The 57,671-nt window shown below is 43.9% G+C and carries 46 protein-coding genes (2 of these 46 running past the window's edge); 15 read left to right on the forward strand and 31 right to left on the reverse strand.

What is annotated here, in order from left to right:
* A protein-coding gene (locus OQY15_RS17950) for a DUF4397 domain-containing protein (protein ID WP_265793290.1) crosses the window boundary here: on the forward strand, positions 1 to 473 show its 3' portion. It extends 265 nt beyond the left edge of the window; the window shows 473 of its 738 coding nt (coding positions 266–738); the start codon falls outside the window, past its left edge; its stop codon occupies positions 471 to 473.
* A gap of 40 nt (positions 474 to 513) precedes the next feature.
* On the opposite strand, the gene OQY15_RS17955 is transcribed toward OQY15_RS17950, so the two are convergent.
* Both OQY15_RS17955 and OQY15_RS17960 read right to left on the reverse strand, forming a co-directional pair.
* Entirely contained in the window at positions 514 to 891 is a 378-nt protein-coding gene (locus OQY15_RS17955) for a response regulator transcription factor (RefSeq protein ID WP_265793291.1), read from the reverse strand.
* A gap of 35 nt (positions 892 to 926) precedes the next feature.
* Entirely contained in the window at positions 927 to 3,959 is a 3,033-nt protein-coding gene (locus OQY15_RS17960; protein WP_265793292.1) for a two-component regulator propeller domain-containing protein, read from the reverse strand.
* Positions 3,960 to 4,180: 221 nt separating this feature from the next.
* On the opposite strand from OQY15_RS17960, the gene OQY15_RS17965 reads away from it, so the two are divergent.
* A complete protein-coding gene (locus tag OQY15_RS17965; RefSeq protein ID WP_265793293.1) occupies positions 4,181 to 4,561 on the forward strand; it encodes a MerC domain-containing protein in 381 nt (126 codons plus the stop codon).
* 1 nt (position 4,562) lies between these two features.
* Here the strand turns inward: OQY15_RS17965 and OQY15_RS17970 are convergent, their stop codons facing one another.
* Entirely contained in the window at positions 4,563 to 5,549 is a 987-nt protein-coding gene (locus tag OQY15_RS17970; RefSeq protein ID WP_265793294.1) for a glycerophosphodiester phosphodiesterase family protein, read from the reverse strand.
* Positions 5,550 to 5,675: 126 nt separating this feature from the next.
* Here OQY15_RS17970 and OQY15_RS17975 point away from each other — a divergent pair, with 126 nt between their 5' ends.
* Positions 5,676 to 6,128, forward strand: a complete 453-nt coding sequence (locus OQY15_RS17975) for a GNAT family N-acetyltransferase (protein WP_265793295.1) — start codon at positions 5,676 to 5,678, stop codon at positions 6,126 to 6,128.
* Here the strand turns inward: OQY15_RS17975 and OQY15_RS17980 are convergent.
* The 10 genes from OQY15_RS17980 to OQY15_RS18025 all read right to left on the reverse strand — a co-directional run bounded on the left by OQY15_RS17980 (position 6,125) and on the right by OQY15_RS18025 (position 20,332).
* Entirely contained in the window at positions 6,125 to 6,946 is an 822-nt protein-coding gene (locus OQY15_RS17980) for a glutaminyl-peptide cyclotransferase (protein WP_265793296.1), read from the reverse strand. The genes OQY15_RS17975 and OQY15_RS17980 overlap by 4 nt on opposite strands.
* Positions 6,947 to 6,992: 46 nt before the next feature.
* The gene (locus OQY15_RS17985) at positions 6,993 to 8,492 is read right to left on the reverse strand and encodes an ATP-binding protein (protein WP_265793297.1); all 1,500 of its coding nucleotides are present in this window, start codon (positions 8,490 to 8,492) and stop codon (positions 6,993 to 6,995) included.
* A gap of 42 nt (positions 8,493 to 8,534) precedes the next feature.
* Complete coding sequence (locus OQY15_RS17990) at positions 8,535 to 8,789, reverse strand: hypothetical protein (protein ID WP_265793298.1); 255 nt, start codon at positions 8,787 to 8,789, stop codon at positions 8,535 to 8,537.
* Between the two features lie 105 nt (positions 8,790 to 8,894).
* Positions 8,895 to 9,455 carry a hypothetical protein gene (locus OQY15_RS17995; protein WP_265793299.1) on the reverse strand — a complete coding sequence of 187 codons (561 nt, stop codon included), beginning with the start codon at positions 9,453 to 9,455 and terminating at the stop codon, positions 8,895 to 8,897.
* Positions 9,452 to 11,731, reverse strand: coding sequence for a GH92 family glycosyl hydrolase (locus OQY15_RS18000; protein WP_265793300.1), 2,280 nt, complete (start codon positions 11,729 to 11,731; stop codon positions 9,452 to 9,454). The genes OQY15_RS17995 and OQY15_RS18000 overlap by 4 nt, the downstream gene beginning before the upstream one ends.
* Before the next feature lie 3 nt (positions 11,732 to 11,734).
* Positions 11,735 to 12,799 (reverse strand): phosphatidylinositol-specific phospholipase C1-like protein, encoded by a 1,065-nt coding sequence (locus OQY15_RS18005; protein ID WP_265793301.1) that lies wholly within the window; start codon positions 12,797 to 12,799, stop codon positions 11,735 to 11,737.
* Between the two features lie 56 nt (positions 12,800 to 12,855).
* The gene (locus tag OQY15_RS18010) at positions 12,856 to 14,454 is read right to left on the reverse strand and encodes a RagB/SusD family nutrient uptake outer membrane protein (RefSeq protein ID WP_265793302.1); all 1,599 of its coding nucleotides are present in this window, start codon (positions 14,452 to 14,454) and stop codon (positions 12,856 to 12,858) included.
* Between the two features lie 104 nt (positions 14,455 to 14,558).
* On the reverse strand, positions 14,559 to 17,561 hold the full coding sequence (locus tag OQY15_RS18015) for a SusC/RagA family TonB-linked outer membrane protein (protein WP_265793303.1): 3,003 nt from the start codon (positions 17,559 to 17,561) through the stop codon (positions 14,559 to 14,561).
* Positions 17,562 to 17,837: 276 nt separating this feature from the next.
* Positions 17,838 to 18,041, reverse strand: coding sequence for a hypothetical protein (locus OQY15_RS18020; protein ID WP_265793304.1), 204 nt, complete (start codon positions 18,039 to 18,041; stop codon positions 17,838 to 17,840).
* Positions 18,042 to 18,079: 38 nt separating this feature from the next.
* The gene (locus tag OQY15_RS18025) at positions 18,080 to 20,332 is read right to left on the reverse strand and encodes a TonB-dependent receptor (RefSeq protein ID WP_265793305.1); all 2,253 of its coding nucleotides are present in this window, start codon (positions 20,330 to 20,332) and stop codon (positions 18,080 to 18,082) included.
* 120 nt (positions 20,333 to 20,452) lie between these two features.
* Between OQY15_RS18025 and OQY15_RS18030 the strand changes: the two genes are divergently transcribed.
* The 3 genes from OQY15_RS18030 to OQY15_RS18040 all read left to right on the forward strand — a co-directional run bounded on the left by OQY15_RS18030 (position 20,453) and on the right by OQY15_RS18040 (position 22,169).
* On the forward strand, positions 20,453 to 21,112 hold the full coding sequence (locus OQY15_RS18030; RefSeq protein ID WP_265793306.1) for a metal-dependent transcriptional regulator: 660 nt from the start codon (positions 20,453 to 20,455) through the stop codon (positions 21,110 to 21,112).
* A gap of 72 nt (positions 21,113 to 21,184) precedes the next feature.
* Positions 21,185 to 22,000 (forward strand): tryptophan-rich sensory protein, encoded by an 816-nt coding sequence (locus OQY15_RS18035; RefSeq protein WP_265793307.1) that lies wholly within the window; start codon positions 21,185 to 21,187, stop codon positions 21,998 to 22,000.
* Positions 21,984 to 22,169 carry a hypothetical protein gene (locus OQY15_RS18040; RefSeq protein WP_265793309.1) on the forward strand — a complete coding sequence of 62 codons (186 nt, stop codon included), beginning with the start codon at positions 21,984 to 21,986 and terminating at the stop codon, positions 22,167 to 22,169. Before OQY15_RS18035 ends, OQY15_RS18040 begins: the two co-directional genes overlap by 17 nt.
* Positions 22,170 to 22,171: 2 nt before the next feature.
* Here OQY15_RS18040 and OQY15_RS18045 read toward each other — a convergent pair whose 3' ends face one another.
* The 7 genes from OQY15_RS18045 to OQY15_RS18075 all read right to left on the reverse strand — a co-directional run bounded on the left by OQY15_RS18045 (position 22,172) and on the right by OQY15_RS18075 (position 29,881).
* Positions 22,172 to 23,815 carry a M28 family metallopeptidase gene (locus OQY15_RS18045; RefSeq protein WP_265793310.1) on the reverse strand — a complete coding sequence of 548 codons (1,644 nt, stop codon included), beginning with the start codon at positions 23,813 to 23,815 and terminating at the stop codon, positions 22,172 to 22,174.
* Between the two features lie 2 nt (positions 23,816 to 23,817).
* The gene (locus tag OQY15_RS18050) at positions 23,818 to 24,831 is read right to left on the reverse strand and encodes a zinc-binding alcohol dehydrogenase family protein (RefSeq protein ID WP_265793311.1); all 1,014 of its coding nucleotides are present in this window, start codon (positions 24,829 to 24,831) and stop codon (positions 23,818 to 23,820) included.
* Positions 24,832 to 25,854 (reverse strand): aldo/keto reductase, encoded by a 1,023-nt coding sequence (locus tag OQY15_RS18055; RefSeq protein ID WP_265793312.1) that lies wholly within the window; start codon positions 25,852 to 25,854, stop codon positions 24,832 to 24,834. It abuts the gene before it with no gap.
* Positions 25,855 to 25,863: 9 nt separating this feature from the next.
* On the reverse strand, positions 25,864 to 26,694 hold the full coding sequence (locus OQY15_RS18060) for an amidohydrolase family protein (protein WP_265793313.1): 831 nt from the start codon (positions 26,692 to 26,694) through the stop codon (positions 25,864 to 25,866).
* Positions 26,695 to 26,702: 8 nt separating this feature from the next.
* Positions 26,703 to 27,947: an L-fucose:H+ symporter permease gene (gene fucP, locus OQY15_RS18065; protein ID WP_265793314.1), complete on the reverse strand. Its 1,245-nt coding sequence runs from the start codon at positions 27,945 to 27,947 to the stop codon at positions 26,703 to 26,705.
* 142 nt (positions 27,948 to 28,089) lie between these two features.
* Positions 28,090 to 29,340: a hypothetical protein gene (locus OQY15_RS18070; protein ID WP_265793315.1), complete on the reverse strand. Its 1,251-nt coding sequence runs from the start codon at positions 29,338 to 29,340 to the stop codon at positions 28,090 to 28,092.
* A complete protein-coding gene (locus tag OQY15_RS18075; RefSeq protein ID WP_265793316.1) occupies positions 29,324 to 29,881 on the reverse strand; it encodes a sigma-70 family RNA polymerase sigma factor in 558 nt (185 codons plus the stop codon). The genes OQY15_RS18070 and OQY15_RS18075 overlap by 17 nt, the downstream gene beginning before the upstream one ends.
* Before the next feature lie 205 nt (positions 29,882 to 30,086).
* On the opposite strand from OQY15_RS18075, the gene OQY15_RS18080 reads away from it, so the two are divergent.
* From OQY15_RS18080 to OQY15_RS18090, 3 genes are read left to right on the forward strand one after another with little or no spacing between them, the layout of a single operon-like run.
* Positions 30,087 to 30,443 (forward strand): hypothetical protein, encoded by a 357-nt coding sequence (locus OQY15_RS18080; RefSeq protein WP_265793317.1) that lies wholly within the window; start codon positions 30,087 to 30,089, stop codon positions 30,441 to 30,443.
* Positions 30,444 to 30,461: 18 nt separating this feature from the next.
* Positions 30,462 to 31,007 carry a YceI family protein gene (locus OQY15_RS18085; RefSeq protein WP_265793318.1) on the forward strand — a complete coding sequence of 182 codons (546 nt, stop codon included), beginning with the start codon at positions 30,462 to 30,464 and terminating at the stop codon, positions 31,005 to 31,007.
* 9 nt (positions 31,008 to 31,016) lie between these two features.
* Positions 31,017 to 31,994, forward strand: a complete 978-nt coding sequence (locus tag OQY15_RS18090) for a DUF5777 family beta-barrel protein (protein WP_265793319.1) — start codon at positions 31,017 to 31,019, stop codon at positions 31,992 to 31,994.
* 8 nt (positions 31,995 to 32,002) lie between these two features.
* On the opposite strand, the gene OQY15_RS18095 is transcribed toward OQY15_RS18090, so the two are convergent.
* Positions 32,003 to 33,193 (reverse strand): DUF1015 family protein, encoded by a 1,191-nt coding sequence (locus OQY15_RS18095; RefSeq protein ID WP_265793320.1) that lies wholly within the window; start codon positions 33,191 to 33,193, stop codon positions 32,003 to 32,005.
* Between the two features lie 406 nt (positions 33,194 to 33,599).
* Between OQY15_RS18095 and OQY15_RS18100 the strand changes: the two genes are divergently transcribed.
* Positions 33,600 to 34,562: an energy transducer TonB gene (locus OQY15_RS18100; protein ID WP_265793321.1), complete on the forward strand. Its 963-nt coding sequence runs from the start codon at positions 33,600 to 33,602 to the stop codon at positions 34,560 to 34,562.
* Positions 34,563 to 34,568: 6 nt separating this feature from the next.
* Here the strand turns inward: OQY15_RS18100 and OQY15_RS18105 are convergent, their stop codons facing one another.
* From OQY15_RS18105 to OQY15_RS18145, 9 genes are all read right to left on the reverse strand, one after another.
* On the reverse strand, positions 34,569 to 35,705 hold the full coding sequence (locus tag OQY15_RS18105) for a PepSY-associated TM helix domain-containing protein (protein WP_265793322.1): 1,137 nt from the start codon (positions 35,703 to 35,705) through the stop codon (positions 34,569 to 34,571).
* Between the two features lie 105 nt (positions 35,706 to 35,810).
* Positions 35,811 to 38,231 (reverse strand): TonB-dependent receptor, encoded by a 2,421-nt coding sequence (locus OQY15_RS18110; protein WP_265793323.1) that lies wholly within the window; start codon positions 38,229 to 38,231, stop codon positions 35,811 to 35,813.
* A 129-nt stretch (positions 38,232 to 38,360) separates the two neighbouring features.
* Entirely contained in the window at positions 38,361 to 39,023 is a 663-nt protein-coding gene (locus tag OQY15_RS18115; RefSeq protein ID WP_265793324.1) for a GIY-YIG nuclease family protein, read from the reverse strand.
* Between the two features lie 92 nt (positions 39,024 to 39,115).
* Complete coding sequence (locus OQY15_RS18120; RefSeq protein WP_265793325.1) at positions 39,116 to 40,672, reverse strand: alpha-L-arabinofuranosidase C-terminal domain-containing protein; 1,557 nt, start codon at positions 40,670 to 40,672, stop codon at positions 39,116 to 39,118.
* Between the two features lie 32 nt (positions 40,673 to 40,704).
* Positions 40,705 to 41,076 (reverse strand): DUF6717 family protein, encoded by a 372-nt coding sequence (locus OQY15_RS18125; protein WP_265793326.1) that lies wholly within the window; start codon positions 41,074 to 41,076, stop codon positions 40,705 to 40,707.
* Between the two features lie 63 nt (positions 41,077 to 41,139).
* Entirely contained in the window at positions 41,140 to 42,249 is a 1,110-nt protein-coding gene (gene lepB / locus OQY15_RS18130; protein ID WP_265793327.1) for a signal peptidase I, read from the reverse strand.
* 53 nt (positions 42,250 to 42,302) lie between these two features.
* A complete protein-coding gene (locus OQY15_RS18135; protein WP_265793328.1) occupies positions 42,303 to 43,157 on the reverse strand; it encodes an endonuclease/exonuclease/phosphatase family protein in 855 nt (284 codons plus the stop codon).
* Between the two features lie 96 nt (positions 43,158 to 43,253).
* Entirely contained in the window at positions 43,254 to 45,632 is a 2,379-nt protein-coding gene (locus OQY15_RS18140; protein ID WP_265793329.1) for an ABC transporter permease, read from the reverse strand.
* A gap of 192 nt (positions 45,633 to 45,824) precedes the next feature.
* Positions 45,825 to 47,192, reverse strand: coding sequence for an AAA family ATPase (locus OQY15_RS18145; RefSeq protein WP_265793330.1), 1,368 nt, complete (start codon positions 47,190 to 47,192; stop codon positions 45,825 to 45,827).
* Between the two features lie 227 nt (positions 47,193 to 47,419).
* Between OQY15_RS18145 and OQY15_RS18150 the strand changes: the two genes are divergently transcribed.
* Positions 47,420 to 48,121 carry an SDR family oxidoreductase gene (locus OQY15_RS18150; protein WP_265793331.1) on the forward strand — a complete coding sequence of 234 codons (702 nt, stop codon included), beginning with the start codon at positions 47,420 to 47,422 and terminating at the stop codon, positions 48,119 to 48,121.
* A gap of 78 nt (positions 48,122 to 48,199) precedes the next feature.
* Here OQY15_RS18150 and OQY15_RS18155 read toward each other — a convergent pair whose 3' ends face one another.
* Positions 48,200 to 48,748, reverse strand: coding sequence for a hypothetical protein (locus OQY15_RS18155; protein ID WP_265793333.1), 549 nt, complete (start codon positions 48,746 to 48,748; stop codon positions 48,200 to 48,202).
* Positions 48,749 to 48,867: 119 nt separating this feature from the next.
* Here OQY15_RS18155 and OQY15_RS18160 point away from each other — a divergent pair, with 119 nt between their 5' ends.
* From OQY15_RS18160 to OQY15_RS18175, 4 genes are all read left to right on the forward strand, one after another.
* On the forward strand, positions 48,868 to 52,041 hold the full coding sequence (locus OQY15_RS18160) for a two-component regulator propeller domain-containing protein (protein WP_265793334.1): 3,174 nt from the start codon (positions 48,868 to 48,870) through the stop codon (positions 52,039 to 52,041).
* Complete coding sequence (locus OQY15_RS18165) at positions 52,023 to 52,862, forward strand: DNA-binding response regulator (RefSeq protein WP_265793335.1); 840 nt, start codon at positions 52,023 to 52,025, stop codon at positions 52,860 to 52,862. The genes OQY15_RS18160 and OQY15_RS18165 overlap by 19 nt, the downstream gene beginning before the upstream one ends.
* 417 nt (positions 52,863 to 53,279) lie before the next feature.
* A complete protein-coding gene (locus OQY15_RS18170; RefSeq protein WP_265793336.1) occupies positions 53,280 to 56,459 on the forward strand; it encodes a TonB-dependent receptor in 3,180 nt (1,059 codons plus the stop codon).
* A 26-nt stretch (positions 56,460 to 56,485) separates the two neighbouring features.
* Positions 56,486 to 57,671, forward strand: partial view of a RagB/SusD family nutrient uptake outer membrane protein gene (locus OQY15_RS18175; protein WP_265793337.1) — the 5' portion only. The gene runs 266 nt beyond the window's last position; 1,186 of the gene's 1,452 nt are visible here — the first part of the coding sequence; its start codon is at positions 56,486 to 56,488; its stop codon lies beyond the right edge, outside the window.

Below are 57,671 nucleotides of genomic sequence, written 5' to 3' on the forward strand. Positions count from 1 at the left end.
TAACGGAACAGGGAAGTAAAAATGTGATCCTGAGCAGTAAGCTAAATGTTACAGCAGGCAACAGCGCATCCTTTTATCTGGTGCCTGAAACTTCAACATCTAAAGCTACTGGTCTGCTGATTCCGGATGACCTGGCTACCATTGCCCCTAAGAAAGCCAAGATACGTTTTGTAAACCTGAGCCCGGATGCCGGCAGCCTGGACCTGCTGATCAATGGTAAAGCAGTAGCCTCAACCGTAGGTACTGAATTTAAGGAATTCTCTGAATTCGTGGAAATTGAACCTGTTGCAGGGGCTACTTTCGCTCTCAGGGAAACCGGCACAAAAAATATTGTGGCAACCAATAAAAATGTGAGTGTTGCCGAAGGCCAGTTTACCACGCTGTGGGGAGTAGGTACCAAAGGAAAGGTTGCCGCTCAGTCGGCAGCTTCACAACTGGCACTGGGCGTAATCGTAAACAAGCCTGCACAGTAATCAGAACCAAATATAATCCCGATAAGCAGGTCATCTATGATTATAGATGGCCTGTTTCTTTTAGTGCAATAATGGTCTGGCGTAAACTCTGGTTGAGGCCGCTTTTCAGGATGTATCCCGAAGCTCCCGCCTGCAGCAGTTTAGAAATCCGTTCCTCATCTTCAAAGACTGTCTGGATCAGAATATATATGTGGGGCAGCGCTTTTTTTAAGTTCCTGAGCATGGCCGTATCATCGATCCCGGCCATTTCGATATCCATCAGTATCACATCTGGCCGGCACTGTGACACCTTTTCAAGTAAATTGCCGGCCATGCCGAAAGTGCCCACTATTTCAAAGATAGGGTCTGTACTTAGAAGCAGAACAATGCTGTTCCGAATGTTTTTGTTATCATCAAAAATTGCTATACGAGTCCTCATGTCGTTGGTTTAATTATATGATAAATACGTTAATTCTATTTTATTCTAAGCAGCAGACGAATGGTTGTTCCTAAACCAGGGGCACTCTGTACAGAAAGTTTTGCCTTTAACTCTTCCGCACGTAACCTGATATTATTCATCCCGTTCCCTCCCATTGAACCTGTTACATCGCCACTATAATCGGCATCCGATACGAAACCAATACCATCATCCCGGATCTCCACCTCAATCATATCATTGTTGACCTTCAGCTCCACCTCAATATTTTTACAATCGGCATGTTTGATCGCATTGTTTACCGACTCTTTTAAAATCAGATAGAGATTTTTGCGGATTGCAGTAGTAGCGATATTCTCCTGGATCTTCGCATTATGCTTAAAGCTGAAGTTGATGTTTTTCACCTTACATAGAGGCCGGGCAAAGTTTTCAACCCTTGAAATAATGCTGTTCAGATGGTCGTTCTTGGGGTTGATTGCCCAGACAATATCTGCCATATCATTGATCATCTCATTTGCCGTAAGGCTGATCGTTTCCAGGATGTTCTGCAACTGATTTGCTTTCTCCTGTCCCTGGTAAATTCGTGCCACCTCACTGTACACAGAAATACTGCTCAGGGTAGAGCCAATCTGATCATGGAGGTCCTGCGCAATACCATTCCTGATCGCCTGCTGCTCCAGCAGATTATTTACCCGATACTGGTAGAGGAAGTAAGCGATGGTGGAGATCAGGAAAAGAATCAGTACCGGGAACCACCATGTTAACCAGAACGGAGGATTAATTACAATTTTAACCGATTTATAATTCAGCCGGTCGTTATCTTTCCAGTTGCTGGCCTTTACCTTAAATGTGTATGTGCCGCCCGACAAATTGGAGTAATTGGCAAAATTGCGCTTACCAGCCCTGATCCATGATTTATCTGCCCCCTCCAGCATATAGGAATAGGTGACATTATCGCCGGTGTATTCCGGAGCCGAAAATTCTATAGAAAAAAAGTTCTGTGAGTAATTCAGAACAATAGTTTTGAGATTGAGCCAGTGGCTGTACGAACGGTTAAAGATTTTGAAATCTGTAAAAAACACCTCCGGATCATGAACTATCCGCGCAACCTTCACGGGATTAAAGGTGATGAAGTAATTGATCCCTGCAGCATAGAGGTTGTCTTGCCTGTCTTTGTAAATATATCCCCTCAAGCCCTCAGAGCTTTGCAGACAGGGCAGCTCATAGCTGGAATAGATTTTTGAACCTACCTCATATTTATGAATATGCCCGTTGCAGACCATCCATAAATTATTGCTGCGATCGGATTGTATGCCCTCAATGAGATTCGCAGATTCACCGATATGCGTAATTTTACCTTCTTTAGTGTTGAAGAAGTTTAATCCACCACCATAGGTGCTGATCCAGAAATTGCCCTTGCCATTGTCGAGGATATCAGATACATGATCACTACTGAGTGAATACTTGTTTTTAACCTCGTTGGAATAATATTTTATGGGTAGTGAGGCCCTGCCCCCTGCCCAGTTCCCCAGTCCGGCCTTATAGGTAGCCAGCCAGGTATGACCGCCCTGATCTGCATACAATTTACCAATCAGGTTATCCCTGATATCGAATCTGCTGAGGATATTTTTGGTGGTGTCAGATCTTGAAATCCATCGCTGCTCCCTGAGATCATAGTAGGCGAGAAAATGCCCGAAGGGTGACACCAGAAGCACAGGATGACGGTCGATGGTATCCCTCACGATAGAAACAATTCTGGAACTGAACAACTTGCTCATGACAGGATCAGCATCTGTATTTGGCAGCGGCGTTACGGTATTGGATTCCTGATGATATTTAAACAGCGTATAGTCTGTACCGATATAAAAGGTTTTGTCCTGATCAATAAAAAACTTTGTTACTGCTAATTTCTGGTTTTTGTAAACCAGCATCCTGTATTGAAAGGTGGTACTGCCTGCCTCACGGGTAAAAATACCTTCATTGGTGCCGATCCATAATTTCTGATGTTCATCCTTATAAAAATCGTAGATTATCATGTTTTTATCATTGGCATTTGGCAACCAGTGCTGTTCAAAGGAGGCAAAAAGAGGATTGTACTTGTTCAATCCATTATCGGTTCCTACCCATACAACGCCATTACGGTCAATATACACCACGTTGGTATGGTCATTGGTAATCGTTCCCTCCACAAAGGGACGGTGTCGCAGTTGATGAACCTGCTTTGTACTGCGGTTATACACAGATATACCGGTATTCCTGCCGGCCATCCATACCTGCCCCTGATCATCTTCAGCAAAGGATACCATCTCATCCGCAGGAATACCTGCAGGAGCATCTTCAGGATGGCCGCCCAGTGCCAACTGATTGCGGGGACTGTAACGGTATACCTTATTATCCCAGGAGCCCAGCCAGAAGGCATTGGTTTTATCCTTAAATATAGCTGTTACGGTATTGTGAGGCAGTTTAGCATATAAGTCGGCATAACGCTCATCTTCCTTGCAGGCCAGCGTACGGGTATTGATCTGCAGCAAACCTCTTCCTTCTCTGCCCACCCAGAGGGTATCATGATCGAGTGCAAATGAGCGGATAGCCCATGAGCCTTCATCATTAATTGGCGGATCAAACTTTTCTGTTCTTTTATTAAACCGTACTGTAAACTTATGACTGGTAGCCAGCCATAGATTGCCCTGTCTGTCTTCGATAATCTTGTTGATCCCATTCTCGGGAATACTCCCGGGATTATTGACATCGTGTTTATACTGTTTAAACTGCTTGAGAGGAGCCTGCCTGTAATCGTATCTGGTGATGCCCCCATCTTTGGTAGCAATCCACAGTACCCCGTTTTTGTCTTCACAAAGATCTGTGATGATGTTTCCTGAAAGACCCGAAGATACATTTGGGGTACTTCTGAAAACACTGAAATACCTTCCGTCATAGCGGTTTAACCCATCCTCGGTACCGATCCACATAAATCCGCGTTTATCCTGAAGAATGCAGTTGATCTTTTTATGTGACAAGCCTTGCTCAGTACCTATTTTCGTGAAATATGGACCAAAATTTTGTGCTAACACAGTATTAGACAAAAGGATGCCAATAAAAAAAAGTCTCAGATACATGGTAAATATAGCCCTGGAGGATCATTAAAAATATTGGGAAAATTAGAAATTATTTAAGGGGGGATCTATCCCCTTTAAAGGGGATATTCATAATTTCATAGTCATAAAACCCTGTATGGGGCCAAATATCTCTGCCGGAAATATAAAAGCAATGCAATTGCATTTACATTTGCAGCATGAAATCATTTACAAAACATGACAGATTGGATCACCTGGGGATGGCAGCTTCTATTGCATGTGCGATACACTGTGCAGCTTTGCCCTTAGCGATCACAGCCTTGCCTCTGCTAGGACTTGAATTTCTGGCAAACAGCTGGGTAGAAATTGTGATGATTTGTCTTTCCCTGGTAGTAGGCGTTGTATCACTTCGCCTCTCCTATCCGAAACACCAAAAGGCTTTACCTGTTTTGGTATTGGTGCTGGGATTTCTGCTGATTGGAGTGGGGCATTTCGTATTTGAAGAGCTGGAGGCGGTAATGATACCGCTCGGAGGATTTACAATTGCAGCTGCCCACCTGTTAAACTGGAGGTACAGCCGCAGTTGCAAACATCAGTAATTTATTTTGTCTGGTAATTTCCAGAGATTTTCACTAGTCTGTCCGGGTAGTTAGTGATGATACCATCCACTCCCAATGCCACTAAAGCTTCCATATCCTTCACTTCATCAACAGTCCATGGCAGGATCTGCATTTTCTTCGCATGTACCTTCTCTACCATCGCTTTGTCAACAGAGGTGTAATATGGACTGTAAATGTCTGGTGTAAAACCCAATTTTTGCAAGTCTGCATCTACCCCACCTTTTCCGTAAGCCAGAATTGCCTGTTTAACCTTTTTCAGACCAGCTGAGTCCAGCCCCTGTTTCTTCAACTCTGAACTGAGATCCATCTTTCCGAAAGCCAGCAGTGAAAGCCTGATTTTAGGTTCAGTTTTATGCAGGATCTGCAGTGTTCTGATATCGAAAGACTGAATGGTTAAACGTTTGCCCAGATTTTTTGTACGTAATACGTCCATCATCGTGTTCACAAAAACATCCGGTTTTGGATTGTAAATACCATCTCCTGCAGGAGATATTTTTGTTTCAATGTTATAATAAACAGGCTTCAGCTTATTCTTTTTCACATATGTTTCTACACTGTCAATCAGATCGCCCAATAGTGGCCTGTAAGTTTTCATTTTTACCTGCTGCGGGAAATGCGGGTGTGGTTTGCTGCCTGCATCAAAGCGGCTGATACTGTCGTACGTCATTTTGTACAGTGCCATTCCCATCTGCTCTTCCTTACTGACATCAGAACCATCCGGTTTACGCATGAAGTCTGAGGCCATGTAAGCATCGTGAGAAACCACAACTTTGCCATCGCTGGAAATTACCACATCTAGTTCCAGTGTTTTTACACCCAGCTTTACACCATTCAGCATAGCAGCGATGGTATTCTCCGGCATCAGCCCCATACCGCCGCGGTGTCCCTGGACATCTATTTTTTGTTGTCCGAAAGCAGTTCCTGCAAACAGGACCGCCGCACTCATAGTAAGTATTGATCTTTTCATCGTTCTTAGTTTTGGCCGCTAAACTAATGAACATCCTGTTTGACACAGGTTAAGGAAATATTAAATCATCAATATATGATTAGGCATAAAAATTGAATCAGCTGAGATGTTACCAGATTTTAGCCGATGTTCAGAAATTATAAGATTGATAAACTACAGACCAATGACTATCCCAGAATTTTGCAAGTGTGGGAAACCTCCGTTCGCGCCAGCCATGATTTTTTAAAAGAAGCCGATATCCAGGTTTATAAGTCGGTAATCAGTGATACGTACCTTGATGAGCTCCGCTTATTTGGTATACACGACGATCATCAGCTTCTTGGATTTATCGGGGTTACTGATGTTTCCATAGGCCTGTTATTTGTGCTGCCTGAGACGCATGGAATGGGCATCGGCCTTGCACTGATCAATTACGTTTATCAGCACTTGCACATTACAGAGGTAGATGTTAATGAACAGAACACTAAAGCCTGCGATTTCTACAGGCACCTCGGCTTTGAAGTCACAGAGCGTTCTGCCAAAGATGCTATCGGAAAGCCTTTTCCTATACTGTCCATGAAACTTGGAGGTCCGTTTTAATCCAGCTTCAGTTTAAAGATCAGCGGCCAGTTCTTTCCGGTCACATATAAAAGCTGATGGGTCTTGTCCCATGCAATCCCGTTAAGCACACTATCTTCAGATTTTGGTGTGTAAGCCGGAGCGTATTCAGAAAGTAAACCGAAGCAGTCAATGGTTGCCACCACCTTGCCGGTCGCAACATCTACCTTTAATATCTTTGTAGTCTGCCATTTATTGACATAGATAAACCCATCAACATATTCAAGCTCATTCAGGTTATCTACGGTGCCCAGATCATCGGTCACCTGAATTTGCCCGACTACAGCGAATGACTGGGGGTCAAGCTTATAAATAATGGAACTGCCTACACTAACATAGAGATTTTTACCATCATTGGTCATTCCCCAACCTTCATAAGGCCACTTGAAAGTACCCACGCTTTTGCTCAGGTCGTTTAGATTATAGACATAAGCGATATGGTTTTGATAACTAAGCTGAAACAGCTGGTTGCCCAAAATCGAAATTCCCTCACCATATACTGTTTTATCCTTCATGGGATATTTCTTCTGTACTTTTCCTGTAGCGGTATCAGCAATAGAGATAAATGAATTTTCTAAGGTGCCGGTACCTTCATATAGTTTGCTGCCCTTGAGTTCAAAACCTTCAGTATAGGCAGCTGTATCGTGGGGCAAAGTACCCGTTACCTTGTAAGTCAGCACTTTCGGAGCGGGGTTACTGTCTGCAGTGGCAGCAGTGCTTTGTGTTTCTGATTTTTTATTCTGGCAGGAAAGAAGGGCAAAAAAAGCTACCCCAAGCAAAAGGCTATATTTTTTATACATGATATGCTGATCTCAACGTGTGTAAAACCTGGGAAATATATCAATATTATCTGATATTGTTGTGGAGGGGCAGGGAGAAACAGAAGGTAGAACCGATGTTTTCTTCACTCTCTACCCATATTTTACCACCTTCCTGCCTGATGATTTCAGCAGAGATAAATAATCCAAGTCCCATACCCTGATAAGAATATGCCTCTGCAGTACTCACCCTGTAAAACTGGTCGAACACCCGCTCAATATTTTCCTTGCTGATGCCAATCCCAAAGTCCTGTACGCTAAAAACTACGTCGGTACTGCGCTGTGCGGTAGTAATTAAAATCCTGTCCCTGTCCGGAGAATATTTTATTGCGTTAGAGATCAGATTGTTCATCACCTGGCTGATCCGCATTTTATCGCAAAAAATATTGCCCATAAAACTAAGATTCGTCTCGATGGCATGTTTGTTTTCCTGAAAATCCATATCCCGCAAATTATCGGTTACGATTTCATTAAAGGAATAATAATCGCGTTTGAAGTCCAGTCTGCTGTTGTTGATCTTACTAACATCCAGCAAATCTTCCAGCAAAATGGTGAGTTTGCCCACTTGTCCGGTGAGCCGTGTCATCATATCTGCCTTTTGTAAGTCACCCTCCTTTTTGAGCATCCTCTCCAGCAGTTGTGCATAGGCTTTGATGCTGGTAACAGGGGTTTTTAATTCATGACTGGCAATACTCAGGAAGTTATCTTTTTGGTATTGCAGCTTACGCTGTGCTTCAATCCCAGCAGTTTCTTTGGTAATATCTGTGACGATGCCCGCAAAGTGCTGTATCGTTTTAATATCCTCATACAAAGCTTTACCTACAAAGTGCAGCCACTTGATTCCCTGATCCGGGGTAATGATTCTGAAGCGGCAGTCACAACTCCCGTCGCTGTCAGCATGGAAGGTGTTCATGAATGAATTGTATACCTCTCTCACATCATCGGGATGCACATTCTGGAGGACTTCCTCGAATGACAGTCCCCCTTCTTCGCATAGACCGAAAAGCTGCTGCCCAAGAGCATCCAGAAAGAGATAATCATGTGACAGGTCGAAGTTCCAGGTACCGATAGCTGCTGACTGCAGGGAGAAGTTAAGGCGTTCCTCTGATGCTGCGATCTTTTGCTGGGCGAGAACCAACTCAGTTACATCTGTAGCGGAGTGGATAATGCCTTCTATATTTCCGTTGACATCCCTCAGCGGGCTATAGGTAAAATCATAGTAGAATGTTTGCAACAAACCATTTACCTCCAGAACTGCTGCGGCTGCTTTGGCTGAGAAAGCTTCGCCGGTACGGTATACATTTTGAAGAAGGCTGATAAAAGGCTGTCCCTCAAGCTCAGGAACAGCCTTAACAAGGCTTTTACCAATGACAGAACTGTCTTTACCCCAGAAACCAATCATTGCCGGGTTAGCCATTACAATTTCCATATCCAGCCCACTGTATATAGCTGTAGCACCAGGAATGTTCTCAAACAATATCCTGTATCTCTCCTCTGCATTTCTCAGTTCCGCCCGAATGTTTTCCATAACCATATAACAGTCTAATCAGTAATAATTCAACCCTATTTACTAAATGTTCTTAGGGTTGTAAGTACCGTTTTCCCTGTCATTGTTATAATTCAGTGCATCGTTTCCCTTCGCGTTGTCATCAACAGCTTTACCTTCCTCATTATCCGGTAATGGAGTTTCTTCATCAGAGTCATAAGTAGTCTCAAATCCAGGATCTACACTTGGGTTTTCAAATTCCAGTTCCTCTTCTTCATCACCGTCAGGTCTGTTATCATTCAGCTTTTCATTCTCCGGATATTTATTGATGTCTTCCATAGTTTTGAGGTTTTGTGTTATACTGCTTTGTCTGGCATTGCGGGTATAACAACTGTTTCATCCTATAGTTTGAAGATAAAAAAAAATGAATATCTGACTGCAGTTTTATTTAATGGCCACTATGGTATAATTGATTCCAACCGGGTTGTTTTTCACCTGGCAGATCAACGGAAATTGCGGGTCGTTTAATATCCACAATTCTCCATGTTCTTCAACTCCCATCACATGCAGCACATCCAGTTTACGGTCACCAGCTTTAAACACTGCTTCCGCTCCGTCATCTTTTAACACGTAAGTGGTTTGATTATACACAAACTTTCCATCCTTTTTTAATGCGCTGAAAGCATTTTTTGAAATCACTGCAAAGGTTTCATCATCCGCAAGCCGCAGTACTGATGAAGCTGCCGGCTGCACAAAGTTGAGCTTGCTTCCATTCTGGAAACCCTCTTTAGAAACGAGGTAGCTGCCCGTAGCAAGTCCCCTCAGGTTCCAGTCGAGCTGCACACTGTCCCTAGCAGATTTTACAGTCATGCCGATAGCTACAGTTTGTCCGTAGAGGAAAAACTTATAATCCAGCTTTGTACCAACCGTGATAGTTGGCTGTTGTGCGGATGCTGTAGCAGACAGTACAATCAGCATCAAAAGATATATTATATTTCTGATCATGGTTTAAGGCTTAAAGGTGGAAGAATCCTGGTGCCCCAGGCTGAGGGTTTGGCATCCATCTCCAAAACGAGTTCCCCGCCATTCAGAATATCCTCATGTTCTATCCATGCCTGGTTAAATACTTTGCCATTTAATCTGGCAGATTTGATATACACATTTTTTTCCGACAAGCCATTGGCGGTGACTTTAAAATCCTTCCCATTCTCCTGATGGAAGACCGTTTGTCTCAGCAGGGGTGAATTGATGAGGTAGTAAGATTGCCCGGCGTTCGGGTATAAGCCGATCATATGAAATGCCAGCCATGAAGACATCGCACCGGAATCATCATTTCCGGGGAGGCCGTTACGGCTGGTATTATAACTCGCCCCGATGATCTGCCTGATGCGCTCCGAACTCAGGTCCGGCCTTCCTATCCAATGATAAAGAGTCGGCGTCAGGAAAGAAGGTTCATTGGCTACATTATAGAATTTTTTATCAAAAAAAGTATCCAGCCTTTTTCTGAAGGCAGCATTGCCACCGGATTTCTGAATCAGGGCAGGAATTTCATGCGGGATGCTGAATGAATATTCCCAGGAGGTACCTTCATAGAAAAAGCCGCACCAGTGACAGGCATACCAGGGAGTTTCACGGGTCAGAGGCGTATAAATATAAGTCGGGTGCTGAATTTCTGAATTACCATAAGGAATAGTATCCAGCCATTTGCCTTCAGCATTTTTAGGAAGGATAAATCCCTTGGAACCTTCATGGGTATAATCATCACGCCAGAGGTTTCTCCAGTTGGCCGACTGCCTGATAAAGCGGTCATATATTTTCTGACGCTTAAGACCTTTCGCAACGGTAGCGATGTTATAATCATTATAGGCATAGTCTACGGTACGGTTACCAGATCTCACCACAGAAAAAGGCACATAACCAAGCCTGTTGTATTCCGTTAAGCCACCCCGGCCTTCCTGTTCTTCATTTCCACCCGGAGGCACCGTAGCGTCTTTGAGCATAGCTTCAAGACCCAGCTCATAATCGATTCCTTCCAGCTTTTTTACAAAAGCATCAGCGATCAGCACTTCGCCATGTGAGCCACCCTGCGTTCTGCCGTTGGCATTCCCGCTTCTACCATCAGGCAGGTAACCATCATGTTTGTAGATATCGATCAGCGCATTGACAATCTCCACTTCCCTTTTGGGAGAGATCAGCGTAATCAGCGGGTTTGAAGTCCTGAAAGTATCCCATAACGTATAAAAATCATCATAGTAAGGCTGATCGTTTGTCCACATCGGGTTCTCCCCCGTACGGTTTACCGGCATCAGCATGGTATGATACAAGCCCGTATAGAAAAGCTGTTGCTGGGTTGTGCTGGCCTTTGGATCTATTTCAATACGACGGAGCAGTTCTTCCCATTTGTTTTGCAAGCCTGTGAGCACCTGATTGAAATCCCAGTCGGGAATCTCCTGTGTAATATTAGCTTTAGCTTTAAGCGAACTCAGGAAAGAGATCCCGATCTTCATGTTCAGCTGTGTTGCGCTCCCTCCTATACCCAGCAGCAATCCTGTTTTCTCATTGCTGTCAAACTGAACTGCCACATTAGGAAACAATTTTTGCCCTTTCCAACTGGTGTAAGAAGTTACGGGCTGGTCTAAAACTGCATAAAAATAAACCGTATAAGCCCTTCCATTGTTCCAGCCGGCACGGATGCGACTGTAGCCACGGATTTCTGTCGGGGATACCAGTTCGATCTCTGAGCCTACAAACTGCTGTGCTTCCCGGGCATCAGGTACGGGCTGCTCGCCAAGAAAGAAACCTGCATCTATTTTCAGCGATTTTTGTGCTGCTGCAGGATAGCTGAACTTGTAAAAAGCGGCTTTGTCAGCAGTAGTAATTTCCGTTTTAACCTGGTTTTTTTTGAGCAGTACGCTGTAATAACCCAGTTTAACGGTTTCATTTTCGCGCATGGAGGATTGTTCCTGACTATCCAGTGCACCTGTAAAGGGCATCACCTGGATATTGCCATACTTGGGTCCGCCGCCTGTTCCACTGACATGAAGCTGACTAAATCCTGTAACCGCTACAGGTTCAGGCAGCCAGCCACTGTTGGGTGCAGTACCGCAATCAGGCGAGGGTTTTACCATCCCGAAAGGATAAGAAGGACCAATGAAGATCCTTCCGAGGCCCTGAGAGCCAATCATCGGGTCTACAAAAGTGTGATGTTTTTCCTGTGCTTTTCCTGGAACAGTCCAGAGCAACGCAGCAAGAAGAATGGTGTTTAATGCCTGGTATTTCAAACTCTAGTTGTTAAATAAGGGATTTAATCTAAAATATTTTCCGTCTTTGAAGCTCACCTCATAGTCAGATTTAAAATGCGTACTTTTCTGATAGTAGTCTGTCGTGATGATCTGGGCACCTGAAACACAGGCAGCGTCAAATGCTGAGCGGTCATTCCTTCTTGCTTCCTGTGTATCTGAATCAGCGCGTGTACGGATGATATATCCCTTTTTTACCAATCCCGGAATTTCAGGACTTTTGGCATTGTTGATAATCATCATTGCCGCTTCAGGTCTGCCGGCAACAGCATTGGCAAACATCGTTCTGCCTTTCAGGGAAGGGTGATTTTTGATATAAAGTTCCATCTTCTCCCCTTTCTGATCAAACATAAAGATAAACTTGCCCCTTGCGGCTTTCAGCGCCGGCCAGTTGTCATGCAGTACAGCATCCTCAAGTGTTTTGTATTTGCCGCGTACCTGATCAGGAGTGATCACTTTACCTTTACCCAGGGTCTTCAGGATCACCTCATCCAGCTCATCGAAAGTCTCAGCAGTAAACTTCTCCGGAGCACTGAAGCCCTCACCTTTCATGATATTATCTTTTGCTTCGAGCGTGATAAAGATTGGCGTATGATCAGGATTTGCATCAGACCATTTCTTCAGCTTTTCCAGGCCACCTTTGAAGGTGAGGAAATCACTGCGGAAATCGAGGTCCTGGATATGGAAAACCTTAAATCCCGGAGCATTCATTTCCTTCTCCACATCATAAGGCGCCTGATCTTTGGCCCAGTCGAGCCCCCTCGGGTGTGCATACTTTCCCCCTTTGGAATCTGCATACACATCTATCTCCAGGTTTCTCAATCCTTTGTCCAGTTGTGCGGTAACAGGTATGTGTTCATAGTCGATTCTGCTGGCCGAAACCGAATCTTTCATACTGAATGTTTTAAACAAATGCGGATCAATAGCAACCTTATAACTGTTGTGTGAACCGATCACCTGTATTTTGTTGATAGGAAGGTTTTCACCATCGCCGGGTGCAAATGCAGAAAGCGCAAAAAACAGCGTTGCGCAGGATAGGGATTTTAACATAAAAATTTGGTTTAAAATAGAAACAGCCGGTACTGGACCGGCTGTTAAGTTTGAGATTAATAACCTGGGTTTTGTTTCAGGTTGGTATTGAGTCTTAATTCTGAAGTTGGTACAGGATAGATTCTCTTTGTAGTGCTCTTATCCATTGTCAACACATCATTTTGTAAAGGATATTCTGTTTCGAACTGTCCGTAGCGGATCAGGTCATTTCTTCTCCATGCTTCCCATGAAAGTTCTCTCGCTCTTTCATCCAGGACGCTTTGCAGCGTAACTGTTGTTGCTAAAGGTGCACCAGCTCTGGTACGCACTTTATTGACCAGGCTCAGCGGAGTTTGTAAATCGCCGTTTACTGAAGTAGCAGTAGCACCACGCAGGATAGCTTCAGCCTTCATCAGCATCACGTCGGCAAGACGTAAGAAAGGCATATCATTGCCATTCAAGCGCGTTGCCTGGATCGCATTTACATCCGGCCAGTATTTTACGGAGCGGATACCTTTCGCCTGATCGGCTACTGTATTACCCACATCCATTGGTTTACCTGGTTTAAGGATCAGGTCTCTGGTGAGTTCGATCTGTGTAGTTGTTCCTGCAATAAATACAGGTTTAGTCAAGTCTGGTTTCCTGTTGGCATCCGGAGCATACTGTTTACCGATCAACCAGAATGAAGTACGGATATCGTTGGTCAGGTTAAACCTGTCATAGAACTCAGGAGTAGTACTCATAGAGATACTGAAACCAACACCCGGGATACCATATGCCGGAGCAAGCGCAGGGTAAAAACCAAACCTGGTGATCTGGTTACCAGGAATCTGCTGATCGTAAGGGATAGCGAAAATTGTCTCCGTGATCTGTGGACCGTTATTTACATCGAAAATATCAGAATATTTAGCGTCCAATGCATAGCTTGTATTTTTCAATACGCTATCAGCCATAGCTACTGCTTCAGGATATCTTGATCTGCCGGTATATACTTCAGCATTCAGGTACATTTTAGAAAGCAGCGCAAAAGCCAGTCCGCGTGTCGGTTTTCCATAGTACTGCACGTTATTGGAAGTAGTTTTCTGTGGCAGGTTTGGAATTGCTGCCAGTAATTCTTTCTCAATAAATTCAAAGACCTTATCTCTGCTTACTGTAGCAGGCAGTGCATTTGCAGGAACAGGGAAAGTTTCTATGATTGGGATATTACCATAAATATCCATCATCATGAAGTAGTACAGCGCACGCATGGTTTTCACTTCTGTAGTTCCTGCAAGTTTGATCGCATCAGATGAAGGCGCAACGGCAGTAGCACCGATCAGACGGTTACAGGTGTTAATCCCACCAAATCCCCATTCCCAAACGGTTTTCACGTTAGCGTGGTCAAAGGTCCAGGTATGGTAGTGTAATTGTCTGTACTGTCCACCATCATCAAAGTTACCGTCCCTTGCAGGCAGGATAGCTTCATCGGTAGACAACTCCTGCATCCTCCAGTAAGGTACTCCGTAGGATGAAGAAAGGTTTGAGTACATGGTACCATAAAAAGCTGCAAAATCTGCAGAGGTTACCGGGAAATTTTCTTTTACATATTGTGATTCTACATTCACATCCAGCTTGGTGCAGGATACTGCTGAAAGTAGTGCAGCGCATGCTGCTGTTAATAGATATCTTGTTTTCATTTGGTCAATATTTTGTTTTCATCTGTGATGAAGCTTGCATCAAATCCTCCTTTGATCTTTTGATGTTGATTTGATGCAGGTTTCATCTTGATAATGCTAAATAATTAGAATGATGCGTTAACACCGAAACTCAGCGTACGTGTTTTTGGGTAAAAATTGTTGTTGTCGATACCTGGTGTTGCTCCTCCCATATCAATCTCCGGATCAATTCCTGAGTATTTCGTGATTACGAATACGTTATTCGCAGAGAAATACAGACGGATGTTTTTGATGGTCGTAGATTTAGGTTTGATAGAGTAACCTAAAGTAGCGTTGTCCATACGCAGGTACGAACCGCTTTCCAGGTATCTGTCTGAGATCAGGTAAGCATTCACATCAGCAAAAGATTCAGTCAGGCTTGATCTTGGGATATTCTGCAGTTTTGCATCCGCAGGAGTGTTTAAACCTGCTGCTGTAGCATTCAGAATCTTGTTACCCAGTACGCCACGAACCAGGAAGTTTAAATCCCATTTTTTATAGTTGAAACTGTTGTTCCATCCATAGATAAATTTAGGCTGTGCGTTTCCGGCAATCTTCATATCTGTAGTTAAAGGCTGACTTGCGATAGTTTGTCCGGCAGCATTTACATAAGTACTGATACCAGCAGCATTTTTACCTGCGTAGTTCCACAGTTTGAAAGTACCTAAAGCTTCACCCGGCTGGATGATCTGGCTGTAGTTACCCGACTGTCCTTTACCACCTAACTGAGCGGTCTGGATGAAATCGATTTTGTAGATCGCATCAGAAAGCGCCTCAACAACGTTTTTATTGTGTGAGATATTTGGTGAAGTTGTCCAGCTGAAAGTTGGCGTTTTCACTGCTACGGCATTCAGCGTGATCTCAATACCTGAGTTTTTGATCTTTCCAACGTTTGCAGTAATCACGTTTGTAGGATATTGCGTTGTAGAAACCGCATACTGGTCATAGATTAGGTCAGATGTTTTCTTGATATAATAATCTACGGAACCCGTGATTCTGTTTTTGAATAAACCGAAATCAACACCAATGTTGCTGGTTGCAGTACTTTCCCATTTCAGGTCAAGATTCTCATTCCTAACAGGGCCAATCGCATTGCTGATCAGACCATTGTTATAAAATTTACTTCCGGCACCATAAACCAATAATGAAGAGAAGGCGTTGAAACCAAGACTGTTTCCTGATTTACCCCATCCTGCTCTCAATTTCAGGTCGCTCACTACTGGTACGCTTTTCATGAAATCTTCAGAGATAATTCTCCAGCCTGCAGATACTGCAGGGAATAATCCCCAGCGGCTGTTTAATCCGAAGGCCGATGAACCGTCATTCCTCAAGGAAGCGTTTAACAGGTATTTCTCGTTGAAATTGTACTGAGCCCTACCGTAGAAAGAGATCAGTCTCAATGTAGAGCTTACCAATGTCTGATCCAGGATCAGTTGGTTAAGTCCTGTAGGATTAGAGAGTGCAGGATTATTTGCACCTAACTGGTCATTTGAAAAACCTTGTGTTTGTAAACCAAAACCATCATTGGTTTTGTCTTCCTGCCATGAATAACCGGCAAGGAACTTCATGTTATGGTGACCTATTGTTTTATCGTAGTTGAAATATCCCTCAGCGATTTTGCTGGTGTTTAATACATCAGATCTGATAGCTACTCCGTTTGCATTTCTCGCTAATCCGGATTGGCTGTTTAAATAAGTATTATTGTTGTTCTGATCTTTTTGTGTTGATAAACTGGCAGTGAATTTTAATCCCTCCATAATGTTTACCTGTGCAGTACCGTTGATCAGTGTTTTTTCATTCTTGATTTTCACCAGGTTGTTATCAACCACAGAAAGCGGGTTACGTGTTCCGCTACCAGTTCTCAGGTAGTTTTCTTTGTAAGTACCATCAGCATTGAAAGGACTTACCGTAGGGAAAAAGAACAGCATGTTTGACAGAGCTGTAGTCTGAGAATACACATCTTTTCTGTTTGATGAACTATTTGAAATTGTAATCCCCAATTTCAGTCTGTCGTTAAAGAAACGCTGATTGAGGAATCCCCTGACGATGGTTCTCTGCAATGCCGTATTTTTGAGTACCCCCTGATTATCCAGGTAGTTGACACTGGCACCATAGTCAGAACTTTGTCCTGAGCCGCCGTAGGAAACGTTGTGGTTCTGAGAATAAGCCGTTCTCTGGATCAGGTCCTGCCAGTTGGTGTCAGAACCATCATCATCAAGTGCCGAAAGTGGCGCCTGTCCGTTATCGCTCAAATATTTACGCAATTCCGGCGCAGTTAACATATCATATTTACTGGATACGTTTTCAACAGCACCATAACCGCTGTAGGATAGTCTCGACTGTCCTGCTTTTGATTTTTTCGTCGTTACGATGATTACCCCGTTTGATGCTCTTGAACCATAGATCGCTGTTGAAGATGCATCTTTCAGGATGTCGATGGTTTCGATATCCGCCGGAGCCAGCAGATCGATTGAAGCTCCCGGAACTCCGTCAATAACGTAGAAAGGTTCCTGTGCAGCTCCTGTACGGAATGTGGATGGCCCCCTTAATGTTGTTGAAGGTTGTTTATTCGGGTCGCCACTCTTGGTTACGTTTAAACCCGCAACTTTACCCTGCAGCAACTGCGCAGGGCTAACCATCACACCCTGGTTGAAATCTTCTGAACCTACAGATACGACTGAACCGGTAAGGTCTTTTTTATTAGAACTACCATAACCAATTACGACTACGTCGTTAAGGGTTTTACTGTTTGCCTTCATGATCGGGCTTACATTTGTTCTGCTTCCCACAGGGATCTCCTGCGTTACTGTTCCAAGCATGATGAACACAAGAACATCCTGTGCATTGTTTACCCTGATTGAATAATCTCCATCCTGATTGGTGGATACAGCTGTGGAAGTTCCTTTTACCCTGACAGTAACGCCTGGTAAAGCTCCATTGGCCTCATCCTTTACAGATCCTTTTATAATTCTTCCACCTTGTTGTGCGAAGGCGCTCACCGATAACAACACGATCAGAATCAATGAAAAGATACCTTTCCATTGAGTTTGACTGGTTGACCGGGAAATTGGTGTGTAGTTTTTTTCCATAAATCGTTTTATTTAAGACCTTATAAATTTTGCACAAAGGTGTCCCTCGCAGTTTAAGATAAATCGGTTTAGATATTATCAAATTGTAAACAAAAGGGGCTCAATTACACTATTACGTTAATGAATGTTATCAGTGTATAAGGGGATCTTTATAGAAATGAGGAAGCGGGAAAGAGCTGATAATTTAATACAGAGGAAATATACAAAAATAGTTTTGATATAATCAACTGTCGCAGAAGAATAACCAGGAAGCAAATGAAGTAGCAGGACCGGGGCTTAATGAGAATCTTCTTCGGGGTCCTGCTTAGGGATTGGGTTAAAATCTGCATCCCAGATCTCATCTGCCACGTTGAATTGGGCATTCCGCAGCTGGCGCCTTTTATTGACGATATCATTTACATTCACAAAACCATCATACGGAATATGATCGTCTTGTTCCTGTTTTGATTTTTCAGCGTCGCTGTTAGGATCGGTTTGCATTGATAAATGATTTGCAGATACTGACCGTAAATATAAACTTAATATTTAAATAAGTTATAACGTATCCCCGCAAATCCTCTGATTCCCTGTAGTGGTGCATAATTATATTCCGTATCAAAGGTATACCCATTTGGATTGCTGACCGGATCTGCGGCAGTTTTATCAAAAGGATCAAATGCACGTATCAAAGCATATTTTGGTATAAAATTCAGGAGATTTTTTACGCCTGCATAGATCTCCAGCCCGCTGTCAAACTTCTTGGTAAACTGGATATTTGCCAGCGTAAACCAGGGTGAATATTCAGGACGGAAATCTTTGGGCTGTATGGGTAAACGCATCGGCCCAGTATAGACACCGGTAAGATCGACAACAAAATCGCCGGGAAAAGTATAGGAAACGAGGTAATTACCACTCCATTTTGGCGCATGCAGCTGAGCCGTTTTTTCAATTCCCGCACCATTGTCATCTACCTGGTATACATCAGACCAGGTAACTCCTGCCGATATCCGTAATGGCGAGTTAAAGGTCAGCTCGGTATTCATGGCTATCCCTCTCGAAATCGCATGCCCGTTGAGGTTGGCGTAAATAATCTTGTCGGGATCCTGATCAAAGTCGCCCGTAATTTTATTGGTGAAATAAGAATAAAACCCCGTCATATCCACATTTAACAACCCAAAGCCTGCAGGCACTTTCAGTACGTAGTTCAGGTTTCCGTTAAAAGAACGTTCAGGTTTCAGCTCTTCTGCAATCACCACCTGTCGCGCACCGGTAAGCGCCGCATGGTCTTCAGTAAATAAATTCACAACACGAAAGCCAGTTCCAAAGCTTGCCCTCAGCGTGTTCATCTGGTTTGGAGAAAATTTATAGGCCAGTCGCGGGGAATGTATGCTCCCGTGATTACGGTCGTAGTCGTAGCGGTACCCCGCCAGCAAGGTCTGCTTTTCTGCAAACTTCCATTCATCCTGGATAAATATTCCCGGTAAGGGCGTAGTTGCCGGCATATTATTAAAACCATTTGCAGATGCTGTAGCCGGCGTATTGTCATCATACCAGGTATAGCGGTAAGTGCCTCCGAGCAGCAGGTTGTGCTTTTTCCCCAGTTCCTTATCCCAGTACATTTGTGCAAAACCAACCTGCTGCGTAGCAATAAAGGGATTAAATCCGTAATACGAATTCTGGTGGTGCCAGTTATAGGATAGCTGGACCATGATCTTTTCCTTTACCGGTAGCTGGTACAGACCAATCAGCTCCCACCTGCGTGTATAGATGCTTTCCCCGTAAATACTATCAGATCCCCGGTAATCCTTATTCCAGTTCATCTGCCCACCCCAGCGGTCCTCGTTTACAAAACGTGCTGCCAGGCTGGCTTCCCTTTTCTCTTTCCGTTTAAAATTCCATTTGTTAAATAAGGAGATGCGGTGCTGAAGCGTTACATCCGTAAATCCGTCCCCATTGTTGTCTTTCGGCTGCTGATAATTGAAATAGTTTACCCCCAGCAAACTCTGGAATTTTTTACCACTGAATTTTACAGAGGCATCTACATTGTATTCCTGCCATGAAGTACCAAAAGCATCCACACTAAACAGAGGTGCTGTAACTGCATTTTTTGTAATCACATTGATCACGCCCCCCATTGCCTCTGATCCATAAAGAGAGGAGGCCGGTCCTTTAACCACTTCGATATGATCTACCAGGCTGTTGGGAATACCACTCAGGCCGTAAACAGTAGACAGACTGCTGATAATGGGCATCCCATCGATGAGTATCATGGTATATGCTCCCTCCAGTCCATTGATATGGATATCTCCGGTATTACAGATATTACAGTTTAACTGCGGACGAACACCATTGATCAGTCCCACGGCTTCAAACAGGTTGGGTGTAGGATTTTTCTGGAAAAATGCAGGAGTATAGACCTCCACGGGCACCGGGCTATCCAGTTTACGTACTGCTTTCATCGTTCCCGTTACCACTACCTCATTCAGGTCATCTGACTTCTCTTTCATTTCTACATCGAGTGTCAGCGTGCTGTCGGCAATGATACTGATGTCCTGCCGGTGGGTAACATAACCTACCGCAGTTACGCTGATTTCGTAGTTTCCCTGGGCAATGGCAGGCAGATTATACTCTCCTTCCTGATTGGATTGGGTTTTAAAACTTGTTTTCTTTATAGTAACTGTAGCATTTTTGAGAGCCTTATCAGCACTGCTGATTCTCCCGGCCAGTGTACCCTGCTGAGCATAGACCGAAAAGGAAAAAGATATTAAGAGGAGAGTAATTAGTTGCTTCATCTATCTATTGTTAGTCTTGACAATTTATATTAATTTGATTTGACAAATATATAAAATTAGACATGACTAATTTATGTAATTAGACAAATATTTATTTACTTTTGACTGATCATCAAAAAAATGAAGAAAACCTACTCCGAAGAAAATTATCTTAAAGCCATTTACCATCTGGGTAAATCCGATAATAAAGTAAGTCCGAAGGCCATTGCAGATGCACTGGAGAACAATCCTGCTTCTGTAATTGATATGTTGAAAAAGCTGCAGGACAAAGATCTGATCAGTTATGATAAAGTTCAGGGTGCAATTCTGAGTCGCAGCGGTGAGATGGCTGCGTTGGATATTATCCGTAAACACCGGCTTTGGGAGGTATTTCTGGTAGAAAAACTACAGTACGGCTGGGATGAGGTTCATGACATTGCTGAACAGCTCGAACATATCCACGATGAACAGCTGGCAAAGAAACTCGATGATTTTTTAGGCAACCCTTCCTTTGATCCCCATGGCGATCCTATACCTGCACAAAATGGGAAGATGCCTGTTTATGCAAGCAAACGCTTAAGTGAGGCGGATGAGAACCAGATGTGTAAGGTAGGAAGTGTGCGCGATACCTCTACCCCATTTCTGAAATATCTGAAACAACTGAAAGTAGGTTTGGGTTCCAGAATCCGGGTGATCGAGAAGATGGAATTTGATCAGTCGATGATCATTTCTATTGATGAAGGTGAGCCAAAAACCGTTTCCAGTAAGATGACTGACAATATTCTGGTGATCCTGGATTAAACGATTTTTCGCAATTATAAAACCTTGCGGACATACTGGTGTTTAATAGCTGAAGACTAAACCTAGCTCCGCATGAAACAACTCCTCCAGGTCCTTAATGTTGTCAGCCTCTTATTTACAATTGGTGTCAGCTACCTGCTTAACGGCCAGCAGGGAGGTTCTTCCATCGGTGCCATATCTGCTAAATATGATAATCTGCTCACTCCTGCGGGATATGCCTTTGGTATCTGGGGTCTGATCTACCTCTCGCTGATCATTTTTGCAATTTATCAGGCAGCAGACTTATTCAGGAAAGATCTTAAACGAAATTTTGTACTCAGTATTGGATGGTGGTTTATCATTGCGAACTTTGCCAATGCAGCATGGGTATGGGCTTTTACCAATGATCAGCCGGGCGTGTCACTGCTGATTATGCTGGTGATTTTTGTGTCACTGCTCAAAATTGTGATCAATACCCGGATGGAAAAATGGGATGCCCCAAACCCCGTAATATTTTATATCTGGTGGCCCTTCAGCCTGTATTTCGGATGGATAACCGTTGCGCTGATCATCAATATTTCGGCCTGGCTAACCGCGATCCAATGGACAGGCGCCCCGATTAATCCTGAAATCTGGGCCATACTGGTGTTACTGGTTGCGGCCTTTGTATTTATTGCCATGACCTGGACCCGAAATATGAGGGAATATGCCAATGTGGGTGTATGGGGAATCGTAGCTATCGGTGTTAAAAACTGGGCATTACACCCCCTCGTTGCATGGACGGCCATTGCCGTATCATTAACGATATTTATCAGTGCCGCGGCTCACGGGCATCTGAATCGTGCCACAGCACCTTTCGCAAAACGGGACAGAACAAAACTTTTGGATATTTATGAACAATCAGAATAATAACATGGAAAACGAGCAGCAAAGACCAGACGGGATCGATCAGTGGAACGACCGTCTGGATGAAAATTTAGAGAATGAAAATGAAGGCGATGTTACTGCCGATGAAAACGCAAAGGAGTTTTCCGAAGAACATGGCAGTGGCGACCAGTCAGATGAGGGGGAAGAGTAATACTACTTCCCTTTCTCACGTGCTGCTTTAAATTCTGATCCTTCTTTCCATTTAGGAAATGTGCTTTCATTACTCAACCTGAAGCCCAGGTCAAACAATAATCTTACATCCTCTACCATCCCGGATACATCAGCAGCGGGATCAAAGTTATCCTGAGGAGAGTGATAGCGGGACTTAAAGAAATCATCAGCCTGCTGCTGTCCCCATGCTTTTCCATGAGCGACATTGTCGACACCCGATCCTGTAAATAACGAAGGAATACCCATCTTCGCCAGATTAAAGTGATCAGAGCGATAGTACAATCCTGTGGATGGCTTCGGATCTGGTACTGTAATACGTCCCTGCTTCTTTGCAGAAACTGCGGCATAGTCTTCGAGTTCCGACTGACCAAATCCGTAGATCACAATATCTTTTGTTTTTCCTGCCAGCCCCATCATATCCATATTGATATCGGCTACAGTTTTTTCTACCGGAAATACAGGGTGTTTGGCGTAGTATTCTGAGCCCAGCAAGCCTTGTTCTTCTCCGGTGAAGGAGACAAATACAATTGAGCGTTCCGGTTTTGCTTTTTCAAAAGCCGCAGCAAGATCCAGCAAGGCAGCAACGCCGGTAGCGTTATCAGTCATACCGTTATAGATAGAATCTCCTTTTACAGGCTCTCCTGTACCTAAATGATCCCAGTGTGCAGAGTAGATAATATTTTCTTCAGGTCTCTTGGTACCGGGAATTACGGCTACGACATTATTTGAAACAGATTTTTTGATGGTATTGGTCACCGTTAAAGAAGTAGTCGCTTTGAGGTCTACAGCTTTGAAACCCGGTTTGAGGGCCTGCGCAAACAGTGCCTCTGACTGACCTGCGAGTTTGAAGAGTTGTTTAGCGATATCCATGGATATCCAGCCTTCTACAATGGCCCGCGACATGTTATTATCCTTTTCTTCAAGCTGCAGTTTGGACTTAGACCATCCGCTGCGTACAACAGACCATGGATAAGCCGCAGGCGCGGTGTCATGGATGATGAGTATTCCTGCAGCACCCTGACGGGCAGCTTCTTCAAACTTATAGGTCCAGCGGCCGTAGTAAGTCATGCTTTTCCCTTTAAACAGAGTAGAATCTGCAAATCCTGGATCATTGATCATCACCACTACGGTTTTACCCTTTACATCCAGTCCGGCATAATCATTCCATTTGTATTCAGGAGCCACGATACCATAACCGGCAAACACCAATGGAGAGTTCTCCAGGTTTACCTTTGGCAACACCCTTCTTGAACTGGCTACGAACTCAGTGAGATAGTTGGCAGTAACACTTCCTGAAGCTCCTTTAAAGACCATCCTGCTGTCCGGAACCGACTTAATTTCTACCATCGGTACCGCCTGAAAGTAGCTGTCACCATTCCCTGGCTTGAGCCCCAGTGCACTGAACTGTTCTTTCAGGTAATTGATTGATTTTGTTTCACCTATGGTAAAGGGCTTTCTACCCATAAACTCATCCGAAGCCAGCACACTGAGGTGTTTCACAAAACTGGAATCGTTGATCATTTTTACTGCAGCAGAATCTGCGGTTGGCCCGGCAGTGGTATTCTCCTTCTGCTGGCAGGCGCTTAAACAAACGCAGAGTGTTGCGTAAATGAGATTTTTCTTCATATCTAAAAAACTATTACAGCCTTGATTGCCCCGTTTGCCGGGTCCACTAATTCCGAAAACTGGTACTTTATTTCATCAAATTCTACTTTATGCGTGATATAGTTCTCGGGGATTACAGCCCCGTCCCTGATGCAGGATACCACCTGCTCAAAATCTTCGGGCAGCGCATTCCGGCTGCTCATGAGGGTAGCCTCACGTTTATGAAACTCGGGGTGGCTGATCACCAGCTCTTCTTTCTGAAGGCCGATGAGCACGTATCGTCCGCCATGCGCAAGATACTGTACACCAGAATTAATCGCTTTCAGATTCCCTGTACAATCCATGACCACGGTAGGCATATCACCATTCGTGATTTCCTTTAACCGTTCCATCACGTCATCGGTCAGTGGATTGATGGTATGTGGAATTCCTAAGGTATCCTTGCAAAACTCGAGCCGCTGCGGATTGACATCCATTGCGATCACCTTACCTCCTGCTATAGCAGCAAAGTCCATCGTACCCAGTCCTATTGGACCGGCTCCCATGACCAGCACAAATTCATCCAGTTCTATTCCGGCACGCCTCACCCCATGGGCTCCTATTGCGAGCGGCTCAACAAGTACCAATTCATCCGGAGACAATCCTTCACCCCGTACAAGTGCATAGTTGGGAACGGAAATATAACCCCTCATACCGCCATCAATATGAACACCAAAAACTTCCATTTTCACACAGCAGTTGGTCTTTCCATTCCTGCAGGCCACACATCTTCCGCAATAGAAATATGGGCTGATACTCACCACTTCGCCTACATTAAATCCACTTCCTTCCTGGGTGGACACAATCTCGGCAGCAATCTCATGTCCCAGTATCCTGGGGTAATTGAAAAAAGGCTGTGTACCTCCAAAAGCATGTATATCAGTCCCGCAAATACCCACGCGCAAGACCTTTAAAAGAGTGTAACCTTCCTTTTCTACAGGCATTTCAGTTAACACATATTCAAATTCTCCCGGGGTATTGCAAATTAATGTCTTCATCTATCTATAGCTATTGATTAATCCTTCCTGTTGCATCGCCTCCCAGAAAGCTTTTGGTATGCGCTGGTTTGCCATGGCGATATTTACTTTTACTTTTTGCGGACGGGTGGTATTCATGGCAATGCTGTCAACGCCGGGGATATGCAGACCGAAATCAACACATGCTGCGGCAGGCTGTATATTGAACTGCTTGCAAAGTTCAACAAAGCGCCCGCGCCATTCCAGTAACATTTGTCCATTTTTAGTTTCAGGGTCTACCAGCTGGTAATTAAAGTAATCGCTACCTGTGAGAAACCCGCCGTTAAAAACCGCTGAGTTAATGACGCGGATATTTTTTGAAGCCAGTTCTGCAATAAAATCCAGCAGTTCCTGCGGGTGGGAAATTACGGTGAGGCTGTTGGCAATCATGACCCAATCCAGTGTTACATCTGCAGCAATTCTGCGGATAACCTTCCAGTCTTTGGAGCCCACTCCTATGGCCTGTACTTTCCCGGCTTTCTTCAATTCAGACAGCGCCCTGTAGGCATCCAGGACGTCCTGATACAATTTGTTCTCTTCTTCTTCATTTGCAGCACCGGCAAGGTACTCATCAGGATCATGAACAGAAACCAGCTGTGCATGATACCTGCCCAGCAGTTCATTCCCCTGCTCAAAACATTCCAGAATACCCTCGTAGCTAATCTTTTGTACAGCATCATGCTGCAGGTCTACCCATACTCCCTTTTCGAAAGTCGGTTCCGGACCTGTGAGTGGCGTCCTCAGCCAGCCCAGCTTATTGCTAATCAATATATCGTCAGGATGAACATCCAGGTCTGAGAGGCAGGCGCCCAATACTTCCAGCGATAAGCCTGCGCCATATTTACCGGCAGAGTCAAATACAGGTGTACCTGCGGAGTGCATCAGGCACTGACGCACAATCTCCTTTTTTTCTTCGAATGGAACCGCCTGATAGAGATTGCCTAAGCCACTGGTACCAAAAATAACTTTGGGCAGCACAAGGCTTTCAGAAGAGGCATTATCCATATGGGTTATTTATAAATGGTAAAAAGCAATTGCATTTTTGCCAAAAAAGAGTTCCTGCTCATGGATCGTTAATGAACCCGCCCAGGATTTTACAATATGGAGAACCTCACTGTAATTTGCCGCTGCTAGACATACAGGCCAGTCAGAGCCATACATCACTCTTTTAGTGCTAAATGCATTTATAACAGCGTCAAGGTAAGAAATAAAATCTTCAATTTTCCAATTTTGGAGGTCAGCTTCGGTAACCATCCCGGAAATTTTACAATGCACATTTTCATACTGTGCCACTCGCTCCATATCTTTTTTCCACTCACTGATCTCTCCGGCTTTAATTCCAGGTTTTGCCAGATGATCGATCACGAAACGCTGATTCGGAAAACGGGAAACAAGCTCAGGAATATAGCGAAGCTGATCCTGCAAAATCAGGATATCATAGCTGAAATTGTATTTTTCCAGCAGGGATATACCCTTCAAAAAGGAGGGCTGCAAACAGAGGTCGCGCTGTTTTTCTCCCTGCAGGATATGACGGAAACCCTTCAGGACAGGTTCAGTGGAGTAAGCCTCAAGGACTTCCTCTACGGCGGGCGACTGCAGATCTACCCAGCCCACTACCCCTTTTATAAAATCGTGCTTTTTACTTAAGCCGGTCAGGAAATCCGTTTCTTCAGTGGTCTGATCGGCCTGTACGGCCACGCAACCCTGTACATCATTTTCCTGCAGCACGGGCTCCAGATGCTCTGGCAAAAAATCCCTTCTGATGACAGCCATATCGTCACCAATCCAGTCGTGCTTTACAGGATCATACTTCCAGAAATGCTGATGTGAGTCGATTGTAATCATATACTTTCTTAATGTGATACACTCAATTTGATTTTACCCACCCTGATATTCGTCAGTGCGAAATAGAAGATCACCGCAAAACAAACCGCAGGCACCGCATAGGCGATCTGTATATCTGTACGATCAGATAATCTGCCCATCAGCACAGGGAAAACGGCTCCCCCAACAATGGCCATGATCACCATTGATGATCCTTCCTTCATCCTGGATCCCAATCCGCGGATGCTGAGCGAAAAAATCGTAGGGAACATGATCGACATAAAAAACTCGACACCCATTAAAGCATAAACTGAAGCTTTTCCCTGCAGGAATATCGCGGCAACAATCAGTGCGATATTGATTACACTGTAGATCGCGAGCAGTTTTGAAGGGCTGATAAATTTCATCAGGAAAGTACCGATAAACCTGCCTGCCATAAAACCAAGCAAGGCACCGGATAAGAATAGCGCTGCCGACTTCTCTTCTATTCCTGCCACGTGTGAGGAGAAACGGATAAAGAAACTGCTTACACAGGTTTGTGCCCCCACATAAAAAAATTGTGCAGTGACACCCAGCATCAGGTTTTTCTCCTTTAATAAGGATCCTGTGGCTTCATTATGGTCTTTTTCGTCCTCAATTTCCGGTAAAGGAGTTCTGATCAGGAAAAGTGCAATCAGCAGCACCACGGCTCCAATAATCAGAAAAGGGACCTGCACGGCAGAAGCCTCTTTGTCGAGGTATGCATTCAGTTGCAGGGGGCTCATTGCCGACTGCTCAGCAGCACTCAGTGTATGTCCGGAGAGGATAAACATCCCTCCCAGCAGGGGAGCAAGCGTCGCCGCCAGTCCGTTGAAAGACTGCGCAAAGTTCAGTCGCTGTGTAGCCCCCTCGGGATCTCCCAGGACAGTTATATAAGGATTTGCTGCCGTTTCAAGAAATGTAAGTCCGCTGGCAATAACAAACAGGGCGATCAGGAAAAACACATATGAGCGGGTTGCCGCAGCCGGATAAAATAGAAATGCGCCTATAGCAAAGAGTGTGAGTCCGAATACGATGCCCCCCTTATATCCGAATTTTTTCATAAACCATCCGGCAGGGAGTGCCAGCAGAAAATAAGCAATATATGATGCAGAGTCAATAAAGGCCGACTGCGTATCAGTTAGCTGGCATGCTTTCTTCAGATGTGGTATCAGGATAGGGTTCAAGTTGAGAGCAAATCCCCAGAGAAAAAAAAGGGAGATGATCAGGACTACAGCAAAATGATTCTTTTTCATTTTTTATCGGTTGTATACAGGTTTTACAATTTATATTGGCTCAGGCTAAAGAAAGGACGTTTTTGCTAAAAAAAGCAACACCAGGTTATCCAGTTATTAAGCTATTTTGTCCTCTTAACAGGATAACCTGCCCTAATGCGTGCTAATATAAAGAAGAATACCGGTTTGCTGCCAGCTTACCTGGTTTTTTTGAGGGGAAGAGCCCGATGCTGAGAGAGAAGGATACTCCGGTCGATTTTAAGTTGACATCATAGTTGCCTATACCTGTCAGGGGTAACTTTGTAAAGGGTTGCACACCTACACTGACGTTCTCGCTGATCTGGTGATCAAAACTAACCGACACATTAGCGATTCCAAAGACATGCTGGTTTTTGTTATTAATTTCTGTGGTGCTTACCTGCTGAGCCTGGTTTGGCCTGGTGATGACATAATCGTATTTCTCTTTCAGCATAAAATAGCTGGAAAGACCCGTATTGACACTTACCGAAAGTTTCTTTTTATCCAGCACTTTGTAGTTTACATTCAGGGGAATATCGATCACATTACAATCGGCTTTGATTTCCAGATCCGTCCCTGCGGGAGGAGTATAGGCAATATTAGATCCCGGACCAGCACCATAATTGTAATATTTTTTTGCATATATCGCTCCGGAGGTCAGGCTGAACCTGGCACCCAGGGCATATGTTCCCAGCAGGCCAAGATTGGTACTTACTTTGGATGACCTGTTGCTGCCTGATGGGCCCGAAGAAATTTCAGGTGCCGCCATAGCACTCAGGATCAGGGCCGGTCGCGCAGAAATGGCATCTTCCATTTTCTCTCTGACACTTTTCGCTATTTCAGTATGGTGGATTTTTTCCAGCGGATCTCTGCTTCTGGCCAGTGCCAGTGCTTTATCTGCGAGGATTGCACTGTCTGTTAAGGGAAGAGTGGTGTGAAGTGGCGCAAAAACTACAGTATGCCCGGGCATGGGCCTGATCTTTAGCTGCTCGTTTGGCATCAGTACTGCAGCGGGAAGCTCAGACACATAGGGTGCTGCATGCTCAGTGGCGGGTAGTTCGCCCTGGTTTTGTGTTGCTGCAAGCCGGCTGCTCCTAAGGGTATCAGTTCCTCTGCCTGGCAATGCATTACGGGTCGCTTCTTTTCCTTTCTGCGCAGTAAGTGGATTTTTAACTCCTTTTTCAGACACAGAGGGGCCCGACAAAAACCAGAACAGGAAGATCAGTACTGCTGCGGCAATGCCGCTTGCTGTATATACCCAAAAAGGTAAGATCTTCTTTTTCTCTTTTTCATCCAGTTTACGTGCCATCTTCTCCCAATCCATCACATTGAAAGGAATATCGGGTTCTTCGAGGCCACGTTTAAATAACTGATCTATCTCATTCTCTGTCCCCATCAGTAATTTTTATAGTTTTGTTCATTCCCAGTGCAACAAGTTTTTCCTGCAGCTTCTGTCTTGCTTTAAATAAATTTGATTTTGAAGTCCCGGCAGATATATTGAGCAGCTCGGCGATCTCTTCGTGTGAATAACCGTCGATGGCGTACAGGTTGAACACCGTACGATACGCAGGTGACAGACTCTGCACCAGCATCAGCAGGTCCTTGTAAGCCAATTCATCATAAACTCCCGCCGCATCACCTATATGCTGATAGGTATCTACATCATCATGGTCCGAAAACTTAAGGTTCATCCTGTAATGATCAATGGCCGTATTGGTGATGATCCTGCCAATCCATGATTTAAAGGGTCTTGAAGGATCATATTTTTCAATATGTGTAAAGACTTTCAGAAAGCCTTCATTCAGCACATCGGCCGCATCATAATCACTCAAAGCGTAGCGCCTGCAAATAGCCATGCCATAACTATAAAATTCTTTATAGAGTATGTACTGACTCGTTCTGTCCTGCCTGATGCACCCGTTAATGATTCCCTGCAAACTTCTGATAATTAGATCCTGAGCTCTTCCTGCCCCCCACTACGGAGCAAAGGCAGAATAGGTTGCCAAACATAATAAGAAAAGTAAATATTTCACACAAGACTCTGTTAAACAGCGAATTATTTTTCAATTGTGTATTTTTTTCGAGTCCTGCACAACCTTCATCAGACTTCAGCCGTAACCGCATAACCAAGCTTTATCACATATGAAAAAACCCAACACGCTTCTGGCAGGGATTGCACTCATCTGCCTGTCCTTTGCAGCATGCACAAAAAAGCAGGCTGAGGAATTTAAACCAGAGACTCCGGAGACACCGGCAACCAAAGTAAGTTACGCCACTACCATTGCCCCTATTTTTCAGGCTAAATGTGCCGGATGCCATACATCAGGCAGATCTGGTACCGTTGCCTGGACATTTGCCGGCCTCAGCTCAGTTGTAGCCAGTTCTGAACGCATCAGAAATGCGGTAGTAGTAAACAGGTCGATGCCCCTCAACGGAAGCCTGTCCACAACAGAATTACAGTCGGTGCGTGACTGGTTTGACCAGGGTATGCAACCTTAACCCCTTAAATCTTACGCTATGAAAAAATCATTCTTCATTTTCTGTTGTGTGCTGATCAGCATCTCATCACATGCGCAGCAGCTCTATAGCAGTAAAAGTGCTACCATTTCATTTTATGCAAGTACACCTGCAGAAGATGTTGAGGCCACAAGTACCAGGGCAAGTTCAGTAATGGACATCAAAACCCGAAACCTGATTTTCAGGGTGAGCAATACAACTTTCGAGTTCCCGAAGAAATTAATGCAGGAACATTTTAATGAAAACTACATGGAAAGTGATAAATATCCGGTATCTACATTTAAAGGAAAGATCCTGGATGATGTTGACCTCACAAAGGATGGCACTTACCAGGTGACCATCGATGGAAGCCTCGATATACATGGTGTGCAGAAGAATTACCAGACCAAAGCCTCACTGGTAGTGAGCAATGGGAACATCAGTGCCAAAACCAATTTCAAGGTTAAGGTGGCTGACCACCAGATTAAAATACCAACACTTGTTTTTGCTAAAATCGCGCAGATCGTAGACCTGCAGATATCGGCTGTTTACCAACCAAAAAAATAATCCCTTCCTATGATCCTGAAAAGAATAGTACTCCAAAAATATGACAAATACTTCTGCCTGATCATCCTGCTGCTGACCGCATTAAACAGTTTCGGACAACAAGACCTGGAGAAAGAGCTGGGCAATACGGGTCCTGCACATGAAAAGGTTAGCGCAACGTTTAAATCTACCAAACTCATTAACGTTCATACCAACGAAACCATCTTTAAAAACGAACTTGATTTCAGGATCGACCATCGCTTTGGGGACATCGCCGGCGATAACGGTGGGATCAGGCGCTTCTTTGGCCTGGATAATGCAACAGATGTGAGGATAGGTTTTAAGTACGGACTGAGCGACCGGCTCAGTGTGGGCTTTGCGAGAGCTAAAGGGGCCACCGACGTGCAGCAGCTGTATGAAGGAAACCTGAAGTTCAGACTGCTCGAACAAACTACGGATGATTATATCCCGGTGGCGGTCACGTTATTTGGCAGCACTACTGCTACTGGTGTTACAGCGAGTGATGATCCTTCCGCTGGCACCGCCTACCGCAACTTTTCTGACCGCCTGAATTTTGTTGCCCAGGTAATCATAGCCAGAAAATTCAATTCCAGCTTCTCCTTTATCCTGACGCCAACTTATGTACACCGCAATTTCACAGCGTTCAGAGATCAGAATGACCTTTTTGCAGTAAGTGCGGGTGGAAGGGCAAAAATCAGCAAGAGGATGGCGCTTGTGGTGGATTATACCATGCCGTTCCGTAACAGCGCGGATCAGGATTACCTCGAGGAGTTCAATGGACTGAAGTACCGGAATGCCTTGGGTGCAGGACTGGAAATAGAAACCGGCGGACACGTCTTCAATCTTAACTTCACCAACGCTACAGCAATAGAGGAAATGCAGTTTATTCCACAAACCACCAGTAACTGGCTAAAGGGTCAGTTCCGCTGGGGTTTCAGCATTGCACGCAGGTTCTCCTTTCATAAAAAGGACAAAGACAAAAAGTAAGTTGCTGTTTAGCAACTTACTTTTTTGAGTTTTCTCAAGAGGAGGCCAAAAGGTATTTTGGGTTCTATCCAGGTAGATTTTGGCGGGAGCATAATACCCTGCTGGGCAATCTCTATGAGTTGTTCCGCATTCATTGCCGCCATGGTAAAGGCAATGGCATGGGGGTTCTCGAGCAGGATCTTCTCCAGTTCCTGCACAGCACCGGCACCGCCCACAGGAATGAGCCGCTGATCGGTTTCGGGTCTTTCGATGTTAAAGAAAGGCCTGAATACCATTTCCTGCAACAGGCAGGCATCGGGCAAGGTATGTGCATCTTTCAGCTTACAGACCATATTGTACCATCTGCCGGCAATGAACAATCCAAATTCATTTCTCTTCATCGGCATCACCATTTCATTCCGCTGTGATTTGGTGACCGAAAACGACTTTTTCAGATCTCTGAAAACCTGATCGATGCACACTTCATCAGAAGGGATAATTACACGGTGGTACTCTTTGATCCGCAGCTGATCGCTCGCGAGGTAAAAGGAAGAGATGTAGTTAAAATCTGATGATTTTGATCCCTCCATCTTGCGTGTTTTGCGGTAATTCACCGCCGCTGCCAGACGGTGATGTCCATCAGCCAGGTACACATATTGCAGTTCCGAAAAACAACTGCTCAGCTGCTGGATGGTCTTCATATCATATACTGTCCAGATCCTGTGAAACACTTTATTGGAGTAATATACAGAGTTTGCTTCGGCCTGTTTAATCCTGAGCAGCAGCGCGCGTATGGCGGCGGTTGGTCTGTGCGTGATCAGCAAAGGGCCACCTTCCAGTCCTACTTCATCCCTGTAGTTCACCAGACCGGAGGAATTGCTCTCCAACGTGGACTCATGGGTTTTGATATGTCCGTTTTCGAAATCATCCAGATCTGTAACGGCCCATACTCCTGTCTGGACAGAGTTTCCTTCAGTAATTTCATAGATGAAAATGCAAGGATGTTCTTCCTGATAGAAGTCGCCCGCAGTAATCATTTTTGTAAGGTTTCCGATAATGTGATCATTTGTTAACTCCTGGTTGCCTTCCTGCCCTCTATCCAGTTTCTGCGCAAGTATTCCATTGCATTTCCCGGATATGGCTGAAGAACGAAGAGATATCATCTTATCAACGTAAACGTCCTGAGGCCTCAAGGCCTTAAAGGGTCTGATTGTTGCCATAAATTGCTTTAGCTGTTTCCGGACAAACTTGTCGCTGCGCCACAACCCATAGGAATGCAGCTACAGGAACTAAATTGCCCTATATCAAAGTTTTGAGTGAATTGGCTGGTCATTTTGATAGATAGATTGGTTGTATGCCTGCAAAGTTCCACAGAGAATAATTGATATTACAACCTGCCTGTTAATAAAGAAAATTATGCTGAATAGAATCAGTGACACGAAATATTTATCTGATTGACCCGGGCTAAATATTAAATAGCAAAATAAAGTTTTACAACCGCAGACTGAAAACACTTTAACGCGTATTTTATACACTAAGCGTTCATTCTGTGACAATTAGGCTTTATTGAAATAAAGTTTTATATTAAATGATCATCAGTTATCTTGCAATGAAATATAATACCATATGAAAAAATCTAATTTACTGCTCTTCACCCTTCTATTGATCTCTACAGGCGTATTTGCGCAAAAACAAAATATTTATCTGATTAAAGACAATGGACAATACGTGGAGACACGGGATAGTGCAGATTATATCAGAATTGTCCAGGAACCGGATAAAGGATCGGAACTTTACATCATCAACGAATTTTATAAAGATGGCAAAGTAAAAAGTATGGGTTTATCCATGAAGGTTGACCCACCCTTTTATGTAGGCTTATACAGGTCTATGTATAATAATGGGAATAAAAAACAAGTTGCCAATTATGCAAAGGGTTTACTCAATGGGCAGGTATATAATTACTATCCCAACGGGAAGTTATATACCGCCTTCAACTATTCGGAGGGGCAGCCAGGATCTGCATTTGCCCCCTATAAGATTATTGAAGTCAATGACTCTACCGGAAAAGCCATGGTTAAAGATGGGAACGGTTTAGCAGCTTTCTATGACAATGATTTTAAGAAGATCGTCAGCAGGGGCATGATCAAAAACGGAGAATATGACGGGGTATGGACAGGTGAAGATCCTACCAATCATAGCACTTACAAAGAAACTTATGAAAACGGTAAACTAGTTTCCGGTGAAAGTACCGGAGCGGACAATGTCACGCTAACTTATACCAAATCTCATATTCAACCAGAATATAAAGGCGGGATGACCAGCTTCTACAGGTATTTAGGGCAAACCATACGTTATCCCGTAAACTGCCAGCGCATGGGTATTCAGGGGGTTGTTATTCTTAAGTTTTTTGTGGAAAAGGATGGTAAGCTCAGTAACATCACTATTGTCAATTATGTAAACGAAGAACTTGCGGCAGAAGCCGTACGGGTACTTAAAGCATCCCCTAACTGGAATCCCGGAGTGATGCGGGGCAGGAAAGTACGGGTAGCCTACAATGTGCCAATTTCATTTAGCCTGTCCAGATAAGCTCGGCTACACCGTAAGCGCAGGCTCTCTCTTCAGGACAGGAACAACTTTCTTTTTTTTGGTTTTCTTCTTTTTCTTTAGCCAGATGATCAGCCCTGTAACGGGAAGGCTGGCAGAAATCAGGCTGGCAATAAAGGCAAGGATTTTACCAAAAAGACCGAACATCTGACCCGTATGCAGGTCGTAGTTGCTCGACTCCAATTTATCAGCCAGTTTGAAGTTCCTGTACAATTTATATTTGGACATCTGCATAGTAGCAGGATCAAAATAAAACACATTTTGTTTCCTCGAGAATTCTGAAGGATAGATGATTCTCAGACGCAATTCTCCGGTTTTCCTGATCGATAAAGCAGTTTCCTTTGCGCCCGGATATTGCAGCATTGCTGCTGAATAGATCTGGTCATAGCGCTGTGGCAGGCTGTCCTGTGAAAAGGGTTTAGCGCTGGCTGCAACCGAAACTGGTTTGGTCAATTTTGTACCTGTTAAAAAGGTTGCTCCTTTCTTTACGCTGTCAAAACCAAAATATAATCCCGAAAGTGCAACAATGATCAGTATCCAGGAGGAGTAAAATCCTAAGACGTTATGTAAATCATAATTCACCCGTTTGAATGAGGCATTCCACTTGATGGTAAGCGACTGACGCAATAAACGCATCTGATTAGGGAACCAGAGCACCCATCCGCTGATCAGCATGATCACAAAAATAACGACCGACCAGTTCATGATAAACTTACCGGGTTCTCCCAGTAACAGCGTCCTGTGCAGATCTTCATCCACATGAAGCCAGTCGGGTTTTGCCTTTGTAACCAATTCCGCAGTATAGGGATTAAAGTAATAATCGTTTTTCTTACCACCTGAGACTATTACCGTAGCATCCGGCCGCGCATTGTTGATCCTGATGGTAGTCAATTTGGCATTTTTACTTGCCTTTTTATAATTCTCTATGATTGGCGCAAGACCTACAAAAGGTTTTTGCTGTACAGGAACGTACAATTTATCTTTCTGTGTTAAATCACGGATCTCTTCTTCGAAAACATAGATACAACCTGTTACACTGACAATAAATACAACCAAACCCGTTGCCAATCCCAGCCATAAGTGTATTTGCAGGATTGCATTTTTGAATTTCTTACTTTTTGCCATCAGAGATTGTGTTTTCGCAAGCAAATATATACTTATTAAGATTGAATACAAACAAAAGAAGCCCAATGGATATCCACAGGGCTTCTTTTTTAGATCTCAGAACATTTAAAATTTATAAGATACCGTTCCGATAAAGCTCCTCAATTGCTGAGGGTTAACCGTTCCGTATCCGATATAGTATTGTTTGTTGGTAAAGTTATCCGCTTTCACAGCAAATCTGATATGCTTGTCATAATCCCAGAAAGCAGAGGCGTTCAGGATAGTATATGCAGGCAGGATAAACACACCCTGTCCGGCAGCTCTTGAATTGATAATTTTGTTATCACTCGCATAGTTTCCACCAAAGCCCAGTCCCAAACCTTTAACGATATGTGCCGGCAATCTGTAGCTTGCCCAGAAATTAACCAGGTAAGGTGAACCTGCAGTGTTAGGTCTCAATCCATTCAGATCTGCATTGGTATTTTCATATTTTGAATCATTGTATGCGAATCCTGTTGTCACGTTGAACCCAGCAAATGGATTCGCCGTAATTTCTGCTTCGATACCTTTACTCACCTGCGTACCATCCTGGATCTGATTGTTTGGAGCAGGAAGTGTGTTATCTGTACGTACAATATCTTTTACTTTGATATGGTAGTAGCTGATGGTAGAACTTAAGCGGCCGTCAAAAGCATTCAGCTTCACACCACCCTCCATCTGGTTAGCCTTTTCAGGCTTGAATACCCTGCTTTGGTAATCCAGTCCGTTTACGTTGGTAAAGCCATTCTGATAGTTGGCGAAAACCGAAACAACATCTTTAACTGGCTGGTATACCAAACCGAATTTAGGTGCAAAGGCTGTCTGATTAAATGCGCCCACCGGGTCTGGAGAAGGTGGATAATAACTCCCGCCGTTTTCAAAGCGGTCCACCCTGATTGCTGCCAGTGCCAGTAATTTATCGGTGATATTTAACACCTCAGATACGTAAGCACTGTAGGTATTGGTGGTATAGATATAAGGAAATTCACTTGGAGTAACCCTTCCATATAAGGCATTCAGCGCCGCAGCATTGAAAGCTCCATAATTAAAAGTTGAGCTGTTTAACGGAACGGTATCAAAGTTACCTCCGAAGTAGTGCTGGTCTGAGTTTCTTCTCAGGTAGTCCAGGCCAATGACAACGCGGTTTCTCAATCCGGCGATGTTAAAATCACCATTAAAGTTCTGCTGAATCTCTAGCGTCTGGTCTTTACTTTTGGCGGTCGATTGGTCGTTACGTGAAATTGAATCACCCAGAAGGTAGAAATATGGTCCAAATCCATCACTATAGCTATTTGTTAAGGATGCATTGGTAGTGGATGTCCAAGCATCACTGATTTTGTAAGTTGCCTGTCCAAAGAAGTTGGCACTTCTGGAGTACATACTCAAATCATTGCCCAGATAGGTTTTTTTGTAATCAAAGCCCAGTTCATCAGCACGGTTAGTTCCCAATCCTGTTGTACCCAGCAGGAAGTAATATGGAGAAATCTGTGAGCGGCCGGCCATGATTTCTGCGTCCAGGGTGATGGATAACCTGTCGTTCGGATTGAAAGTAATGGTAGGTGCAATATTGTAGTTGCGGTTAAAACCTGCGTCCTGGAAACTGCCTTTGTAATTATATGCAGAGTTTAAACGGAACAGGACTTTTTTTGCCGGATCTAAGGGGGCATTGAAATCAACGCTGGTACGCAGGAAGTCATAGCTTCCGGCACTCACTGCCACTTCGCCACCTACAGCATCATATGCTTTTTTGGTCACACGGTTGATCAAACCTCCGTAGGTAGTCAGCGCGTTGCCAAAAAGCGTCGCCGAGGGACCTTTGATCACCTCAATACGCTCCAGGTTACTCCCGTCAATACTGCTGGTTACGTTACCTGCAACGCCATTACGCAACTTAGCCTGTGTTACAAACCCGCGTGAACTGTAGTAAGAACCGCCATCACCACCGCGGCCTGTAGCTTCCCACACTCTCGCTATACCTGTGGCGTTGCGCATCGCGTCATCAACAGAATAGACCAGCTGATCCTGCATCAGCTGACTTCCAATGGTGGTGTAAACCTGAGGGTTCTCTAAATTGTTCAATGGCATTTTAGAAACGTATTCAGATTTGGTACGCTTGTATTTATTCGTTTTACTGGAGTTAATCAGGATTTCCTGCAGTTCGCCTTTGCTTTGCTCCAGCATGAAATCGCTGGTCACAGTTTTATTTGCCACCACTTCTACCGACTGGCTTTTAGTGGTCAGCCCTACATAACTTACGGTGACGGTTTGTGAACCTTCCTCGACTCTTATAATTTCATATTTACCGTTTTCATCAGTGGTAGTGCTTCTTTTTAGCGCCTGGATGTAAACATTTACAAATTCTGCAGCCTTGTTATCTGAAGTTTTAACAGTCCCTTTGATTGTTCCATAACGGGTTTGTGCATGAAGAGAGCTGAACGACAAGCAGCAGATGAGCAATAGTGCTGCTTTTATAATAATAGATTTTAAATTGGGTAAAGGTGTTTTCATTTCCTGTATTAGATTAGACTAATTATAAAGAGTCCGCAATATTACAAGTTTTTAGGTATACCAAACAATTATTTAACACTTGTAAGCGCAAATAAATCGGTAAAGCACACCTATATGTTAAATTGTTGTCTAAGAAGTTTTGACCGTAGTTGGTTTAACCTTAAGATTTTTAAAGAGATATTCAGTGATTAAATGTTTTTTCTCACTGATCTGCGTAAATTCAAATTGCTCTTCCCCTTCGGCTGCAGTCATTGCTTCTTTAGCTTTATTGTAAGAACATCTGTACAACTCGCCCCCATTCTGCAATTTTCCTTTTTCGTACTGGGAGGATGATTTATACTCGCTGAGTTTCTGCTGGAACATTTTCTCCACTTTTCCCAGACTTGTAGTCTTAGCTTGCAGGATCAGTTCCCAATCATCAATAGTACCACTTTTGGAAGCAATATTTAAGGATTTAATCCTATCATTAACTTCGTTTGAAGAGCCCACTTTAATGAGGTGATTTTTTTTAGAGCCGGCAATGTAGATATAGCCTGTTTTGTAGGTTCTCAATGCAAAAGGGATTCTATCCGTATCTCCCTGTACAAAAACACCATCAATGTCTGTGAAATTATGATCATTGTTCTCTGCACCGCCGACATTGTACGCAATCACCTTTTCAGTTTCCAACATTCTTTGCTTCAAGTCGTCTGACATCGCCTCTCCATTGGCATCAATCAGCATATCTTCCGAAATCTGGTGTTTTTTTATAAAATCTTTCTGCTCCTTTGTCAACGGGGTTTTAATAATCATGTACAATAGTACTGATATTAATTGGCATTCAGGGTTAGGCAACAGAGAATGCCTGATCCTGAAACCTGAGGCTCAGCTAAAAAACCTCTTCCTTAAGGCTGTTTCTGCACAATCAGCACGGTGAATGATGCTGGAGCTACCAGGGTATTCAGTTTATCCAAATTGAACTTCCTTTGCGTTTCCTTCATCGCTACTGCATTCTCCTGCTTAAATGAATTAGCAGCGTACAAGTTTTTAGCGGTATAGGAGATCTGTTTCAGCGTGGCCTTTTTGAAACCTTGCGGCAGGTGATCAATCCGGATCGCCGTGTTGATGGCATGGACCGCATCACGGTTGACTATAGTGAAGATGATCTGATCGCCTTTTTCAGAAAGACTGCAGGAAACATCAAGGGCTTTAATCCCTGCCTCCATATCCGGAGATACGGTAGATGATTTCAGGGTATACTTACCAGCATAGTCTCTGAAGGCCTTCAGCGGCGCATAAATAGTTTGGCGGTACGATCCTGTTGAATCGGCCATGATGGGTGCTAACACGTTCACTGTCTGTGCCCAGGTGGCCATACCTACAGAAGCACTATGGCGCTGAAATAAGTTGAGAAAAGTAGCAACCCCTAGGGCGTGCGACCAGTTATACTGGTATTCCATCTGGAACAGTCCTTTACCTTTTTTTGAATTGATATCCCATATTCCCCATTCATCCACAGCGAGTTGCACAGGTGCTGTCCGCGCGGGAAAGCGGTACCAGGAGTTGAAATTTGAAACCTTCGCCGGAATCTTGCTCAACAACGATTCCATATCCACCAGCGGTTTCTCAAACTGGTCTATGGAACGGATCAGCGTAGCGTAAGTTGTATCTGTAGGAATGGAATACAGGTGAACAGCAAGGAAATCGCATACAGGGTGTAGCTTTTCCAGTACCTGGCGGCTCCATTCCGTATCATCTGAATTACCTACCAGCACGAGCTTTAGTGTAGGGTCCTGCAGTTTCATCAGCTTCACAAAAAACCAGGTATCTTTGATGTAGGTCTGCACATCCTGATCGCGTCCCGCATCCGTCTCTGCGTACTCTTCATTCCCAATTCCCCAAAATTTCACGTTGAAGGGTTCTTTAAAACCATGAGCCCTTCGCAGGTTCGCATAATGGGTATCTCCGGTACCGTTACAATATTCTACCCAGTTTGCCGCCTCTTCGGGTGTACCTGTGGCCATATTGACAACCAGGAAAGGCTCTGCCCCAATTTTCCGGCAGTAAGTTATAAATTCAGTAGTACCAAAGTGGTTGTCTTCTACACCGCCCCAGATGAGGTTTTTCCTCTTTTTTCTCTCAGTTTTAGGCCCTACCCCGTCTTCCCAATGGTAGATCTTGGTAAATGTTCCTCCCGGATATCGCAACAAAGGCGTACGAAGCTCCTTTACTTTTTCAATGACATCCTTTCTGAAGCCATCCTGATCCGACAATGGAGATCCTTCTTCGTAAATCCCTTCAGTTACAGCGCGCCCGAGATGTTCTATAAACTGTCCATATTGCAGGAGGTTGATCGTGCCTGTTTGCTGTGTTGCATCCACAGTAACAGTCGCCTGCTTTGAATGTTGAGAATAGACGGTTAAGGTTAGGAAACTGAAAAGGCAGGCTAAAAGAATCTTCATTTGTAAGCGGTAAAAATCATAAAAAGCTGAAATTAATCTTTCTGATCTGATTTTACCGGATAATCTACATAAATTACTTCAGGCAAATCGCCAAACACACTTTCCGTCACCGAGCACAACCACAATTTGTGATTAAATGCCTTGCCTTTGTAGGTTTCCATGATATAATCACCCCCACCAAGCTGACAATTAGTTCTGTCTTTAACCAGTTTCATCCGGTCTGCTCCTTTAATAGGTTCGTCGCTCATTTTCAGGTAACATTCGTTTTTATTTCCTGATACTTTGTCGAGCATCGTATCTGCACCTTCTACCATCTCCAGGTCAACGACCGACTTAGTCCATTCCGGCAGGTCGACAAACCATTTCTGTTCTTCTGTTTTATAAAATCTAAATGTTCGGTTCATTTTACACTATCGTATATTTCCGGATCAATCAGATTTTGTGCCAGCATTCAGTTCAGACAAAAATTAGTTGATAGGCTTCATTATGCGGTTCCACCTTATTTTATGCAGGAGGTTCTCTGCAGAATCGATACTGAACCAGGTAACCACTGCCTTGCCGATCACATGATCTTCGGGAACATAACCCCAGAAGCGGGAATCAAGAGAGTTGTGGCGGTTATCTCCCATCATCCAGTAGTAGTTTTGTTGAAATGTGTAGGTATCAGCTTTTTTGCCGTTGATCAGGATATGCTTATCCTTGATCTCTACCTGATTGTTTTCGTACAACTCGATTGCCCTGCGGTACACAATTAATGATGACTCATTCAGCGTGATAGTCATGCCCTTCTTCGGTAAAGTCAGCGGCCCGAAATTGTCCATATTCCAGGCGAACTTTTCGTGATGAGGAAAGATCTGTGCATCATAATGCCCTGCGGGGTCAATCACCGGATTTACCTTCCTGATGAAAGCATAGGCCCTGAATTCTGCGAGGCTGGCTGCTGGAATGATCATCGTATACGTACTCAGGTCATCCTGACCGATGATCTCAATTCCGAGATCCTTAAATACATCCGGGTTGATCGTATTGCCATCAGTGATAACGGTATAGGAAGTCTGTGCTTTCTCTCCGTTTGGGGACGCCTTGCCATTGATCATTACCTGCCCGTTCACAATGGTCAGCACATCGCCGGGAGTAGCCACACAGCGCTTGATCAGGTTTGTTCTAACGTCTATCGCTCTGTTGTAGGAAGGGTCTGCTTCCTCAGGTTTGTTAAACACTACGATATCGTTCTTCTGAATAACGGATAGTCCCGGTAAGCGGAAGTAAGGCAGTTTGATCCCGTCCCAGTATGTTTTGACCTGACTTTCGGTAATGGTGGATTCCAAAAATGGAATTTGAACAGGCGTAATTGGCATCCTTGCGCCATAGCTCATTTTGCTGACAAACAGATGGTCACCTGTAAGGAGTGTACCTTCCATTGAACCCGAAGGGATGGCATAGGCCGAGAAAGTAAGGCCGCGGATGAGGGTAGATGCAACCAGTGCAAATACGAGGGCATTCAACCATTCGCGTTTCTTCGACTGCTTTGGTTGAATGCCATCTGTTTTCTTTTTGAAGGGAAGGTTTAGTTTCATGTCAAATAGTTTTAGTTATTCATTTGACAATGAACCGAAAAGGATGTTACAAACTATTTCCCTTTTTGGGCTGCCACCACCATCACAGGGAAGTGATCTGAAGGATAGCGGCCACGGAAACTATTGGTCAGCACTCCGTAACGGCGTACTGTAAATTGGTTACTGAAAAATATGTGGTCAATTCTTCCGGTATCTGCTGTCGGCGTAGCGATCTTGAAAGCATTGAAGGTTCCGTTATCACTAAGTTTTACTGCAGCAGTCTGATAGGCATCTTTGAGCAGTCCGGAGTTATTAAACAGGTGGTAGCTTTCATTGTCCTGCGTCACGTTGAAATCGCCTGTCAGCACCAGCGGAGCAGCACCGGCAATCTCCTTCATCATCCGCATGATCAGCTTTGCACTTTCACGTCTGGCTTCCAGTCCGCGGTGATCAAAATGCGTGTTAAAGTGATAGAATTTGAAGCCAGTTTTTTTGTCTTCAAAACTCGCCCAGGTGCAGATTCTTGGCAATGCCGCATCCCAGCCTTTATTAGGGTGGTTAACGTCAGTAGGCGATAGCCAGAAGGTGCCGCTTTTGATGAGTTTTAACCTGTCTTTTTTAAAGAATATTGCCGAAAACTCTCCGGCTTCTTTTCCGTCATCTCTGCCGATACCTACGTGGTCGTAACCTTTCAGTTCCGAAAGGTCTTTTACCTGACCCGCCAGGGCTTCCTGAACTCCAAAAAGGTCGAAATCATAGAAACGTACCATATTGAGCAGGCTTTCTTTTCTGTTGGGCCATGCATCCAGTGAATCTCCCGGATTGTTGTACCGGATATTATACGTAGCGATGTTTAAATCCTGGGCCAGTACGCCCATGCTTCCTGTAAATAACATGATCATTAAGATCAGCAATGCTTTGTGTTTCATTTAATATACTTTTTAATAGAATTCTGTTTTATCCGGCGATAAAAATAACAGCTTCCAGGTTAAGTATACGTTAACAAAATGAATTTCCCGCAATTATTATTCGTATTTCAATGCATCTACGGGATTTGCCCTGGCTACTTTGAACGACTGCAGGCTTACCGTCAGCAATGCGATGATCAATGACATCAGCCCCGCAAGGAGGAAGGGCCAGATGCCCATATCTATCCTGTAATCATACTTCTGCAACCACTTGCCGGCTAAGATATAAGCTACCGGAAATGCGATCAGGTTAGCAATCAGAACTAGCTTAATAAAATCCTTATTCAGTAATACCAGAATGCTTTTCAAATCTGCGCCCAGCACTTTCCTGATACTGATTTCTTTCTGGCGCTGCTCCGCCATATACAATGCCAGTCCGAGTAAACCCAGGCAGGATATAAAGATGCAGAAGCCCCCGAATAGGTTGGAAAGCGTGCTCAATATTCTTTCACTTTTCAACTTCAGCTCCATCGACTGATCGATAAATTCCAGTTCTGCAGGATAAGATGGGTTTAGACGCTGACTGATTTCTTTGACTTTGCTCACAGATTGGTTCAAAGGCAAGTTTGGATTGAGCCTGATCATCAGCTGCGAAACCAGTCGTAAATTGTAATAGAAGATAGTCGGCAGGGATTTTGCACCCGCATTGCCATTGGCATAATCTTCTATCACCCCTACAATGGTTAAGGGCGGATTACCTACCCAGCTGATTACTGTTCCAACTGGATTTTTAAGTCCCATTCTTTTTACTGCAGCCTCATTCAGGATCACATTCGTGGAAGTATCTGCTGGGAAGAGTGTGGAGAAATCTCGGCCCTGCACCATTTTGGCACCTACAGTTTTGGCAAAATCATAACCCGTACTGCGACACTCAAAAAGTGCATTATCATTGACATCCTTGCCAGGCCAGCTGATATCGCTGGTATTGTTAGACATGGTGGTAAAATTACCTGCATATTCGCTCGCCAGGACTACTGCCCCCGACTTCTTCAGTTCATTCTTGAGCAGTTCCACTTTTACAGGCTCTTTGAAATTGCCCTCCATGGCAAGTCCCAACAGGTTGTTCTGCTCAAAGCCCAGGGGCTTATTTTTGATATACTGCATCTGCGTGTAGATGACCAGCGCACAGATAATCATGCAGATAGACAGACTAAATTGTATGACAACAAGTGATTTGCGAATAGACAATCCACCTCCCGCAGTCCCTTTAAATCCTTTCAGAACTTTTACAGGCGTAAATGAAGACAGGTACAGTGCAGGGTAGCTGCCGGCAAGTACTCCTGTGAGCAGGATCAGGGAGATCAGCACCGCCCAGAAAGTATAGGAACTGTAGTCGATACGAATAGCCGTGTCCAGCAGGGCATTGAATTGCGGGAGCAGCAGTTCCAGTAAGGCAAAAGAGATCAGCATTGAAATTGTTGACAACAACAGAGATTCCAGGATAAACTGCCCCATGAGTGCCCATCTGGATGAACCTAAAGCTTTCCTCACGCCCACCTCTCTGGCCCGTTTCTCAGAGCGCGCCGTAGAAAGGTTCATATAGTTGATGCTGGCGATCAGCAATACACAAAAAGCAAGGAAGGCGAAAAGGTTAACACGGTCGATTTTACCCCCTGTCAGTTTGCCGTTCTCAAACTCGTCATACAGGTGGTGTTTTTTAAAGGGAAACAAAAATGCTTCGAGCTTTGTGCCGGCATCATGTCTCCTGATCAGTTTGCGTAATGCAGCATCTGTGGCGGCAAAATTTGCATTTGGTTTCAGTTCAAAGAGCGTCATGCAGGAAATCGCCCCCCACTCAAATGTTTTTTCTTCAGGAAACACATAGTTCTCATAGAAGGACCATGTCTGGATACCTTCAAACTGAAAGGTTTGATTTTTAGGCGGGTCGGTGATGACTGCAGTGACCTTTACCCATAAGCGGTTATCCCATTTGAGGCTTTTTCCTACAGGATTTTGATCTCCGAAGAATTTTTTAGCTGCACTTTCAGTCAGTATCAGTGAATAGGGGTCATTCATCGAAGTGCTGATGTCGCCGCTTTTCACCTTATAGTCGAACATTTTTGTGAAGGAAGGATCTGCAGTAATGATGTTTAGCCTATATTTGTTATTGTCATGACTAAAAAGGCGATACATACCGTAATTGCTAATGCGGCAGGCAGCTTCAACTCCAGGCAGCTCCTGCAATCCCGCAGCAGCTAATTTATTAGGCGTGTAAGGATCAGTGTGTATACCTCCGTCAATATCATGGTTAAGCTGTGCCACATAAATGCGGTCGATTGCTTTGTACTGCTGATCGTAACTGTATTCGTAATTCACATATAACAATAACAACAAACAGGAAGTGAGACCAAGGGCGAGCCCACCGATATTGATCACTGAAAATCCTTTGTGTTTTTTGAGGTTCCTGAGCGCTATTTTGAAGTTGATGAAAAACATACGTTGTGATTTGCCGGTATGTTTACGAATGGCGTGCCAGTCTGAAATATCGGTTTTAAAGCATCAATATAGCTACTTTCATTTGATATCTGTTCATTACCGGTCAGTTGACGTTCGTTAATGCACAATATAAGTAAGCTTTAATAGCAGTGATTTTAATTTGTTATCCTGCCATAGTCTTAAAACAGCTGATTAGAGTTCAGACGAATAGAGATTTGTGTTGATCATCCAATCCAGATAAATTTCGATTCTTGAAGTTAAGTAAAAAGGAAGATTAAGAAGTGTATAATCTTTTCCCTTCAGAGTAGTAAGTCGATCGACTTTGAGTGGTCCGCCATAAATACGTACACCGATACTATGTTCTGCTTCATCTATAAATGAATGTAACGATTTTAATGTACCTGTTGCACCTGCTTTTACTTCCACAGGAATAATCATGCTATTGTATAAAATCACAAAATCAACCTCTGCCGTTGACGATTTTTTTTCCCTGACCCAGAAATGCAATTCGTTCAACACATTATACTTAGCTGCCAGTAATTCCTGTGCAACAATATGTTCTGCAATTTTACCTTTGTAGACGTGGTCTATGTCCTTTGTAAGTATTAACTCCTTTTGCAAACCCGCAAAAAAATTCAGCATCCCCGTATCAAGTACTTGCAGACGCGGAGATTTTTTAATATCAGGAAGCAGGGGAACATTAGTATTGGTGGTAGGATAAAGTAATTGAATAATCATCACTTTTTGAAGCGTCTGCATGGCTGCACTGACTTCACGTGAGCCATAGCCGGAGTTACCAAAGCCCTGGAACTTTATACGATTGCCAGCTTCAAGAAAACTGGCACGAATGATATGCCTGATAATCTGAATTGAATTATCATTACGTCCATATTTTTCTACGTCTTCAATATAAGAATAAATCAAAGACTGATAAATATCACTTAAGGCTTGTAGATTTTTATTTTCAACATAGTGCCTTATCACTTCCGGCATTCCTCCTATGAGTGTATATGTGTGGAAAAGAGATAGAAGCTTTTGATGAGTAAATTCTTTAATAGGTGTTTCCAATAATGCTATGGCAGCCTGGTCTTCTTGAGAAGCAAGTAAAAACTCATGAAAAGATACAGGTCTCAGGATTTTATACTCTACCCTTCCGACGGGAATTTTGGTTTGCCCATTGATGGCAGTCTCCAGCAAAGAACCAGCTCCGACCACATGAAGATCCGGTATTTTCTCATAAAAGTAACGTAACATATTCAAGGCTCCTGGCCTATCCTGAATTTCATCGATAAATAGCAGCGTATTCTTTAACAGACTTATATCTTTATTAAAAATGAAGAATATTTGTTCTGTTAGTCTTTCTACATTGCCATAATTACTGAAATCTAATGATTGATCAGCCTGCTCAAGATTCAGGTAGATGTATTGCTGGTAGTGTTTGGAAAACATGTTTATCACTGTAGTCTTTCCAACTTGTCTGGCCCCTCTTAATAATAAAGGTTTACGCCCGGAGCTCTCCTTCCACGCAATTAGCTCATTAATAATATCTCTATGAAACATAGACCTTATTTTTGTTACATATACAGGGTAAATGTATAAAGAAATTGTCACATTTACAGGGTAATTTTTATTCAATTTCGTCACATTTACAGGGTGTCTTATTTTACTCATCCTCCAGACGCCTCTGAGAATCTTTGAAATTCATAACGTAACCTTTGCTATTCAAAAAACTCATGAGCCCATTCTGATGCAACTTTGATATATCAAAAAACAAAAAATTATAGCATATGAAAACTCAGAAAACATGGTTCATCACCGGCGCCTCCAGAGGCTTTGGACTTGAAATTACGAAAGCAGTACTGGCAAGCGGAGATCAAATCATAGCCAGCGTTCGCAGTAATCCCGAAGCATTCGCCGCACAATTTTCAAATGATAAAAACCTGTATGCAGTATCACTTGATATTACCAATGAGCATCAGGCCAGGGCTGTTGTGCAACAAGCTATAGATCATTTCGAAAAGATCGATGTGCTGGTGAACAATGCAGGTTACGGCATCATCGGTGCAGTAGAAGAAACAAGCGATGCAGAAGCGAAACAAAACTTTGAGGTAAACGTCTTCGGAACACTGAATGTGATCCGTGCCGTATTACCTTTTATGCGCAAGGAGCGCTCGGGTCATATTATCAACATCTCTTCTGTCGGCGGTCTTTTTGGATATGTAGGCTGGGGCATCTACGGATCAAGCAAATTCGCCATTGAAGGAATTACCGAATCCCTGGCGCAGGAGCTTGCACCACTGGGCATTTTTGCAACAGTCGTGGCTCCGGGATTTTTCAGAACTGGCTTTCTGGATAAAGGCTCCCTGACCAGCACCGCAACAGTGATCGAAGATTATGCACGTGTTCTTCTTAAAGAAAAAATCAAAATTAGGCTGTTCGGAAAAGCCTATGCTGTAGCTGTTATCCTGCAGGCTCCAGTCTGTTTGTAACAGGAGAGTTTTGGTTTCAACTCTCGTTTTATCAAACCACCCAAATTTACAAAAAGTAATTACATGAAAGTGATGTATTTAGCCTAACAAACCCTTCCTGAGATCAGTCAGTTCTGTGATGAGGCTTTCTTTGATTTTATCGAAATAATAATCTGCCTGGTTATGTACGTAGTCATAGAATTTGGACTTATCATTTTTTGAGAGGTCACCAAGTTCAAAGGTCGCATCAAGTACTGCTTTCTGCAATTCCAGACTATCATTGCTTTCCTGAACATCTGCAATAACGGTATCCAGGATCATCAGCCTGTCTTTCCTATGGGCATCAGCATTGAAAATAAAAGAAAACAAGTATTCTGCGTAAGTACGCACAGCATCCAGGACAGCTTCATTGCGGCGCATAGCTTTCTTCACTGCCGCAGCAACCTTAACTTTAGTATCATTTTTCTCTTCGCCCGCTGTATCATCCTGTGAGACAAGGCTGTTGTGATAACTTTTCAGTTCCTCAACATCATTGAACAACAGGCTGATACCGCTTTCCGTTTCTTCGGTATATGGAGCTGCTTTGAAACCAGCATTGAAGTCTGTAAGGTGTACACCTTCTATTTCTATAATTATATCTTTTATCATGTTTTCGCTTTAGGAGGTGTAAATGTATGGATAGATGACGAGTTAATGCAGATAATATCGCTTTATCATGAAGAAGTATAGAATTTTCACGACCGCTAATCGATATATTTGAAATGAACATGCTCCATCCAAATAGATATATCCTGTTATCATTTTTCTTCTTCCTTACAGGGATATGTTTTGCTCAACCTTACTATTTCAGGCATTACCAGGTAGAAAGCGGATTGTCAAACAACGCCGTTTTCGCCACGGCCCAGGATAAACAGGGGTTCATGTGGTTTGGAACTAAAGACGGATTAAACAGATTTGACGGATATCAGTTCAAAACTTACCGGCATGATGCCGATAACGATGGCAGTATCGGAAACGACCTCATTTATGCTTTACACTATGACCAGTCCAGCCGGTTGTGGGTAGGTACAAACCGCGGGGTTTACCTGTATATGCCGCGTACTGAAAAACTCAGGCTCGTTAAAGGCACAGAAAAACTAAGAATCAACGACATTGCACATGACAGGGATGGCAATCTCTGGATCATATCGCTAAAGAAAATATATGTGTATGATCCGCATAGCGATACGATTACACAGCTGAAAAGAACTTTTGATGCCACATCAGTCTCGATGATGCTGGATGGAAGCATCTGGATCAGCACGATGCAGGGTACAATAGAGCAGTTTGATCCCCGGAGTAAAACATTCCGTTCCACCTTTGTAATGAACAAGGCCAATCCGAAGGATATCAGCTGGGTAACCCGCATCCTTGATATGGGTAATGGCGAGTTTCTGATCGGCACTGCCAATCAGGGATTCAAACGCTTTAACCGCTCTGCCGGAACTACCACTGAGATACTGACCTTCAATCCTGATCAGACTGCTATTTATGTGCGTGATATGATCCGTACCAGCAAGGGAGAATATTGGATTGCCACTGAAACCGGAATCTATATTTACGCTGCTCAGGGTATCGTACAACTGAAAAATCAGCACGGTGACGGCTATTCACTGTCCAATAATGCCATCTATTCCTTGCTGGAGGACAGCGAGAAGGGCATCTGGGCAGGCACCTATTTCGGTGGGGCAAATTACTGTACCAACCGCTATGCCGTATTCACGAAATACTTCCCCCAAAAGGGAGTTAATTCCATCAGTGGCAATGATGTAAGGGAAATCTGCAAAGATGGAAAAGGCAGATTGTGGATCGGTACAGAAGATGCGGGGCTAAATATGCTGGATCCTCAAACGGGTCATTTCGAGAATTTCTTTCCTGACGGCAAGGCAACGAGCATTTCTTACTCCAATATCCATGGCCTTCTGGTGGATGAAGACAAACTGTGGATCGGAACTTTTGAGCATGGACTGGATGTGATGGATTTAAAAACCAGGAAGGTCATCAAACACTACACAGCAGGAAAAGGCAATTCCCTGCGTGCAGGATTTATCGTCAGCTTCTGTAAGACCAGGAACGGAGATATTCTTGTTGCCACTATTGAAGGTCTGTACCGCTACAATCGTAAAAATGACGACTTCGAATTAGTCGGCGGTCTTCCCGTTATGTTTTACCAGTCAATTTATGAAGACAGCAGGGGGAACATCTGGGTTGCAAGTTTCAACAATGGACTTTTCTGCTTTAATCCCGCAAAAAACGGATATACCCAATATAAAAACGACCCGCGCCATTCCGGAAGCATTGGACATAACACGGTAAATGGTGTATTTGAGGATCACAAAGGAAAAATTTGGGTAACTACCGACGGCGGAGGGTTAAATCTGCTTGATGCAGATACAAAGACCTTCACAAGAATTACAATAAAAGATGGGCTTCCGAGTAATTTCCTATTTAAGATCATAGCGGACAACGACCATCTGCTTTGGATCACGAGTAGCCGCGGTCTCATCAGGTTTGATCCGGTATCGAAAACTCTCCGGGTTTTTTCTACTTCCAATGGATTACTCACCGACCAGTTTAATTACAACTCAGGGTTCAAGGATCTTTACGGAGATATCTATTTCGGTAGCGTAGAGGGTATGATCAGCTTTCATCCTGAACAATTTAAAGATTCAGTGACGCAACCAAAGCTCAAAATTACGGGCTTTCAAATCGATAACCAGGAGATTGGCATACACAGCGATTCTGTGCTCAGAGAATCTATCCTTTATACAAACCAATTGGTGCTCGACAATGATCAGTCAACCTTTAGCATCGACTTTGCCGCAGTTAGTTTTTTGTCGCCCGACATGACACAATATGCCTACAGAATGAAAGGCATCAGTGATGAATGGGTTCATTTGAAGACAAACAGAAAGGCCTACTTTACGCAGCTTGCTCCCGGAAAATATACTTTTGAAGTCAAGGGATTGGGCAATGGAAATCATACCTGGACAAAAAAGAATCCCATACTACAGATCACTGTACTACCACCTTTTTACAGGAGCAACCTCGCCTATCTGTTTTACGCAATCCTGCTTGGTATTGCCTGTTGGTTCTTGCTCAGGAGTTATCATTTGAGAATCGAAGACCGCAACAGAAAGCGGATGGAACAATTAGAATCAAAAAAAGAGAAGGAGATCTATCAGGCAAAGATTGAGTTTTTTACAAATATTGCCCATGAAATCCGTACCCCACTCACCCTGATTAAAGGACCAATGGAAGACATATCCAAAATGGCATCAGTAGATCCTTACCTGGATAAGAAGCTCAAAATAATGCAGCGTAATACCGACCGCATTTTTAACCTGACCAACCAGCTGCTGGATTTCCGTAAAACTGAAATTAATGGATATTCATTAAACTTTGTAAAAACAGATCTCTGTGAGATCCTGAATGAGATCTATGCGATCTTTCTCCCGGTAGCAGAAAAAAGAAATATATCTTATCATATCTTCTTACCCTCTGAAGCGTTCGAGGCCTACATTGATACAGAAGCCTTCTACAAAATTGTCAGTAACCTGATCGACAACGCGATAAAATATGGCGATAGCCTGATAGAGGTAAAACTATGGTCACCAAATGTATTATCCGGCAAAGCATTCATCACCATTACAAGCGACGGGAAGCCCATTACAGCTGATCTGCATGAAAAAATATTTGAGCCTTTCTTCAGGGCTACCGATTCGCAGATCCGTCAGGGCACCGGCATTGGATTATCATTATCAAAATCTCTTGCAGACTTACATGGGGGAAGTTTAGCTGTATCAAATGACCAGTCAGGCCGAAACGTCTTTTCCCTGGAACTGCCCGTCCATCAATCTATAGAATTTAATCTCAAAGGAAAATGGAAAAAAAAGCCATGAATGAACTGATCAAAGCACAGCCGGAAAATACTGGATTTGTCATCCTCATCGTAGATGATGAGGAAGATATCCTGGAGTACCTGGATGATATTTTAAGTGATAAATACAAAATACTGACAGCAAAAAATGGCATAGAGGCATTGAATATATTACGCCAGGAGATTATACAGCTCGTAATCTCGGATATCATGATGCCTGAGATGGATGGCTACCTCCTCTGCGACAGCATCAAATCCAATTTGGAGTACAGCCATATACCCGTAATCTTATTAACAGCCAAAACAGGTCTGCAAGCAACTATTCATGGACTCGAACAGGGCGCCGATGCTTATGTAGAAAAACCTTTTTCACCAGATTTTTTAAGGGTGCAGGTATCATCGCTGATTAAAAACCGCGATAAGATTAAAACTTATTTTGCCAGTTCGCCACTGATCCATATGAAAGCTATGGCCCATTCTAAAGGGGATGAAATATTTTTAGATAAACTCCAAAACCTGATCAACAGCAAGCTGGGCGATCCTGATCTGTGTGTGGATTTCCTTGCAGACCGGATGAACATGAGCAAACCTACCTTGTACCGCAAAATCAAGTCTATCTCCAATTTAAGTGCCATAGAACTCATCAATATCACACGTCTGAAAAAGGCAGCTGAACTTCTGAATGAAGGGATACTAAGAATATATGAGGTATCTGAACTGGTGGGCTTCAGTTCACACAAACATTTCGGCCGCAATTTTACCAAGCAATTTGGCATGTCGCCAAAGGAATACCTGCACAGCAGGCAATCTTCAACCGGTATGGCTGATCACCCCCCAAAATAGTTCAATTATTACCCATTTTCATTCAAGTTTATAGCGCTATTCAGACAGAAAATCTCATATTATGCGTTTTTAGGGCTTTAGAACAATTTTTTGAAAATCCTGCAAAAAACCATATCCCTTCACAGGCCTGTACCAGGCTATTGATCAGCACTTCATATTAATATATTTGGACAGAGAATAAATCATGATGACATTCCTGTCAGTGATTTCGACCCCTAAACCAAATATTAAACGTATGAAAACCCTGAGAATCTACGACAGCTAAACATTCGAAGCTTCCTGAGATTGGAGTGCCAGCCATTCCTGATCAAACCCCAGCAGCACCTCATCAGCTTATGGGAAGAAGTGTTTATTGTTCAAAAAAAGAATCTGATTATGCAATCAACTTTACATGTTAAACAAGTAAGGCGCAATGTAATGAAGCTATTCATTATGATGTTCGCCCTGATCTCTCTCACACCGGGCATTACAAATGCAAAAATAGCGCCCACTCTGAACTATTCTAAAAATCTGCATCTGCAAGCTACAGTCGTTACCGGTAAAGTGACAGATCTGCAGGGACAAGCTATTCCAGGTGTGAGTGTCCGAATCAAAAATTCCGCTACAGGAACCCTGACAGACAACAACGGTAACTATAAGATCACTGTACCCCAAGCTGGCTCCATACTGGTATTTAGTTATATAGGTTACCTGTCTCAGGAAAAACCTGTCAGCGGCGCAAGCCTGAACATCCAGCTCGCAGAGGAGCCCAACAGCCTTACAGAGGTGGTTGTAGTTGGCTATGGTAGCCAAAAACGTACTACAGTCACTGCAGCGATTTCTTCTGTACCTATGCAGGAATTAAAGGATATGCCGGTGAGTAACGTGGCAACTGCGCTGCAAGGTAAGATCGCAGGGGTAGTTGTACAACAGACCGGTGGCGCTCCGGGAAATACCCCTGCCATTAAAGTCAGGGGTCTGGGCTCTATCAGTGCCAATAACTCACCGCTTATTGTCCTGGATGGAAACATTGTAGATCCTTATGTATTCAGTTTACTCACTTCTGAAGAGATTGAACGTATAGATGTGCTTAAAGATGCGTCCTCGGCTGCAATTTATGGTTCAAAAGGCGCAAATGGCGTAATGCTGGTGACGACTAAAAAAGGTAAAAGCGGCAGGACAGTAATCAATGCCGATGTTTACGCAGGCTTTCAGCAGGTGACAAAAAAAATAGAACTCCTGAACAGCCAGCAGTTTGCTGAATTTGTCAAAGAAGCTTCGAACACGGCTTACCTGGATAACGTTCCGGGTGCTTCAGTGAATGACCCCAACTCAGTAAGGCCCAGCAACAACCTCCGGTACCGCTATCCCCGTGGTGATCTGTTCGACTGGTTTAACTTTGACGACCCTGCAAGAGTAGCCGCACTACCCTATTATGATTACCAGGACCTGATCTTCAGGGATGCACCAATGTCGAACTACCAGGTTACAGCCTCCGGCGGAACTGATAAAATCAGCTTTCTGACTACAGCAAATTATTTCAAACAGGATGGGGTAATCGACAATTCATCGCTGGACCGGTATTCTGTACGTGCCAATGTTGACATCAAGGCAACTGACCGCCTCAAACTGGGAATGAGCATCAACCCTTCCTACAAAGTGCTGAGAGAAGTACGGGCAAATGGTCACTGGGCAGATAACGGAATCATCAACAGTGCGCTTTCCGCAGCACCACTTGCACCTATCTATGCAGCAGATGGGAGCTATTCTTCACAGACAGCCCTTGCCGCCCCTTACAACTGGCCGGGGATTACCAACCCGGTGGCAAACATTACGGAATACCACAGTACTTTTACCACCACCAACTTACTCGCCAGTGCATATGTGAATTATGCTTTCCTGCCTGAGCTGAATTACCGTGCCTCTGGGAATGCGAACATCAACAGTAACCGAAGAAATTCTTTCAGGACATCAAAGATTCCTTTGAACCAGTTATTACCACCCAATGTGGCAACAGGACTGGCGTTCTCTGATCAGAATCTGTCATTACTGTTTAACCAGACACTAAATTATGACAAATCCTTTGCCGGGGGGCACGACTTTAATGTGCTGGCAGGTATGGAGGTCACCCGTTTCTCTATCGACAACAGTGAAGCAACGGGAAGTTCATATGCAAATGACCTGATAGAAACGCTTAACGGCAGTGTGAACGGTACTACCACTACTGCCACTTCCGGAAGGGCATTAAATACATCCATGTCTTATTTTAGCAGACTGGGTTATACATTTAAAAGCCGCTACCTGTTTAACATGTCTATTCGCTGGGATGGATCGTCCATATTTGCTCCTGACAGACGCTGGGGGGCATTCCCTGCAGCTTCAGTGGGATGGAGATTGTCTGAGGAGAGTTTCATGAAACAAATTCCAGCGATTACAGAAGCAAAACTCAGAGTAAGTTACGGTCTGTCTGGAAATAACTCCTTTCCAAACAATAACTTCTACCCTTATCTGGCTACATTGCGCTCTGAGAACTACTCTTTCAACAACGTGCTGTCAAATGGTCTCGCACCAGCATCACTTGCCAATTCATTGCTGGGATGGGAAAAGAGTGACCAGCTGGACCTGGGACTCGACCTGGGGATGCTGAACGACCGTATTTTTATCGTTGCAGATTACTACCGCCGGATCACCAAAGATTTATTGCTAAACGTCAATATTCCGAGTCTGACAGGCTTCACTACAGCCTGGAAAAATACCGGCAGAATGCAGAACGTGGGTATGGAGTTTGGCGTAAATACCAAAAACCTGACCGGCACCCTGAAATGGAACACCTCTTTTAACATCTCTTTCAATAAAAACAAAGTGCTGGCCCTTGGTCCAACAGGAGACAATATCCTGAGTGGAACCGGGGTAGGTGAAACCAATATTACCAAAATCGGAGAGCCTATAGGAAGTTTCTATGGCTACAAACAAATCGGTATTTTCAAGGATCAGAACGATGTAAACAGCTATCCTCATGATGCTACTTCCAGACCGGGTGATGCAAAATATGAGGATGTGAATGGGGATGGAAGACTCAATGCCCTCGACCGTACTCTGCTGGGTAACAACCAGCCTGATTTTATTTACAGCATGACCAATTCCATCAACTATGGTACTGTCGACTTCAGCATTGCCTTTCAGGGTTCACAGGGAGGCGAAATCCTGAACCTGAGCCGCCGTTTCTTCGAAAATCTCGAAGGTGGAGGCAACCAATACGCAACGGTGCTCAACCGCTGGCGCTCCCCTACTGATACGGGAGATGGCGTAACTCCAAGGGCAAATGCGAGGACCACGGGAAATAACAATGCTGTTTCCTCCCGATGGGTAGAGGATGGATCATATCTGAGGATTCAAAACATCAGCATTGGTTATAAATTCCCGAAAAAGATCCTGGATAAGATCAAGCTGCCCAATGCGAGGATCTATGCTTCCGGGCAAAACCTGGTAACCTGGACAAAGTACACGAACTACAATCCGGAGATCAGCAATTATGAGTCGGCACTCACCGGTGGCGTAGACTATGGTGGCTATCCATTGTCCCGTACCTTTATTCTGGGTTTGAATATTGGCTTTTAATTATCAATTGTTAAAATGAAAATCTTATGAAACTTCAAATTTCAATTCTCATACTAGCGGCGGGCATGCTGCATTCAGGATGCCAGAAATCAATTCTTGATCAGAGCCCGATTTCCACTATAGCAACATCAAATGCCTATAAAACTGCGGGAGACTTCAACCTGGCGGTCAGCGGGGCATACTCCTCTTTACAAAGCGGCGGAATTACCACCAACAGCTATGTTCTAAGAGAAATCACATCAGACAATGCATTACCGGTTGCCTCAGGCTCAGTTACAGATCAGGATGAGTTTGACCGCTTTTATATCCGTACTACAAACCCGCTGATTTTAGGGGCATGGAATGATAGCTACAATGCCATCAACAGGGTAAACACCATCCTTGACCGCATCGATGGGGTTACCATTGAGCAGGCACTCAAAAGCCGTTATATCGCGGAGGCCAAATTTATACGTGGACTGGTATATTTTAACCTGGTACGTACCTTTGGCGATGTTCCTTTGGTACTGACGGAGATCAAGGATCCTAATGACGGCTATGCGTACGGAAGAAATGCGGTTGCGGAAGTGTATACACAGATTGAAAAGGATCTGAATGAGGCTGATGCCGGACTACCCACCGTATACACAGGTGCAAATATCGGAAGAGCCACCAAAGGTGCCGCAAAAGCTTTGCTGGGCCGGGTGTTGCTCACGCAAAAGAAATTCCCTCTGGCAGCCACAAAACTGAAGGAAGTGATCGACCTGGGTATATATAGCCTGGTGGATAACTATGCCGACTATTTCAGGGTAAATAACAAGAATAACAGGGAGAGTGTATTCGAAATTCAGTTCAAATCCGGTGGTGCTGCTGAGGGAAACCCCTGGCCAAATGCTTTTGGTCCGCAGAACTCCGGAAATGCCGTAATTGCATTTGGTGGAGATGGCAACAACCAGCCCACAAACGACATGGTGATGGCTTATGAGCCCAATGATGTGCGTAAGGATGTGACGCTGGCTACGAGTTACGTCAATGCCAATGGAAACACTATTCAGGGTAATTATGTAAAGAAGTATTTTGATGTTCCGGTTGCAAAAAATGACAACGGCAACAACATACCACTTATCCGCTATGCCGATGTACTTTTGATGTATGCAGAATGTCTGAATGAACAGGGCTATCAGAGCACTGGCGATGCCTTCAGGTATCTGAACCAGATTCGCCTGAGGGCAA

This window comes from Pedobacter sp. MC2016-15 (assembly GCF_026239695.1).
In the GTDB taxonomy this organism is placed as follows: domain Bacteria; phylum Bacteroidota; class Bacteroidia; order Sphingobacteriales; family Sphingobacteriaceae; genus Pedobacter.

Coding starts and splice junctions, on each gene's coding strand:
- OQY15_RS17990 (WP_265793298.1), bottom strand. CDS start 8,789: ATGGAAGACATCAATAAATATCCGGAGAATGAAAAGCTGAATGATAAC.
- OQY15_RS18135 (WP_265793328.1), bottom strand. CDS start 43,157: ATGAAACACAAAGCATTGCTGATCTTAATGATCATGTTATTTACAGGA.
- lepB (WP_265793327.1), bottom strand. CDS start 42,249: ATGAAACTAAACCTTCCCTTCAAAAAGAAAACAGATGGCATTCAACCA.
- OQY15_RS18040 (WP_265793309.1), top strand. CDS start 21,984: ATGAACAATCAGAATAATAACATGGAAAACGAGCAGCAAAGACCAGAC.
- OQY15_RS17995 (WP_265793299.1), bottom strand. CDS start 9,455: ATGATCAGAAATATAATATATCTTTTGATGCTGATTGTACTGTCTGCT.
- OQY15_RS18085 (WP_265793318.1), top strand. CDS start 30,462: ATGAAAAAATCATTCTTCATTTTCTGTTGTGTGCTGATCAGCATCTCA.
- OQY15_RS18105 (WP_265793322.1), bottom strand. CDS start 35,705: ATGGCAAAAAGTAAGAAATTCAAAAATGCAATCCTGCAAATACACTTA.
- OQY15_RS18030 (WP_265793306.1), top strand. CDS start 20,453: ATGAAGAAAACCTACTCCGAAGAAAATTATCTTAAAGCCATTTACCAT.
- OQY15_RS18100 (WP_265793321.1), top strand. CDS start 33,600: ATGAAAAAATCTAATTTACTGCTCTTCACCCTTCTATTGATCTCTACA.
- OQY15_RS18025 (WP_265793305.1), bottom strand. CDS start 20,332: ATGAAGCAACTAATTACTCTCCTCTTAATATCTTTTTCCTTTTCGGTC.
- OQY15_RS18060 (WP_265793313.1), bottom strand. CDS start 26,694: ATGATTACAATCGACTCACATCAGCATTTCTGGAAGTATGATCCTGTA.
- OQY15_RS18070 (WP_265793315.1), bottom strand. CDS start 29,340: ATGGGGACAGAGAATGAGATAGATCAGTTATTTAAACGTGGCCTCGAA.
- OQY15_RS18120 (WP_265793325.1), bottom strand. CDS start 40,672: ATGAAGATTCTTTTAGCCTGCCTTTTCAGTTTCCTAACCTTAACCGTC.
- OQY15_RS18145 (WP_265793330.1), bottom strand. CDS start 47,192: ATGTTTCATAGAGATATTATTAATGAGCTAATTGCGTGGAAGGAGAGC.
- OQY15_RS18055 (WP_265793312.1), bottom strand. CDS start 25,854: ATGGATAATGCCTCTTCTGAAAGCCTTGTGCTGCCCAAAGTTATTTTT.
- OQY15_RS18005 (WP_265793301.1), bottom strand. CDS start 12,799: ATGTTAAAATCCCTATCCTGCGCAACGCTGTTTTTTGCGCTTTCTGCA.
- OQY15_RS18155 (WP_265793333.1), bottom strand. CDS start 48,748: ATGATAAAAGATATAATTATAGAAATAGAAGGTGTACACCTTACAGAC.
- OQY15_RS18050 (WP_265793311.1), bottom strand. CDS start 24,831: ATGAAGACATTAATTTGCAATACCCCGGGAGAATTTGAATATGTGTTA.
- OQY15_RS18115 (WP_265793324.1), bottom strand. CDS start 39,023: ATGATTATTAAAACCCCGTTGACAAAGGAGCAGAAAGATTTTATAAAA.
- OQY15_RS17970 (WP_265793294.1), bottom strand. CDS start 5,549: ATGAAAAGATCAATACTTACTATGAGTGCGGCGGTCCTGTTTGCAGGA.
- OQY15_RS18095 (WP_265793320.1), bottom strand. CDS start 33,193: ATGGCAACAATCAGACCCTTTAAGGCCTTGAGGCCTCAGGACGTTTAC.
- OQY15_RS18160 (WP_265793334.1), top strand. CDS start 48,868: ATGCTCCATCCAAATAGATATATCCTGTTATCATTTTTCTTCTTCCTT.
- OQY15_RS18035 (WP_265793307.1), top strand. CDS start 21,185: ATGAAACAACTCCTCCAGGTCCTTAATGTTGTCAGCCTCTTATTTACA.
- OQY15_RS17955 (WP_265793291.1), bottom strand. CDS start 891: ATGAGGACTCGTATAGCAATTTTTGATGATAACAAAAACATTCGGAAC.
- OQY15_RS18165 (WP_265793335.1), top strand. CDS start 52,023: ATGGAAAAAAAAGCCATGAATGAACTGATCAAAGCACAGCCGGAAAAT.
- OQY15_RS18020 (WP_265793304.1), bottom strand. CDS start 18,041: ATGCAAACCGATCCTAACAGCGACGCTGAAAAATCAAAACAGGAACAA.
- OQY15_RS18015 (WP_265793303.1), bottom strand. CDS start 17,561: ATGGAAAAAAACTACACACCAATTTCCCGGTCAACCAGTCAAACTCAA.
- OQY15_RS18110 (WP_265793323.1), bottom strand. CDS start 38,231: ATGAAAACACCTTTACCCAATTTAAAATCTATTATTATAAAAGCAGCA.
- OQY15_RS18045 (WP_265793310.1), bottom strand. CDS start 23,815: ATGAAGAAAAATCTCATTTACGCAACACTCTGCGTTTGTTTAAGCGCC.
- OQY15_RS18090 (WP_265793319.1), top strand. CDS start 31,017: ATGATCCTGAAAAGAATAGTACTCCAAAAATATGACAAATACTTCTGC.
- OQY15_RS18080 (WP_265793317.1), top strand. CDS start 30,087: ATGAAAAAACCCAACACGCTTCTGGCAGGGATTGCACTCATCTGCCTG.
- OQY15_RS17980 (WP_265793296.1), bottom strand. CDS start 6,946: ATGTATAAAAAATATAGCCTTTTGCTTGGGGTAGCTTTTTTTGCCCTT.
- OQY15_RS18150 (WP_265793331.1), top strand. CDS start 47,420: ATGAAAACTCAGAAAACATGGTTCATCACCGGCGCCTCCAGAGGCTTT.
- OQY15_RS17975 (WP_265793295.1), top strand. CDS start 5,676: ATGTTCAGAAATTATAAGATTGATAAACTACAGACCAATGACTATCCC.
- OQY15_RS17985 (WP_265793297.1), bottom strand. CDS start 8,492: ATGGAAAACATTCGGGCGGAACTGAGAAATGCAGAGGAGAGATACAGG.
- OQY15_RS18170 (WP_265793336.1), top strand. CDS start 53,280: ATGAAGCTATTCATTATGATGTTCGCCCTGATCTCTCTCACACCGGGC.
- OQY15_RS18125 (WP_265793326.1), bottom strand. CDS start 41,076: ATGAACCGAACATTTAGATTTTATAAAACAGAAGAACAGAAATGGTTT.
- OQY15_RS18140 (WP_265793329.1), bottom strand. CDS start 45,632: ATGTTTTTCATCAACTTCAAAATAGCGCTCAGGAACCTCAAAAAACAC.
- fucP (WP_265793314.1), bottom strand. CDS start 27,947: ATGAAAAAGAATCATTTTGCTGTAGTCCTGATCATCTCCCTTTTTTTT.
- OQY15_RS18010 (WP_265793302.1), bottom strand. CDS start 14,454: ATGAAAACAAGATATCTATTAACAGCAGCATGCGCTGCACTACTTTCA.
- OQY15_RS17965 (WP_265793293.1), top strand. CDS start 4,181: ATGAAATCATTTACAAAACATGACAGATTGGATCACCTGGGGATGGCA.